A 40,802-nucleotide genomic window follows, 5' to 3' on the forward strand; every position below is an offset into this window, starting at 1 on the left:
TCCTTGGGGGTGGCGAGGGTGTCGTTCGGTGGGGTGGTCATGCGGGCGCCCCACCCGTAGGGATGCGCTTCGTGAACTCCTCGTGGCCCGGCCAGGACAGGACGACCTCGTCGGCCTCCAAGCGGGCCCGGGCGAGGACAGGCGTCAGATCGCGCTCCGGGGCCGCCGACAACGCCTCGGCCGCGCTGCCGTACGGGATCAGTCCGCGCAGGGTCGCGATGGTGGGCGGCATCATCGTCAGGTCGCCCTTGTCGTACGACGCCGCCGCATCGCCCGGGGTGATCCACACCGTGCGGTCGGCCTCCGTGGAGGCGTTGCGGGTGCGCTGCCCCTCCGGGAGGACGGCCACGAAGAACCAGGTGTCATAGCGGCGGGTCTCGAACTCCGGGGTGATCCAGCGGGCCCACGCGCCCAAAAGGTCGGAGCGCAGGACCAGGCCGCGGCGGTCGAGGAACTCCGCGAAGGACAGGTCACGGGCGACCAGGGCGGCACGGTCGGTCTCCCAGTCGGCGCCTGTGGTGTCGCCGACCACGGAGTCGGGGGTCGGGCCGGCGAGCAGGACGCCCGCCTCCTCGTACGTCTCCCGTACGGCCGCGCACACGATCGCCTGGGCCGCCGTCTCGTCGACGCCCAGCCGGTTCGCCCACCACGCGCGCGTGGGGCCCGCCCAGCGGACGTGGTGGTCGTCGTCGCGCGGATCGACACCGCCGCCCGGGTACGCGTACGCGCCCCCGGCGAAAGCCATGGAGGCGCGTCTGCGCAGCATGTGGACGGCGGGGCCGGTGTCGGGTCCGGTGTCCCTGAGGAGCATCACCGTGGCCGCCCGCCGGGGCACCACCGGCGTGAGCCGGCCCTCCGCGAGCGCCCGGATGCGCTCGGGCCACTCCGCCGGGTACCACTGACCGTTCGCCATGGGCGGAGGCTATCCCGTAGTGCGCGGATGTTCGAGAGGCAACCACACGTGCCCCTGGACAGCGCTTACGCCCGATCGCGCACTCCGGGACGGCGACTACGCCTGCGTCAGCTCCACCTGGATCTCGACCTCGACCGGCGAGTCCAGCGGCAGTACCGCCACGCCGACCGCGCTCCGCGCGTGCACGCCCTTGTCGCCGAGGACCTCGGCGAGGAGCTCGCTGGCGCCGTTGATGACACCGGGCTGGCCGGTGAAGTCGGAGGCCGAGGCGACAAAGCCGACGACCTTCACCACGCGCGCGACGCGGTCCAGGTCGCCGGTGACGGACTTGACCGCCGCGAGGGCGTTCAGCGCGCAGGTGCGGGCCAGTTCCTTGGCCTCCTCGGCGGTGACCTCGGCGCCCACCTTGCCGGTGACGGGGAGCTTGCCGTCCACCATGGGCAGCTGGCCGGAGGTGTACACGTACACCCCGGACCGCACGGCCGGCTGGTACGCGGCGAGCGGCGGGACGACCGCCGGCAGGGTCAGACCGAGCTCGGCCAGCCGGGCGTCGACGGCGCTCATGCCTTCTCCCGCTTGAGGTAGGCCACCAGTTGCTCGGGGTTGTTCGGCCCGGGCACGACCTGGACGAGCTCCCAGCCGTCCTCGCCCCAGGTGTCCAGAATCTGCTTCGTGGCGTGGACGAGCAGCGGCACAGTCGAGTATTCCCACTTGGTCATGCGGCCGACTTTAGCCGCTGCGAACCGGCCGTCAGTGGTCGCGTTATCCACAGCCTCCCGCTTGGTTCGGGCGCGGACTGGTTAGGCTCGAAGGCGTGAGCAGGCTCCAGGTCGTCAGTGGCAAGGGCGGTACCGGCAAGACCACGGTGGCCGCAGCCCTCGCGCTGGCCCTGGCCACCGAGGGGAAGCGGACGCTTCTCGTCGAGGTCGAGGGTCGCCAGGGCATCGCGCAGCTCTTCGAGACGGAGACGCTGCCCTATGAGGAGCGGAAGATCGCCGTCGCTCCCGGGGGCGGGGAGGTGTACGCGCTGGCCATCGACCCCGAACGGGCCCTTCTGGACTACCTCCAGATGTTCTACAAACTCGGCAGCGCGGGCCGCGCCCTGAAGAAACTCGGCGCGATCGACTTCGCCACCACGGTCGCGCCCGGCCTCCGGGACGTCCTCCTGACCGGCAAGGCCTGCGAGGCCGTACGCCGCAAGGAGAAGAGCGGGCGGTTCGCCTACGACTACGTCGTGATGGACGCGCCGCCGACGGGCCGCATCACCCGCTTCCTGAACGTCAACGACGAGGTCGCCGGGCTCGCGAAGATCGGCCCGATACACAATCAGGCGCAGGCGGTGATGCGGGTGCTGAAGTCCCCGGAGACGGCCGTGCACCTGGTGACGCTCCTTGAGGAGATGCCCGTCCAGGAAACCGCGGACGGCATCGCCGAACTGCGAGCCGCGCGGCTGCCGGTGGGCCGGATCATCGTGAACATGGTGCGCCCCGAGGTGCTGGACGCGACCGACCTCGATCTCGTACGGGCCGTGCCGCGCACCGCCGTGGCCCAGGCGCTGTCCGCCGCGGGCCTCGGTGGGGCCCGGCGCGGCGGCAATGCCGAGAAGCTGGTGGACCCGCTGCTCGCGCAGGCCGAGGAGTACGCGGAGCGGTACGCCCTGGAGCACGATCAGCGGGCCGTACTCGGCGAGCAGGGCCTGCCGTTGCACGAACTGCCGTTGCTCGCCGAGGGCATGGACCTCGCGGGCCTGTACGAACTCGCCACCGAGCTGCGGAAGCAGGGGATGTCATGAGTCCGGAACCGGCCCGCGCGCAGGACACCGCCCACGGCTCCCGTTCACAGGACACCGCCCGCTCCCACCACATCTCCCACGCGCGCGTGCTCGACGTGGATCCGCTGATCGACGACCCGGAGACACGCATCGTCGTGTGCTGCGGCTCGGGCGGGGTCGGCAAGACGACCACCGCGGCGGCGCTCGGGCTGCGTGCCGCCGAGCGGGGGCGCCGGGTCGTCGTCCTGACCATCGACCCGGCCCGGCGGCTCGCCCAGTCCATGGGCATCGACTCGCTGGACAACACCCCGAGGCGCGTGAAGGGCGTCGACGGGGACGGCGAACTGCACGCCATGATGCTCGACATGAAGCGCACCTTCGACGAGATCGTCGAGGCGCACGCGGACCGCGAGCGGGCGGCCGCGATCCTCAACAACCCGTTCTACCAATCGCTTTCGGCGGGCTTCGCGGGCACGCAGGAGTACATGGCGATGGAGAAGCTGGGCCAGCTGCGCGCCCAGCACGACTGGGACCTGATCGTGGTGGACACCCCGCCGTCCCGCTCGGCGCTCGACTTCCTGGACGCGCCGAAACGTCTCGGCTCGTTCCTGGACGGCAAGCTGATCCGGCTGCTGACCGCGCCGGCGAAGCTGGGCGGCCGGGCCGGGATGAAGTTCCTGAACGTCGGCATGTCGATGATGACCGGCACGATCGGCAAGCTGCTCGGCGGTCAACTCCTCAAGGACGTCCAGACGTTCGTGGCCGCGATGGACACCACCTTCGGCGGCTTCCGCACGCGCGCGGACGCGACGTACAAGCTGCTCCAGGCGCCCGGCACGGCGTTCCTGGTGGTCGCGGCCCCGGAGCGGGACGCGTTGCGCGAGGCCGCGTACTTCGTGGAGCGGCTGGCGGCCGAGGAGATGCCGCTGGCCGGTCTGGTCCTCAACCGGGTCCACGGCAGCGGAGCCGCCCGGCTGTCGGCCGAGCGGGCACTCGCCGCCGCGGAAAATCTTGAGGAGCCCCGCATTGTCGATCAGATGGACGGGAAAGCTGGACTTCGTAACTCTCCCGACACGTACGGCAGTTCAGAATCTCCCGCTTCATCGCCCGCCACCGAGGCAGCAGTTCGCGCCGCAGCTCCTGACGAAGGCTCCCCCGCCGACACGGACCAGGAGCGGTCCGCCGCCACGGACGACACCGACGATCAGCCGACCGACGACGAGCGATCCGTGGACCAACTCACCGCAGGCCTGCTCAAGTTGCATGCCGAACGGATGCGGCTGCTCTCACGTGAGCAGCGCACACGTGACCGCTTCACCGCACGCCACCCCGAGGTGGCCGTGGCCGAAGTGGCCGCGCTGCCCGGCGATGTACACGACCTCGCGGGGCTGCGGGACATCGGGAACCGGCTCGCGGCCGGTCGGCCGGAGCTGCCCGAGACGAAGGTCTGACGCGCGCCCCGGGGATCGCCCGGGGTCGATCGGCCCCTACGGGACCGGCGTCAGCCCACCGCCGCGTAGTTCTCGTAGATCTCGTCGTCGTCGAGGGGGATGATGCCGACCCCTCGTTCGTACTCGATACGCGCGGTCTCCAGTAGCCGGCGCCATGAAGTGACAGTGGGCCGCCTGCGCAGCAGTGCGCGGCGCTCCCGCTCCGTCATTCCTCCCCACACGCCGAATTCGACGCGGTTGTCGAGCGCATCGGCGAGGCACTCCGTGCGTACCGGACATCCGGTGCACACTGCCTTCGCCCTGTTCTGCGCTGCTCCTTGAACGAACAGTTCATCCGGATCGGTAGTGCGGCAGGCCGCCTGCGCACTCCAGTCGGTAACCCAGCCCATACCGGCGCCGTCCTCTCCCGAATCGAGGCTCCCCCACGGCGGCAGCGGCATATTCACCGCCGCCAGTTGAGGACGTTACGGAAGGTGGGCACAGCGCAACACCCCCTTCGGGCCCAATCTTGAATGGCCCGAACGGACTATGGGTAAGCGGCAGATCACCCGGGGGAGTGAGCTGGCGACATGCGTGACTTTCCCGGCGAAGCGGGACAGTTGACATGCGCCACAAGGGGCACCAGGTGACACAGGGGGCGGATTCAGACACGCCCCCGAGAAAAAACTGGGGAACGACCGGAACGATTCGGGGTCGCCGGACGTATTGATACGTGACCGCTCTGCTGTGACAGTTGAGAGCAGCTTAGGCCAAGGCCTATACACGTGTCCGGCGAATGAGAACGTAGGCTGCCCCCATGCCAAAAAAGCGCTCGGGTGGTGGTCTGTCCCCTCTGCAACAGGCCGCCAAGTTCCTCGGTGTCAGTGTGCTCGCCGGTGCCGTCATGGCCGGGATCGCGATGCCCGCCGCCGGCGCGCTGGGACTCGCCGCCAAGGGGTCGGTCCAGGGATTCGACGACATCCCGGACAGTCTGAAGAGCCCTCAGCTGAGCCAGCGCACCACGATCCTGGACAGCAAGGGCAACCAGATCGCCTCGGTCTACTCCCGTGACCGCACGGTGGTGGAGCTCAAGGAGATCTCGCCGTACATGCAGAAGGCGATCGTCGCGATCGAGGACTCGCGCTTCTACCAGCACGGCGCGATCGACCTGAAGGGCGTCCTGCGCGCCCTCAACAAGAACGCGCAGAGCGGCGGGGTCTCCCAGGGAGCCTCGACCCTCACCCAGCAGCTGGTGAAGAACTACTTCGTCGAGGAGGCCGGCGACGACCCGACGAAGGTCGCGCAGGCCACCCAGCAGACCCTCGGCCGCAAGGTCAAGGAACTGAAGTACGCGATCCAGATCGAAGAGAAGCTCGGCAAGAAGAAGATCCTCGAGAACTACCTGAACATCACCTTCTTCGGCGAGCAGGCCTACGGCGTCGAGGCCGCGTCCGAGCGCTACTTCTCCAAGCACGCCAAGGACCTGAACCTCCAGCAGTCGGCGCTCCTCGCGGGCATCGTCCAGTCGCCCACGCGCTACGACCCGATCAACGACGAGGCCGAGGCCAAGAAGCGGCGCAACACCGTGCTGGCCCGCATGGCCGAGGTCGGCGACATCTCCAAGGCGGAGGCACTGGCGGCCGAGAAGACCGACCTCGGCCTGAAGGTCAGCCAGCCGAAGAACGGCTGCATCACCGCGGTCAAGGGCGCCAGCTTCTTCTGCAAGTACGTCGAGAACGTCTTCCTGAGCGACCCGGTCTTCGGCAAGACCAAGGAGGCCCGGGCGAAGATCTGGAACCAGGGCGGCCTGACGATCCGTACGACGCTGGACCCGCAGGCGCAGGACTCGGTGCAGGCCTCGCTCAAGGACCACATCTACAAGTCGGACTCGGTCGCCGCGGCGGCCACCCTCGTCGAACCCGGCACCGGCAAGATCCTCGGCATGGGCCAGTCGAGGCCGTACGGCTACGGGAAGAACGAGACCGAGTACAACTACTCGGTCAACGCCGACATGGGCGGCTCGAACTTCGGCTTCCCGACCGGTTCGACGTTCAAGCCGTTCGTCGCCGCGGCCGCGCTGGAGCAGGGCCTGCCGGCCACCCAGCAGTACCCGGCGCCGTACTCGATGGACTACCCCAGCCCCGTCTCGACCTGTAGCGGCAAGAACTGGGTCAACACCGGCGGCGCGACGGTGGAGAACGAGAGCGAGTCGGAGAAGGGTCCGTACGCGCTGAAGGAGGCGATGGCCAAGTCGGTCAACACCTACTTCGTGCAGATGATCTCCGACATCGGTCTGTGCCCCGTGGTGAGCATGACCAACAAGCTCGGGGTCGTGCAGGGCAACGGCGACAAGATCCCCGAGGTCCCGGCCATCGCGCTCGGTTCCAAGGGCCTCTCGCCGCTGACGATGGCCTCCGCGTACGCGACCTTCGCCAACGAGGGCACGTACTGCACGCCGATCGCCATCGAGTCCATCACCCAGAAGGTGGGCAACGAGCAGAAGTCGCTCGCCGTCCCCAAGTCCACCTGCTCGCGGGCGATGAGCAAGAAGACCGCCGACACGATCAACACCGTGCTGCGCGGCGTGGTCGACTCCGGCACCGGCCAGGAGGCCGGCCTCACCGACCGCGAGAGCGCCGGTAAGACGGGTACGACGGACTCCCGCAAGAACGCCTGGTTCGTCGGCTACACCCCGAACCTGGCCGGCGCGGTCTGGGTCGGCAGCCCCAAGCAGAACGTCGAGATGACCAGCATCCGCATCGGCGGCGTCTGGCACGACGAGGTCTACGGCGCCGACACCCCCGGCCCGATCTGGAAGGACGCCATGTCCGGCGCCCTGGAGGGCAAGCAGGTCGAGAACTTCCAGCTCGTCAACATCCCGGACCCCGTCAAGAAGGACAAGGACAAGGGCAACGACGGCGGCAAGAACAACGACGACGGGGGCGACGACAACGGCGGGGTGACCACCGACGGCACCACCACTGGCACGACCGACGGCGGCACCACCCCGACCCCGACGTTCTCCCTCCCCGACGGCTTCATCCAGGGCACGTCGAACGGCGGCGACAACGGCAACGGGAACGGCGGCAACAGGGGCTAGCACCCCGGCTGTCGGCAGTTAGTTCTTCTAGTAGTTCTTCTAGTTCTTCGCTTCTTCGTCTACGACGACGGGGGCGCCCCTTTCCACAAGGGGCGCCCCCGTCGTCGTAGCGGCACGTCTGTATACGGCCGGTGGGTCAGCCGGCGAGCAGCTTCTTCACCACGGCGGCGACGCGGCCGCCCTCGGCGAGGCCGGCGACCTTCGGGTTCACGATCTTCATGACGGCGCCCATGGCGCGCGGGCCCTCGGCTCCGGCCGCCTTGGCCTCCTCGACGGCCTGGGAGACGATCGCGGTCAGCTCCTCGTCGCCGAGCTGCTTGGGCAGGTACTCGGCGAGGATCTCGCCCTCCGCCTTCTCCTGCGCGGCCGACTCGGGACGGCCGCCCTGCGCGAAGGCGTCCGCGGCCTCACGGCGCTTCTTCGCCTCCTTGGTGATCACCTTGAGGATCTCGTCGTCGGAGAGTTCGCGCTTCTCCTTGCCCGCGACCTCCTCCTTGGTGATCGCGGCGAGCGTCAGCCGGAGCGTGGAGGAGCGCAGCTTGTCCTGCGCCTTGATCGCGGTGTTGAGGTCTTCCTGCAGCTTCGCCTTGAGCGTGGTGGTCATGGGTTTGATTCTCGCAGGTGCGCAACCGGCTCCGCCCGCCGATTTACCGGGCACTGGCGGACGGGGTGTCAGTGGGGTCTGACACGATGGCGGTATGCGCGCGCGATACGGAGTACCCCTGGGAATTGCGGCGGCCGGCGCCGCCGGCGTCGTCTACGCGGCGGCCTTCGAGGTCCGCTCCTTCCGTCTGCGCCGGGTGACGGTCCCGGTGCTGCCGGCCGGCATGCGCCCGCTCAGAGTCCTCCAGGTCTCCGACATCCACATGGTCGGCGGCCAGCGCAAGAAGCAGCGCTGGCTGCGCTCGCTCGCGGGCCTGCGCCCCGACTTCGTGCTCAACACCGGCGACAACCTCTCCGACCCGGAGGCCATCCCGGAGGTCCTGGACGCGCTCGGCCCACTGATGGAGTTCCCGGGGGCGTACGTCTTCGGCTCGAACGACTACTACGGCCCCAAACCCCGTAATCCCGTCCGGTACTTGTTCGAGAAGACCGCGGGCCGCCACGGGCTGAACGGCAACCCGCCCGTCGTAGGAGCCATCCACAACCCGTGGGAGGACCTGCGGGACGGCTTCGACGCGGCGGGCTGGCTCAACCTGACGAACACCCGCGGCACGCTGAAACTCGAGGGCGCGTCCGTGGAGTTGACCGGCCTGGACGACCCGCACATCAAACGCGACCGCTACGCGCGCGTGGCTGGCGGCCCGTCGGACGACGCCGACTTCTCGATGGCCGTGGTGCACGCGCCGTACCTACGGGCGCTGGACGCGTTCACGGCAGACGGCTACCCCCTGATCCTCGGCGGCCACACCCACGGCGGCCAGCTCTGCATCCCGTTCTACGGCGCCCTGGTGACCAACTGCGACCTGGACACGGACCGGGTGAAGGGACTGTCCCGGCATACGGCGGAGGGCCGGACGTCGTACCTGCACGTGTCGGCGGGGTGCGGGACGAACCGGTACACGCCGGTGCGGTTCGCTTGTCCGCCGGAGGCTACGTTGTTGACGTTGGTGGGGCGGGAGTAGGGAGTTAGGTAGTAGGGAGTAGGTACTGGGGCTCGGGGCGGGAGACGGGCGGGTGCCGCGGGCTCGGAGCGGGCGCCGGGGAGGCGCCGCGGGCTCGGAGCGGGCGCCGGGGAGGCGCCGCGGGTTCGGAGCGGGCGCCGGGGAGGCGCCGCGGGCTCGAAAGCGGGATTCAGGTAGGTACCGAGGCTCGGGGCGGGAGACCGGCGGGTACCGGCGCTCGGGAGCAGGAGACAGGCAGGTACCGCGGGCTCGGGAGCGGAGACAAGGTAGGTACCGGGGGCTCGGGGCGGGAGACGGGCAGGTACCGCCAGCTGCGGTGGGGTACCTCGTCCAGCCCACCCGTATCGCCCGATTCGTCCCCGCTGCCTAGCGTGAGGGCATGACCGCCCCGATACCCAGGGACATCCCGGACCTCCCCGCGGTACCCGGCATGCCCGCACTGTTCGCCTCACCCGTTCCCGCCACCGCGGTGGTGGCCCCCTACCGCCGTCCGCTGACGGCGGTGTACCGACTGCTGGTCGCGTTGGTGGCGGCAGCGGCGGTGACCGTCGACCTGTTCCTCGGCAGCCCGATCCGGGTGCTGACCTACTTCACGATCCAGAGCAACATCCTGCTGGCTCTGGTCATGATCGCCACGGCCCGCCGAGCCTGGACGGCCCGCCGCCCCCTCTCGCCCCTGGTCACGGGCGCGGCACTGCTGTACATCACGATCACCGGCCTGGTGTATCACCTGGTCCTGGCGCACGCGTCGAGCCCGTTCGCGATGACGGGCGGAACCCTCAGCGGCTGGCAGGCGGTGACAAACCAAGTCCTGCACACGGTGACCCCGATCGCGGCGGTGATCGACTGGCTGCTGCTGACCGCCCCCGGCCGGCTGCACCTGCGGATGGCGGCGACATGGCTGCTCTATCCGATGACGTACCTCGCGGTGTCACTGGGCCGGGGCGAGCTGATCCTCCCCGGCACACCGGGCCGCTATCTCTACTCCTTCCTGGACGTCGAACGGCACGGCTACAAGAGCGTCCTGGGCAACGCCCTCCTCCTCGGCCTCGCCTTCTACGCCCTCTCCGTCCTCCTCGTGGCCCTCGACCACGCCCGCCCCAACCCGATCCGCCACCGCGCCAAAACCGGATTTCGTCTCCGGCCACCGGTGGGCTAAAGTAAACGACGTCGCCACGGTGAGCAGCAGCTCGGCAAGGTGAGTGGCGACATCGGGGTGTAGCGCAGCTTGGCAGCGCGCTTCGTTCGGGACGAAGAGGTCGTGGGTTCAAATCCCGCCACCCCGACAGTGAAGTACCAGGTCAGGGGCCTGATCCGCAGTGCGGGTCGGGCCCCTGAGTGGTTCCTGGGGCACGTTGGGAGAAATCTGGGAGAAGATCTTGAAATCTCTCTCCCGGAGAGTGCCTTCAGACGCCCTACGAGCCGTCGAGGTTACGCCCCACGGGCAATACCCACGGCAGCCGAGCCGGGCCCACCTCACATCCTTGCCTGGCATGCCGTGCTGTGCGGGGAACCACGTGCTGTGAGCTAGCGACGAACAACCGGGCGCGGCCCCCATGGCCTAGGAGTGCTGGCCATCCGACGAAGTTGTCCCCGTCCTCGTACACGAGTTTCATGCCTGCGGATTCGACTAGGTCAGCCAAGTCGTCTTCCGGTTGCTTGGGTAGCACCACGACGAGCTTCGCGCTCTTTGGTGGGATGTGCCGGCGGTAGTCAAGGAGTTGCCCCACGGCCATCCGTACGGCGTTGCGGCTGCTGCTCCCCTTGAGCTCGTACAAGGCGTTGTCGGTCTGGTCATACAGGTCTGTGAAGAAGGTGGACGTCAGCCCCTTCACACGGATCTTGAACCGTTCGACCACATGTCCCTGCTCGTTGAGGAACGCGAGGAACCGGCCGCTCAGCTCGGCCTCGCGTCGCTTGACCTCGACTGCCTCGCTCGCCTTTCGGGTGACCTTCATCCCGCTGCTCTTCTCCGGCACAAGGCACTGCGGCGTGCCCTCCCACTCCGGGTGCGCCAAGCGGTAGACATCGAACCGTGCACATACACCACGGGTTGTGCTTATCTAGTCAACAGCCTGTCACCCGCTCGACACCCAAGGAGCAAGCGTTGAAGCATCTTGCCCTAATCGAAGTTATCGGCCTCTTCAATACTTTCGACCATAAGATCACCCTTTCCGATGAGCCATACGCAACCATCATTTCCGGACCTAATGGATCCGGAAAGACCCAAACACTTAAACTCGTAAAGTCAGTCTTCGACTTCGACTTCGCGTATCTCGCTTCGGCGCCGTACCAGGAACTGAGGCTAACCTTCCAGAATGGCCAAAAGCTAGAAGTCATCAGGCGTACACCCAAGAAGCGCGAGGCCTCGATTCTCGCGTTCCGAGGAACTTCGCGTGACGGGCGAGAACATTCGCCCATTCACATCTCTTCAGATGAAATCATCGAACACAGCCAGACTAGCACTACTTCTACAATGAGCATCTCACCAACTTGGATAAGCCCAGCGGACGCCATGGATACTCATTACATCACAGACCTTGCTCCTCCTAATTTCACCGCTAGCTGGACCCCGGCTTTTGAGGAGCAGCTGCCGCCGGAGCGAAAATACCCAATCCCCAAGAATAGCTGGCTCAGGACAATGCTCAACACCGAGGCCGTGATGATTGATACAAAGCGCCTGCATACACGGCCGCCTGGTTCCCCGCGACATCTCCAAACACGCCGCCACAAACATCGATCAATTTTGGATATGCATCTTGCGCGGATTGATGCGCAAGTAGCACAGGCGCGCGAAGCATCTTTGGCGATTAGCCAGGAGCGCGACCAGTCCTTCCCGATGCGCATTCTCTCCGATAAACCAGGACAGTCATATCGTCGGCCAGCTTCTATGGAACGACTGCAGCGCATGTACAACGAGGTACATGCTCTTGGAGCAGAGCTTCACAGTAACGGGCTTTCCGCACTGCCAGAGTTGATGGAGTTTCCGGACCGAGATCTAACTCCGTTCGAGAGAGGAATCCTCACCCAGTTCGTCCAGGACTGGAGAAAGAAATTTGAGCCTCTACTCCCAGTAAACGATCGCCTTCAGGCATTGCGGGCAATCTTGAAAGGAAAGCTGCGATTTAAAACAGTACAGTACGACTCAACGCGCGGATTGGAGTTTACAAGCACTATTAATGGAGAGCAGATTCCTGTCGCTTCTCTTTCGTCGGGAGAACAGCACCTAGTAGTTCTATTCACGGCCCTCCTGTTCTCGGCGACGCCTGGATCAATCGTTCTCATCGACGAACCAGAGATCTCCATGCATGCAGCCTGGCAGCATGCATTCCTTGACGACATCAGCCGCGTGGCCAAGATTCAGGACCTTCAAGTTATCTTGGCGACTCATTCTGCAGCTATTGTCAAAGGGCACTGGGAATTGGTGCAGGAGATCGGGGTAAAGTGAGCGATCCAACGAATCCACTCTCACTACGCTTCTACGATAATCTAGCGGATCGCATTAGACAACATCGGCAAGCGGACGATCGACCGATACTAATCCTAGAAGGGGTGACCGACGAAGATCTACTGGGTGACACGTTCGGAGAAATCTGGATGTATTTTTCTGCCGCAGGACGAAAGAATGCAATAGAAGCCATAAGGGAGACCGTACAAGCAGGAACCAAGAAAGTCTTTTGTGTTATAGATAGAGATTTCGACAACGAAATAACGTCGACCACAAACAGCGACCTACCCATCATCACATACCGAAATGCCGACATGGAGGCAATGCTCGCAACCCCGGATACTCTCAGAGTAATCCTCACATCATTCGGGCGAGAAAACTCAAGCGAGCTAGATCTCGATGAGGTTCTGGACGAGATCGCCGAGATCGCGAAACCTATTAGTCTGCTCCGACGCGCCAGCTTCCTTAATGGATGGGGGCTAAATTTCGATGGCACCGAGCCAGCCGATAAAGTTGATCAACGTACACTCAAATTCAATATTCTCGGTTACTGCCAGGCTCTCGCCAGGGCCAGCAACGACCCGCCAGATCTGGCTACGCTGGTAGCCGTTGCGACGGAAAATACCCCCGTCTCACTACCTTCCTGCCCTCATGGCGCAAAGCACTATTTCAACGGGAAAGATTTTGCTGCGATTTTGGGAGTCTTCCTCCGGAAAAAGCTCGGCTATCTGAGCAAGTCACAAACCGAAAGAAAGCATGTGTGCGCCATAGTTCGAAGTTCGGCATCTGGAAGACTGAAAAACGACCCCTGGGCTGCAAACTTGGAAGAAACTGTTAACTCTCCATCTTCACCGTGAACACGGAAACATGTAAATCCAAGATTGCAGGATTGGTCGATCCTGGTAAGGCGAGTTGCGGCCTCACCAGGATCGTTGGTCATCTCGAAAAGCGCACCTGCAAGAGCTCGTTGAGTGCGGCAACCGGTGACGTGGTGCACATGGCCAACCCAGCGTCCAAAGACGCCTCCCACTCGACGGTGAGGTTCGCCAGCAGCTCCTCGCGCATCTCTCGTGTGATGTGGGAGTAGCGTGCCTGTACTGAGCCGTCAATGTGCCCCATACGTTCATCCATGAGTTTTGGCGGAGTGCGAAGCCCCTCCATCCGGGTCTTGTGCGTATGCCGCAACCCGTGGGGTGTGAGCCCTTTCGCGACCGGAACCCAGCAGGTTTCTGCACGCCCTTGGTCGCCTCTCCCCCGCGCTGGCACACCAGGCCAAGGATGGGCGAGGAGAGGTACAGGCCGTGCCTCCTGCGGCGCCTTCTTCGGGTACTAGCCCGAAGCAGCCGGCGTGAAAAGCCACGTAGCGAACCCATTACGACGCCAGTGATCTGCCTGGTCGACGGCGCCCCCACCGCGAGTAAACCCGAGTTCCTGAATGGCCTCCAGGACGTGCGCCTTGGTGGCGTCGGCAACGACGTCCGGCCGGTTGAGGACATTGGACACGGTGCCGGTGGAGACGCCGGCGCGTCGAGCCACATCCACCATCTTGGCTCCGGTCTCTCCCGTCCGGGACGTGCCCTGCCCGCGAAAGACGTACATCTTGCCGTGACAGGAGCAGGGCCTCGGCTGCGTACGGTCGACATGCTTGGTCCAGAGGCGGACAAGCCAGTCGGGAGCGTCGATGGTGCGGTAGCTGTCGTCCTTGGGCGGGCAGCGCTCGAACTCGCCTGAGTCGAGTTCGTAGAGCTGCCATTCCACACGCACGGCCGCGGAGCGGATGAACTGCGCTTCCAGGCCGACGATTTCACCCCACCGCATACCGGTGTAGCCCTTGGTCACGATGGCAACGAACTCATCGTCGCGCCCCGAAAGCAGTGAGGCGCGCTCGGCGCATAGGAGGATGCCGAGCGGATCGGTGACGACCTTCTCGGGCCCTCGGTCTCGCGAGCGGCCCGCTCGCTTCCCTCGCCCACGGCGTTTGGTGGCGGGGTTGGAGCTGATCAGTTCGTCGTCCACCGCATCCTCAAGGACAAGGTGCAGTGTGCCGCGCCACGTCTTCACGCTCGATGCGGCGTAAAGCGCCCTCTCCTTCTTCTCCCAGGCGTCTACATCCGTGCGCTGGATCGATGCAAGGGTGCGGCTTTCGAACTCTGGAAGCAGGTGTTCTTCCAAGTGGCGTCGGTAGTTCTGCATCGTGGATGCTGCCAGGTCCTGTGCGGCGTACCAACGTGAGGCGTAATCCCCAAAGGTGATCTGTCCAGACGCAGGGTCCTTCCACGTTCCGCCCCGCACTTTGGCCTCTTCGGCATCGGCGGCCTGCTTGGCTTCGCGCTTCGTACGGAAGCGGATGGTGTTCCCTACGGCGTCAGTGACCGTGCCGTACTTGCCTATTGAGATCTTGTAGCGGCCACGCCAGTACGTGCCGCGGTCTTCCGCGAACCCCATGCTCCCTCTCAGTGCAAAGCACTGGGTGGGAGCCACGATTGCGGCTCCCACCCAGTGCAACGTGTTCGTTTGTCAGGCGGCGCTCCGGGCGCGCCGTGGGCGGCGCGCCCGGAGCTGCACCACAGGACCACCCGATGGTGCGTGTGAGCGGCGCCGCGGTGAAGTCGCTTGTGCCTCTGAGGCATTCGCCCGGTCGGGACGCTCCTCAAGAATGTGGAATATCTCCTCCACGTGATCCTTCGTGAAGCGGTAGCCACTGCCACTCCGGATGAACGGGATGCGACGGCGCCGTGCCTGCTCCTTCACCCACCGCTCCGAACAGTCGAGCGCTTCGGCAATCTGGGCGGGTGAGTACGTCGGGGGGAGTGCGTAATTCTTCTGACCCGAGTTCATGGGCTCCTCTGGGAGTCGAGCAGGCGGGGGGGGCGGCCCCCCCCTTCCTGTCAGGTCCGCTACCTCCGCTACCTCCCTGGTCAGGGGCATGATCGAGGTAGCGGATAGGGGTAGCGGTAGCGGATGAATCCGCTACCGGCCCTCGGGGTGGTGCGGGACCGGTAGCGGATAAAGCGGTGCGGGTAGCGGACGAATCCGCCCTTGCCGCTACCTTTTTCAGGCCTCCGACCTGCCCGGTAGCGGCGGTAGCGGAAGTAGCGGACTCTCAGGGGGTGGGGGGCAGTAGCGCTCCCACGCGTCATGGAGGTCCGTGGCGTAATAGCCCTTCATCACGCTGCCGCCCGCTTTGATGTTCCGTGCCGATACCGGGGTGTTGTCCGCAGTCATGTACTCGCGCAGCATCCGCGCCAGCCCCCGCGCGTCCAGCGGCTTTCCGCTCATGTCCGCCCACGGCGCCTCGTCAAGGCTGTGCAGGCGGTCGAGAACGGCGACGGTGGGCAAGCGGTCGATGCCGTTGAACACGTGGTCGCGCAGGTCGGTGAGCAGCCGGATACCGGTGCTGCCCTTGTCTCCGACCTTGGCCGCGTTGACCAGTTCCACACATGCTGTGCGGGCTCGCTCCGGCCATTCGCCCCCGGCAGCGTCGGCAACCGCGAGAAGCGGTTCCCAGACGTCCGCCGGCCGGTCCGTGACCTCCGGGGGCAGTTCGGGGAACACTCCGTCGACCAAGTGCGCCACGGACTGCGCCCAGTTGGTGAGCCTGTCCCGCAGCGCGTTGCCTTCCTTCTCATGGATGCGCTGGCGGTAGGGCTCCACGTACTCGTTCCTCGCGCGGCGGCGCATCCGGATGATGACCGAGCGGGTCAGGATCGTGTCCGGCAGCGAGCCGAGCCCTGCCATCGCGACCGCGCAGTACGACGGGAACTCCTGTACTTGCTGGTTGGCTCCGTCCCCGACGCAGCGCCACATGCCGACTCCGCGGCGGTGGCCGGCGTTGAGGAATCCGCGAAGGGGTTCGTTGTCCCCGGCCTTGGGCCCGAAGACCGTGTCGACCTCGTCGAAGAGGATCGTGGGACGGGTCTCCAGGGTGGACACGGCACGGAAGAGCACGGAGGCGGACGCGTTGGCGCGACGAGCGGCTTGGGCACCAGGGTTTCGATGATCTCCAGCGCCCGCGACTTCCCGGAGCCTGGCTCCGGCGACAGGAACGCGATACGGGGCGTGGCGTCGAAGCAGTCGAGCAGGTGCGCGTTCCACAGCGTGACCGCGACGTAGGCCGCCTCGAGGGGGAAGACGTTGAAGCGACGGTGGAAGGCTTCGACCTCGTCGAGCAGGGCGGAGCCGTCCGTGGGTTGCGCCGGCGGATTGGTGGTCATGCCGCGGCCCTCCCTTCCTGGGTGGTGCGGAGCGGGCATTCGTCGCGGTGGGCGGTGTGATCGGCGATCAGGGCCAGCACCTTCGTGTGGCCAACGGCGCTGCGGTCCCTGCCGCACAGGCACTTCGAGGTGGCGGTGGGCACGGCGCCGCGCGGGGCACTGATGCACAGCCACGCGACCGGGTACCGGCCGTCACCCCTGCCCAGGTCAGAGCGAAGAGCAGTGCGGACGCCTACGGCGGCGCCTTTGGGCTCGCCCACGGCCGGACCGGGCGCCAGTTGTGCAGCGTCGCGCGGACCGGTGGGGGTAGCGGGAAGGCTCTTCAGGGAGGGGCGGTGCGGGGTGCTCATGCCGCCCTCTGCTGACTGTTGCGGGCAATCGACCAGTTCAGACCGCTGCGAATGGTCGCCTCACAGGACCGCGGAGCAAGACCAGCCTGCTCCCCCGCCCACTGAAGAGCCTCCTCAACCTGCTCCCTGGGGAGGTCGCCCCACGCGATGAAGCGCCCCAAGGCTCGCGCTGCCCGGAGCAAGGTGGCGTTGCGCTCGCCCTCCGGGGCCGTGCGCACGCTCGCGGTTTCGGCGTTCAAGCCCGATGTGGCGTAGCTGGACGCTCGAACCGATGACGGTGCAGCCGTTACTAACCCTTTTGGAAACCCGAGCAAGTCACGCTAGGTCCTTCCGGTTCGCTCGATAGCAGAGAACACCTGGGCGCGCGCCGTGTCGAAATCCTTCTGGCCACTAACGTCATCGTCCCCACCAATTACGATCACGCGATATTTGGCGACTGCAGCCATAATTTTAGATTTTCCGTACCAATTCACTGCCTCTTGCATAATTCGAGCGTTGAACACTTCGTGAAGATTCCCCAACTTCTGAGAGTCGACCAAAATTCGAGCCATACCGTGTACGTCGTAAGTTTCTCGAATGTAATCAAGGAACAAGCCGGTCATGCGTTGATCCTCCATGCGAAAAACCGGGTCTGCAGCCCTCGCGAGCGACTTGATGCCTATTTTATAGACAAAGGTTCGCACGAATATATCAGCAATATCCCATCGATCAGATTCGGAGATATGGTCCAGATATTCAAGGGGGTAAAGGGTTCGTCCAGCAGCATGCTCAACTAGGGGAGAAACCGCTCCCCCTTCACCCAGCTGAACAAGTTCTTCAACAAGAGGGATCAGGAATCTCTCCCTCTGGGATGACCGCCTTCCGGAATACTTAACCAGCCAAGAAGAGACGACTTCAGCCAGCGCAATATAATCTTTCCCGACCGTCCTGATCCGACGACCCGAGGCCAGAGTTCGACAAAACTCCACGAGCTCATCAAAATCCCGTCGCCCAATATCCCTCACGATAGGCGACACCGAAAACCTTTTGCCCCGACGCTCATTGAAGCCTATCTCTTCAATATCTAGCACAAAATTTGCCACACGCTCAGCCGAACGCTGCCGACAGTAGTCGATCATTAGATGCTCGGATAAGTCGCCAGGCAGCTCACGCTCAAGCCAGACACACAGCTGGGCGATATCACGACCGGAACGCGAGTATGCACATTCTGAGAGCTCTCGATAAACCGCACTCCTGCTAGATCCAGCCAGCTCCACAATCTGCGCCTGGACATACTCAATAGGAGCCCCTATTTCATCAACCCCCTCCCTTTCCAGCTCCTCCGCAATGTGCCGCTCAACAGCTTCCACTTGCACTTCTAGAACTATGCAGCGCTCTTCGGCACGATTTCTCTGAGCAATAGTCAGCCTCAGCTCCTCCTTTAGTCTTCCAATCTGTTGCTTGAGGCCTTCGCACTCATCTTCAAGCCGATTCTTATTTCCCTCGGAAACTAGTGCCGCGGCCTCATTGGCCACGCGGTCGGCCATCCAGTCAGATTGAAGCTGAAGAAATTCTCGCTGTAACCCTCTAGATTCCGACTCGCGCTGCTCCAAGAGCATTTCCAATGCTTCTTGATGGAGCAAGAGCCGCTTAACATCTCGCTGCGACTGATCAACCTCACCTCGCAAACTTTCCAGTTTGTGAAGTTCGGGATCGTACGCACACAAAGCCCTGGAGCGGAGTTCAAATAGCCGAGTACGCGTCCCCTGCGTTACTTGCACTCCCCGATGCTTCTCCACTTCCCGCAAGAGACGTTCAATGAACTCACTTGATGCGACGCGCCGCCCATTCAGAAATCTAGAAATGTAACTTTTGTCAAAATTCGTCCTTATTGCATACTGCTGCTGCGTGATGCCGAGATCCTTGAACAAGGTCATCAACTCGGTTGCGAGAGCTGCAACTTCCGGCAAGGTGCTCAGCTCGATCTCGGACCGGCGCCCCTCTGAGCTGCCATTTTGCTTCAAGATACCCCCCATCCACTTGCCTCGATTGTTGCACTCAAGAGTCAAGCAATGCGGCTTCTTGCATCGAAGGCTCCCGCTGCATGGTGCTCTCAGTCGGTCTTCGTCCACTGGAGTCACCTTGATCTTGACCAGCCTGCTCCCCTGCATCACCGGATCGGCACGTGGCGCGCAGCGAGTACTGCTCGTCGCGTTGTGTCTATTGCCCATCCTGGTGGTAACCGCCGCCAGCCTTCCCGCCCTCGCTGTGCTCCCGTTCACTCGGGACGGATCCGCCAGGTCGCTAGGCCTGCTTCGTCAACTCATGAGTTGGACACGGAGCACCCTTGTCGAGAGCCGTTGAGGGGAGGCTTACGACCTGAGCAGCAAGCGGGGAGAAAACTGGGAGAAGATCTTCTCCCAGCAGCCCCTGGAGTCCCCGCCAGACCAACTCAGACCAAGACCTTGAACTGCGGAGATACCTTCCTAGCCGTGTCTGGATCTTTCCCTGACCTTATTCGGGACGAAGAGGTCGTGGGTTCAAATCCCGCCACCCCGACAGAGAAACGCCAGGAAGGGCCTGATCCTCAGTGAGGATCAGGCCCTTCCTGTCTCTCCAGTGATCGTTTGGGGGGACACCGCACCAAGCCACCCTGGCCGCTCGCGCTAGCGGTCGGCTGGGTCGGGTGCAACCCAGGTGGCTGTCACGTGGCTGGGTCGACTTCACGAACTGCGCTTACCCCTCGCGAGGAAAGCTGACCACGTGGAAGTGATCGCGTGTGCGCACGAGATGTAGGCATGGTTCGCCCGCACAGCCGGTGACTGCCTCGGCGTCATCGCGGGGGCGCGGCCGGAGCCGCCGACAGCAGTGGAGCGGGGTCGGTCCGGCAGCACGCCGTGGCGGACGCGTTCGCCTGGTCTATACGGCCGGTGGGAGGAACTGCCTCGTCGCTGTGAAGGCGAGCCGGGAGAACAGCGTGCCGGAGAAGCCGAACAGCAGGGAGAAGGCAAGGGCGAGCGGCTGTGTGGGGGCTTCCCAGGAGTTGTCGAGGAAGACCTGGCCGAGGAGGTTGAGGTCGGGGTCGGCGAGCATGCGTACCAGCAGGAGACCTCCCACCGCGGCAAGGGCACCCCCGACGGGGGCCAGCACCAGCACACCCCATGACCTGGGTCGTTCGGGCTGCGGTCGCAGGACCCCGATGACCGGTGACAGGAACCCGCCGAAGGCTCCCAGCAGCATCGTGAGCTGGTGGTCCAGGGCCATCCCCAGGGCGAGAAGCACACCGACCCCCGTCGAGGCCAGCCAGAGAGCAATGCGTTGCTGCTCGAACTCGGCGTCCAGCTCGGCGTCTTCGCGTGCGTGGAGACGTTCGTACACCCCGATGAGCACGGCACGTGCCCCCGGCCCGGAGTCGGGAGCGGTGGTCAGCGTGGCGGCGAGTTCGGTGTCGGCCGGGTTCTTGGAAGCCGCGAGCAGCAGGCGCAGGGACTGCAGGAGCACGGTCGTCTCCTCGTCGTTCTCCAGCCGCAGCAACCGGCGTTCGGCGGCGTGCAGGACCCGCCAGGCGGAGCCGAGTTTGGACAGCGGGATGGCGATCACACCGGCGCGCGGGAGCAGCCTCCAGACCACCGTGCCGAGCTTCTCCAGGTCGTTCAGTCGTTGGACCACCGCCGTGAGCAGCGCGTTCGCCGCCGGGCCGTCGTCGCCCGCGGTGAGGATCCCGGCCCGGGCCCGGCAATCACCTATCCGGCCGAGCAGGTCCCGGTATCTCGGGGCCGCGATCAGGCCTCGGCTGGTGACGAAGACGAGTCCCAGATAGACGGCACAGGCCGATATCAGCGCCTGGTTGCCGCTCTCCCTCAGTTGCCCGAGCACTATGCTCCCGCTTCCTCTCGGCTGTCGGCCGGCCGCTGGTCAACCCGTCGAACGGCTGGCAGGTTGATGATCGCCAGGCCCTCCGAGCAGGCGACCGCCACCCGGCCGTCCGCCACGCAGAGCCCGTGGACGGCCAGCCCGACGGGCACCACCGACGGCGCGGCGGACCCGAGCGGGTCCCAGACCCGTAGATCCCTGTCCCAGCTGCCGCTGATCAACCGGGGACCGTCCGGACCGGCGTTGGCCCAGGTGATCGCCGTGACGGGCTTGGAGTGACCCGTCAGAACCCGTTCCTGGACACCGGTGGCGGGGTCGATGACGCGGATGGAGCGGTCTTTGCCGCCGACGGCGAGCAGCCATCGGCCGTCCGCCTCGAACGCGCAGAGCGACAGGGCGCCGGAGGGGAGGAGGACGGGGTCGCGTGCCTCGGTCCGGTGGTGCGCGTCCCACACCCGCACCTTCCGGTCGGCACCGGTGGTGACGAGCATGGCTCGCTTGGTGTCCGGCTCCGGGAACCACGCCATGGCCGAGATCCTCTTGTCGTGTGCGGTGAACTCGGGGCCGAAGGTGGTGTGTGCGACGGGGTCCCACAGCCGCACCTTGCGGCCGTACGCACCGGCCAGCAGGGCCTTCTTCCTGCCGGGTCCCGGGAACGAGACCAGCGCTGTCAGCGGGCCCCGGACTGCCAGAGGGGGGTCGATGTGGCGGCTGTCGGCGGGATCCCAGATCCGGATGCACCCGTCGTTGCCTGCGGTGGCGAGCAGCTGCGCGCGGCCACCCGCCTGGACGGCCGTCACGGCGTGGACCGCCCGCGGGTGCAGCAGCCTTCCCGACGGCCGGGACAGGCCGGGGTCCCACAGTCCGGCGGTGCGGTCGCTGCTGGCCGTCGCGAAACTGATCCGGCTGTCCTGTCGCCGGTAGGTGGTCACCGCGTGGACGGAACCGCTGTGGCGCAGTGTGCTGTCGTCCGAGGGCGCTGGGAGAGCGGCGGGATCCCAGGTCTTCACCCTGCCGTCCTGGCCCGCCGTCGCGAGCATCGTCCGCAGTCCCGGGCCCGTGAAGACATGAAGGGCGCGGATCCCCTTGGTGTGTCCGGTGGTCCACGGTTCGCCGACCCGGTTGCCGGTGAGCGGGTTCCACAGGCACAGGGTGCCGTCGTCGCCCGCCGAGACCAGCATGGTCCGGCCGTCCGGCCCCGCGAACACCGCCAGGTCGTTCACCCGCTTGGTGTGTCCGGCCAGTTCCGGCCTCGCCTGCCTGCCCGTGGTCGGATCCCAGACGCGCACGGTCCCGTCCTCGCCGCACGAGGCGAGCAACGGCCGACCGGCGGGGCCGGTGAAGCCGCGGACCACGGAGATACGGCCGTGGCGAGCGCCCCACTCGGTCACCGGGGACGCGTCCGCCGACTCCGCGAAAGGGTCCCAGACCCGGATCCGGCCGTCCTGGCTCGCGGTCACCAGCAGGGTCCGCCGGTCCTCCCCCGGCAGAGCCGGCTCGGTGAACGTCGCCATGGCCCGCACCCAGTGCCTCCGATCCGCTCCCGGCCGGTTCCGGTAGCGCGACATGTGCGCCGGTCGCGGCTCGGACGCGGTGCGCAGCATCCCCCTCAGGGTGCCGTCGGCGGGGTCCCAGACGCGTACGACGCCGTCGTCGCCGCCTGAGACCAGCAGAACCCCTTCGTCGGTGGTCAGGGTGGTCAACGACCGTAATCCGCCGGGGTGTTCGAGCGGGGCCAGTACGTGGGCCCCCTGTCCCCGGACCCGCCACAGCCGGATCGCGTCCCCACTGCCTCCGGCAGCCAGCAGGGTCTGCCCGTCCGGTCCGGGAAACGCCAGGACGGTTCGCACCTCCCGGCGCCCCGCACCGGGCAGCAGATGGACGCGCTCCCCCATGGGGCTCCAGACCCGTACGCTGCCGTCCGCCCCGCCGGCGGCCAGCAGATCGGTGCCCTGCCGGCCGGCGTACACGGTCAGGGCGTTCAGCTCCCCACGGCCGCGACCGTCCATCGTGGTGTGCGGATCCTGCTGGCGCAGCCACGCCCGGTGGACGGTCCACGCGCCTGTGCCGGGGGGCGAGGAGGAGGCCGCCGGGAACTCGACGGTCCCGGCCTGCTGGGCCATGGCGATCTCACGGATACCTCGCCGGTCACGGGGACGGGCGTTCACCAGGCGGTGGCGCGCGCCGATGACACCGGTGATCTCCTCGGGCGCGTCGGCCCTGTCCAGGGCGGAGCGCACCGCGTCCGTGCCCAGTACCCGCGCGTCCAGCCGGTCCAGTACATCGGTGCGGGCCGCCAGACAGCGCCAGCCTTCCAGGCCCGCCGCGGCGGCGTGACCGGACAGATAGCGGGACGGATAGGGGTGCAGCGGCTCGCCGGACCCGGTCCGGACGCCGTTCAGCAGAGCGCGGACGATACGGGTGTGGCCCTCGCGGATCGTCGCGTCGCCGTCGATGGCGAGGAAGTGTTCCTGGAACGTGTGGTGAGCCAGCCGGTACACCGTCACGCCGTTGTCGTCGTCCAGGCTGATGTACGGGGAGGCCGCCCGGATCAGGTCTTCGAAATCCGTGCGGCCGGGCTCCGGTTCACCGGAGAGCGCTGTGACCACGGTCAGCCAGATGTCGCCGGTGAGCGGCAGGCCCCCGCCCTGGGCGTAGGCCAGCGCGCGCAGCATGTGACCGTGGGCGGGTGCGGCGGCCCGGAGCCGGTCGACCGCCGCCGCGAACAGCCGCCGTGGATCGGCCCCGCTCAGCAGTCGCCCCAACTCGTCCGCGTCGTCCAGCACATGGGGACGGGCCGAGATCTCGTGGACCGCGAGACGTGCGAAGAGAAAGCTCCAGTTGTCCGGTTCGATCAGGTTGCGGATCCGGGCCCGGGCGCTGTTCGGCAGGTCCGCGCCGAGGGCGGCGTTCAGCCGGTCCGTCACATGCATCACGACGTCGTCGGGCTCGGCCCTGAGCGTGACCGACCGGAGCCCGGCAGCCGGGACCGATCCGCCCGGGGGCGAGGGCTCGACGCCGAGGGCCTCCAGGATGTCCGGGCCGTGCGGGGAATCGTCGCTGCGGCCCTCCGGAGCAGTGGACGGCCTGGTGCCGACGAGCAGCCGTACCTCCGGCAGGGCGGCCAGCTCCCGCAGCACGCCGTCGGCCATGGCCACGGGGTCCTGCGCCTCGTCCAGGCCGTCCAGCAGCAGGGTGAGCCGCCGCCCGCTCCCCCGCACCCGGCGGATGAGCCACTGGGCGGGCCGCACCAGGTCACGCTGGAACATGGGCCCGCCCAGATGGCAGGCGTCGGCTATCGCCGTCACAGCGTCGATGGTGCTCAGGTTGCGCAGCGTGAGCGCGGTCGTGAAGGCGTCGTCCGGGGGACGACCGCGCTCGTCGGCCTCGATGACCAGGCCGAGAGTGTCCAGCACGGTGCGGAGTGCGGGCTGGGACTGCGCCAACAGGTAGCCGAGGAAAGCCGACTTGCCCGCTCCGGGCTCTCCGGTGACGACGAGCATGCCCCGGTCGCTCTCGTGCAACCAGTCCACGACCTGGCGCCGTTCTGCCCTGCGGCCCGTGAAGTGCCATGTCACATCGCCGAGTTGGGCGTCGCGAGCGTGTCGGGCGCTTTCGGTGAACTCCTGGATTCTGTCCGGGGCCAGCCGGCGCAGGGCCGCGTCGAGCCCGTCCATCATGTCGAGGGGGCCGCGCACGGACAGCCAGGGGTCACGGCGGACCAACCGCGCCCACGGGGACAGACCCGACGGTTCGCTGAAGTCGCTGCCGTGCAGGAGTTCCCTCAGCCGTACCGCCAGGTCGTGCAGCGGTATCGCCGCTCTGCCCCGGAAGTCGGTGCCCACCACCCGCTCCAGGGCGGTGCCGAACTCCCCGAGCCGCGTGGTGCCGGTGCCCGACACACCGAACAGCACCACGTGATGCTGTCCTTCGTCCGTACGCAGGGCACTGCCGGCCTGCTCGACGAACGTCTTCGAATGGCAGGCGTCGACGACAGCGAAGGTCCAGACGGGTTCGGGGGCGGCGTACGCGCGGTCGCCCAGCGCCTCAGCCAGGTCGGCGGGGCGGATGCTGCTGGTCGCGTCGCTGGTCAGCAGCCGGGCTCCCCGACCGGTCAGCTCGCCGTGGCCGATCCAGTACAGGACGGTGTCACGGACCTTCCCGTCCTGGCACCACTTCTCCAGACGCCCGGTGACCGCCGCGTGGCCGCGGCCCGCCATGGGGACGTCCCAGGTCTCGTCCTCCACCCCGAACAGGGTGAACACCTTTTGGACACGCGCGAGTTCGGCTTCCACCTGCGGGAGGTCCGCCTTGTCCTCCCGCGCGTACTCGCCGATGGCGAAGGACAGCATGGCGGGCGGCTTCGGGGGCTCAGTCATCGTGTTCCGGTCCGGTCGCGAAGACGAGCTGGCTGACCGGCGCTCCACCGGGGGGCTGGAACGTCACGCGGTACAGCCCGGGGCTGTCGAGCGTGACAGGCGCGTGCAGTTCGCCGTCGCGTGGCTGGAGGCGGACCCGGTCCGCCCACCTCCTGCGGGTGTCGACCGACTCCACCGTGCAGAAGGCACCGGGGCGGACCTCCGCTCCCGTGACGACCGCGGTCCACGTCTGATGGGGGACGACCACGCCGTCCGGTGTGTCGAGTCCGATCCGTCCCGTGTCGGTGCCGAGCGGGGGACCACCGGTGCCGAGATCGCCGTCCCGCAGGATTCTCACCACCCAGCGGACGACCTCGTCGGCCCGTCCCAGGTCGGAGTGCGACTGGAACAGCCGGCCCACAGGACGCACCCCCGGTACCTCCGCGGAACAGCTGGGAACGGTGCCGTCGCCCCACTCGTTCTCGCGGCGCGGCTCCTCGGTCGTGCCCCGCAGGGTCGTGAAGAGCGGGGTGACGACGCCGTCGTCGATGCGCAGGCTCTGCGCGGTGCGCTGGGCGGTTCCCAGTAAGAGCTGATGGTCGCCGGCAAGCGCGGGAGGGTTCGGCACCTGCCGCTCCTGCCACGCGGCCGCCTGTACGGGGTCACCGCCGAGCCGTACGACGTCCGCGGCTGTGAGGCGCCGTCCGGAGCCCCCTTCGTCCAGGCAGCGGTACTGGGGCAACAGGTCGTAGACCCCGGGCAGGGTGACCGCGAGGGCACGCAGGCCGTCGTCGGGATCAGGTCGAAGCAGGGCCGAGGCCGGACGTCTCGCGGGAAGGAACGGAAGCCCTCGACCGGAGTTCAGCAGGACCGCCGCCTTCGGGGTGCCGTGGAAGGGCGATCCCAGGGTGACGCAGGTCCGGACGAGTGGCTGCACGTCCGGGTCCAGTGACACCCGACGCGCCAGCAGGCCGCCCATGGAGTGCGCCACCAGGACGAGTTGGGCCGGATCCTGCGGCTGCGAGGGCTGCTGCCGCATGGCCGCGTCGTGGGCGTCGTGGGCACGCCACTGTTCCAGATGGATCAGCGCGGCCTCAGCGAGCAGCCGCGCGTTGTGAGCCACGGGAAGCCGCCAGTCGTACGGGAACTCGAGCACGGCTTTCTCGTGCGCGACGGCACCGTGGACTCCGCGGACGAGGTCGCGGTAGCGCTCGATGCCGCGGAACCCGGGGAACCAGGCCGCGTACCGCAGGAGCCCACCGGGGACGATGCGCCCGTAGTGGCCCTCCTGTTCCTCCTCCGTGAGCCGCAGCCTGCGCAGCGCCGCCCCGCTGAACCAGGACGCGGCGACGGGCCCGTCCCCCCAGACCGGTTTCTGCGGGGCGTCGCGGTCCACGAGCACACTGCCCATGATCCCGGGGATGACGACCACGGCGTCATGAGTGGCGTACGGACGCGGTATGTCACTGCTGAAGCCCGGTCTGGCGCTCATAGCCGCAGACAATAATCGTCATCGGGGCCTCACGACCCCTCTGCTCTCGTACTGCCCCGCAGCAGTCCGGTGAACCAGAGGGCCGGTACTCATCCCAGTACCGGCCCTCCGGCGTTCCGCGCGTCCCGCGTGAGCGGCCCTCAGTAAGTCAGCGCGTCCTGCGCGCTCGTCAGCCAGTAAGTCACCTTCAGCGAGTCGTCCACGTACACGCCCTTCGACGGCAGGCTCGGTGTCGCCGCCGGGCTGATGCTGTTGTTGTCGCGGTCGAAGAAGTAGACGGAGAGGGACTTGGCGGTGCGGCCGTTGGTGCCGGTGCCGTCGTCGCCGCCGGAGAGGGCGACGCCGGCGTAGCCCGACTGGCCCGGGGTGAGGGTGGTCACCGCCTGGGGCTGGGAGTCCTTCATCACCGGCGGTACGGACTGGGCGTCGTCGAAGTTGACGGCCGGGTAGTAGTAGAGGTCGCAGGTCTTGGAACCCGTGTTGGTGACGGTGAGCAGCATGTGGTTGATGGGGCGGGTGACCGTCTGTGCGGTCACCTTGGTGTTGGCGCCGTTGCACGGGACGCTGCTGCTCGCGGAGGTGCCCGAGCCTGAACCCGAACCGGAACCCGAGCCCGAGCCCGAGCCCGCGGCGGAACCCGATCCCGAACCCGATCCCCCGCTCGTCTTGCTGCCGCCCGTCCCCGAGTTGCCGCCCGTCGAGGAGTCGCCCGTCGACGAACCGCCCGACGTGGACCCCGTCGAACCGCCCGTCTTCGTCGCCGCCGGTGCCGGCGTCGCCACCGTGGAGGAGGTCGGGTCGGCCGCGCCCTCGTCCTGTACTCCCAGCTTGTCGTTGCAGGCGGTGAGCGAGAGCGCGGCGAGTGCGACGGTGGCGGCGGCGAAGAGGCGGGTGCGGGGACGGGCGGTGAACGCGGACATGGTGGTGGTCCCTTTCGGAAAGGTGGGAAGTGGCCCGCCGCTCAACCGGTCGGCGGGCGGCGTGCTTTGATGACCGCAGCCTGTGCCGCTTTCCGTCCCACCCGCTACGACAGCCGGGATCTACGGGAACCTGGAACGTTCGCACCGGCTCCTACCTGGGGGAACAGTGGCTCCCTGGAACGCTCGACTGGAATGGGGGCAGGGTGGCAGGGCCTGAGGAGACCGCCGATTTCGCGGCGCTGATACGGGAGCTCAAGGACAGGTCGGGGCTGAGCTACGGCGTGCTCGCGAAGCGGCTGCACATGAGCACGTCGACGTTGCACCGGTACTGCAACGGCGATGCCGTCCCCACGGAGTACGCCCCCGTGGAGCGGTTCGCGCGGCTCTGCAAGGCGACCCCGGACGAGCTCGTCGAGGCCCACCGCCGATGGATCCTGGCCGACGGGGCACGCCAGCGGGAGCGGAAGGCGGCCGCCGGGACAGCGGCAACGGCGACCGCAGCGACTGCGGCAACTGGGCCAACTGGGCCGACTGCGGAGCCGGGCACCAACACCAGCACCGGCACCCCCGCAACCACCACTCCTCGCCAGCCGCCGCAGTCGCCGGAATCAACTCCTCACCCCGCGCGAGCAGTCCGTCGGTCCGTCCCGCCGCCAGAGTCGACAGCACCGCGAGACCCAGCGAACCACCCACCACCTGTGTGGTGTTGAAGAGCCCGGAGGCCAGTCCCGCGTCCTCCTCCCGCGCGCCCGACATGGCGAGCCCGGTCAGCGCGGGCATCGCGGCGGCGAACCCGGCGGCAAGGAGGAGCAGTGGCGGCAGTACGTCCGTGAGGTAGGAGCCGTCGGCGGGGGCGCGGCCGAGCAGGGCCATCCCGGCGATGATGAGGACCAGTCCGGCGAGCAGTACCCGGTAGGCGCCGAAGCGGCCGATGGTCCGCGCCGACAGGCCGAGCATCAGGACCCCGATCGCGACCGGCGCCGGCAGGAAGGCCGTGCCGGTGAGCAACTCGCTGTAGCCGAGCACCCGTTGGACGTACAGCGCACCGATGAACTGGAAGCCGAACATCGTGCCGATCATCAGGATCTGCACGGCGTTCGCCCCGGTCAGGAGCCGGGAGCGGAACAGCCGGAGGCGGAGCAGGGGGCGCGCGGCCCGGGCCTGGCGGACGGTGAACGCCACGAAGAGCGCCAGGGCGAGGGCGGCCAGCAGCAGGGTGGCGGTGAGGGAGCGGTCGCCGGTGCCGATGATGACGTAGACCGTGAGCATCAGCGCGCCGGTGACCAGCGCGGAGCCGGGGTAGTCGGCGCCTCTGCCGAGTCCGGCGCCCTGCTCCGGGGCGAGGACGCGGACGGCCGCGAACCAGGCCACGATCCCGATCGGGAGGTTGATCAGGAAGATCCAGTGCCAGTTCAGGGCCTGGGTCAGTGCCCCGCCGAGGAAGGTGCCGAGCGCCCCGCCGCCGGCGCCGACCGCGCTGAACACCGCGATGGCGCGGGCCTGTTCACGCGGTTCGGGGAAGAGGGCGACCAGCATCCCGAGGACCACCGCCGAGGCCATCGCCCCGCCGACGCCCTGCACGGCCCGGGCCGCGATCAGCATGCCCTGGCTCGTCGCGACCCCGCACAGCACGGAGGCCGCGGTGAACACGGCGAGCCCCGCCGTGAACATCCGCTTGCGGCCCACCAGATCGCCCAGCCGGCCGACGAGCAGGAGCAGTCCGCCGAACGGGATCAGATAGGCGTTGACGACCCAGGCGAGCCCCGGCCCCGAGAAACCGAGGTCGCTCTGGATCGCGGGCATGGCGACCGTGACGATGTTGCCGTCCAGGATCGTCATCAACGTCCCCGCGCACAGGACGACCAGGGACGCCCAGCGGGAGTACGTTCGTGCCAGCTCTCGCGGCGGTGACTCGGACAAGGTCGACATGGCTCGTGGCCTCCATAGTTCTCCGTAGTGCCTAAGGGCACGACTTGTAACGGGGACCATCGTGAGGAACCATGGAGGTCGTCGTAAGGAGGCACTTCAATGTCCCGAGGGAACACCGGTGTTACCGCCCAGGTCGTGAACGCGCACGCCTGTCCGGTCCGTGAGGTTCTTGACAGGGTCTCCGGCAAATGGAGCGTGCAGATCCTCGTCGCGGCCGCCCACGGACCCATCCGCTTCACCGAGTTGGAGCGCAGCATCGAGGGCATCAGCCGCCGCATGCTGACCCTCACCCTGCGCAACCTGGAGCGCGACGGACTCGTCACCCGCACCGTCCACCCGACGGTGCCGCCGAAGGTCGAGTACGAACTCACCACGGTGGCCGAGGAGTTGCACGAGACGCTGCTCCGGCTGACGGACTGGGCGGAGCGGAACCGGCACCACATCGCCGAGTCCCGCGCGGCCTACGACACCGAGCACCGGCCGGAGTTGACCGACTCGTAGGCCGCCCGGCCCTTGGCTCAGAGGCCGAACAGGCCCGGATCCGTCGTCAACTGCTTGAAGTGCTCCCGCGGTTGCTCGACCAGCCGGCGCGCCTTGAGGTCCAGCAGCCCGCCGACCGACGCGGCCTCGGCGGAGACCGTGCCGTCCCTCTTGGTCATCGTCTGGAGGACCCGGAACGTCTTGCCCTCGCCCCACTCGAAGGCGCAACTCACCTCGACGTCCTCGCCGGCGCGCAGCTCGCGGAGATAGCGGATGGTCGTCTCCAGGACGACCGGCGCGACCCCCTGGGCGAGCAACTCGGCCTGGCCCACCCCCGCGGCCTGCAACAGCGCCCAGCGGGCATGCTCCGCGTACTGGAGATACACGCTCTGATTCAGGTGTCCCAGGCTGTCGGTCTCGTATCCGCGGACGGTCACCGGGACGGAAAACGGCTCGCTCACTGCGTTCCCTTCTCGCACTGATGGACGATCTGCCGCACCGATCTTGGCATGTCCGTCAGGTCCGGTCGGGTCCGTTCACGTCCGTCGCGGCGAGGCAAGCAGATAACTCGCCCCTGTACGCGGCTCCTTGTGCTCGCTCACCTGCCAGCCCGCACGCTCCAGCGTCCCCGCACAGGCGCGCAGCGCCTCCCCGTCCGGATCGCGCACGGCGACCGCCTCCGGCTGCGGGGTCGCCCGCACCTTGTAGCCGCCGGACTCCCGCCCGGCGGAGTCCCGTGCCGCGGGCCGGTGCCCGGCGGCCTCCAGGGCGAGCGCGGCGGCCCGCACCAGATGCGTACGCTCCCAGCCGCACGGCCGCTCCACGGAACCGTCCGGATTCGTCATCCGGCGCAGCTCCAGCAACCCCTGCCAGGCGCTGTGCACTTCGCGGGTGCGGACGGCGGGGCCGACGCCCGTCTCCTCCTCGCCGCCGATCCGCGCGGCGAACACCCCGGAGGCCGAGGCCGCGGGAGTGTCAGCAGGGGCGGCGGGCTCGTCGGCCTCCGGCGCGGACTCCCGTATTCGATGCCCCGCAGGCGTCAGAAAGTGGTCGTGCGGCGGACGCGGGTGCCGGAACGCCAGCCCCCGCTTCACCAGCGCGGCGAGCTGCGCCTCCGTACCCCGCAGCCGCCCCGTGACGGGATCGGCGGCGTCGATGACACGCCGCTGCGCGGCGGTCGGCGGTCGTGTCACGGCGTGCTCCTCCCCATCCGGCGGCCTGCTGGGATGCCCGATTCGCGTCCCATTCGAAGATTACGACGGGGGTCTGACATTCCAGGCGGCGATCACCGGCCGCCCGTGCTCCGTGCTCAGCCGGCACAGTGTCCCGGTCGCGAGCTGGAACAACGCGCCCTTCGACGGCGGCAGCCCGAGCCACCGCGCGGTGAGCACCCGTAGGAAATGGCCGTGGGCCACCAGGACGACCACGCCCTCGGTGTTGGCGAGGGCCGCGTCCACCTTGGCCAGCGCGCGGTCGGCGCGCTCGCCCACCTGCTCCGGGCTCTCCCCGGGATGGTCCGGCGGCCCGGGCGCGACCCCGTCGGTGAACAGGAACCAGTCCGGCCGGGTGCGCTGGATCTCGACGGTTGTGATGCCCTCGTAGCCGCCGTAGTCCCACTCCCGCAGATCCACGTCGATGCGGACGTCGGTCAGTCCGATCAGCTCGGCTGTCTCCCGCGCGCGTTGCAGGGGGCTGACGAACGCGGCGCCGACCCGGTGCGAACGGATCAGCGGCACCAGCCCGCGCGCCTCCTGGCGCCCCTTCGCGGTCAGCGGGACGTCGGTCCAGCCGGTGTGCCGCCCCGACCGGGACCATTCGGTCTCTCCGTGCCGTACGAGGAAAAGATCACCCATACCTCACAGGCTATGGGCCCACCGCTCCAACGTCGCGAAATCGCTCTCCCGTAGACCCTTGCGCGGGTCCACCTTGAGGAGGAGCGCCGACCCGTCGTGGTGTGCCTCGACATGCCGTACGTCCAGGTCGGTGATCAGGTCGTCGACCCACACGAAGGGGCGGCCGGCCGCCCAGTCCACGATCTGGCGGGTCTTCCAGTAGAGGCCGTCCGGGGCCTTGGCGAACAGCTGGACGAACTCGATCACCTTCAGGTCGCCGGGGAGCCCGACCGCCGGCGCGATCAGCTCGTTGGCCTGGTGCATCCAGGTGGTGGCCCAGGCAGGCTCGAAGGGGAGCGCGAGTATTCGCTCCCCGTGCCCGGGATGCAGGCGCACCCGCAGCCCGCGCCGCAGCCGCCGGGAACCCGGCTCCTGCCGGGCCGACCAGTTCGCCGGCCACAGCCGGTGGGTGACATAGCCGCGATGGCGCAGGAACCGCGCGCCGTACGGGTTCAGTGGTCCGTCGACATCGAGGAGCAGCAGAGGGCGGTCGGTCATGCGGAGGAGTTACCCAGGGCGGAGTGCCCGTAGCTGCCTGATGGGCCGCTATTGCCGATACCCGCCCAGGAAGCGCCCGATCCGGCCGATCGCCGCCTCCAGGTCGTCCGCGTACGGCAGCGTGAGGATGCGGAAGTGGTCGGGGGTCGGCCAGTTGAAGCCCGTGCCCTGGACCACCTGGATCTTCTCCCGGAGCAGCAGGTCCAGGACGAACTTCTCGTCGTCGTGGATCTTGTGCACCTTGGGGTCGAGGCGGGGAAACGCGTACAGGGCGCCCTTCGGCTTCACACACGAGACCCCCGGGATCTCGTTCAGCTTTTCCCACACCACGTTGCGCTGTTCGTGCAGCCGCCCGCCAGGAACGGTCAGGTCGCGGATCGACTGGCGGCCGCCGAGCGCGGCCTGGATGGCGTACTGCGCGGGCGCGTTGGGGCACAGCCGCATGGAGGCCAGCATCGTCAGGCCCTCCAGGTAGTTCTTGGCGTGCTGCTTCGGGCCCGTGACCACCAGCCAGCCCGAGCGGAAGCCGGCCACGCGGTACGTCTTCGACAGGCCGCAGAAGGTGAGGACGACCAGGTCGGGGGCGAGGGCGGCGGCCGAGTGGTGCACGGCGTCGTCGTAGAGGATCTGGTCGTAGATCTCGTCGGCGAAGACCATCAGGCCGTGGCGGCGGGCGAGGTCGAGGATGCCCTCGACGATCTCCTTGGGGTAGACGGCGCCGGTGGGGTTGTTCGGGTTGATGATGACGACGGCCTTGGTGCGGTCGGTGATCTTCGCCGCCATGTCGTCCAGGTCCGGGTACCAGTCGGCCTGTTCGTCGCAGAGGTAGTGGACCGCCTTGCCGCCGGAGAGTGTCGTCACCGCCGTCCAGAGGGGGAAGTCCGGGGCGGGGATGAGGATTTCGTCGCCGTCCTCCAGCAGTGCCTGTACGGCCATGGAGACCAGTTCGGAGACGCCGTTGCCCAGGAACACGTCGTCCACGTCGACTTCGAGGCCCAGGGTCTGGTAGCGCTGGGCGACCGCGCGGCGGGCGGAGAGGATGCCGCGCGAGTCCGTGTAGCCGTGGGCCTGGGGGAGCATCCGGATCATGTCCTGGATGATCTCCTCGGGCGCCTCGAAGCCGAAGAGCGCGGGGTTGCCGGTGTTCAGGCGCAGGACGCTGTGGCCCGCCTCCTCCAGTGCGTTGGCATGCTCGATCACCGGACCGCGGATCTCGTAACAGACCTCGCTGAGCTTGCTCGACTGCCGGAACTCCATTGCGCCCTCGCCCCATCGGGTTCGTGTGTTGCTTGGTTTTACCAAGTGTGAGCTTGGAAAGTCCAACAACATGTCTAGACTGCGTCGCATGTCACCTCGCCGAAGCTACGACCAGTACTGTTCCGCGGCCCGGGCCCTCGACCTCGTCGGCGACCGCTGGACCCTGCTGATCGTCCGCGAACTCCTCGCCGGCCCGCGCCGCTACACGGACCTGCACGCGGATCTGCCGGGTGTCAGCACGGACGTACTCGCCTCACGGCTGAAGGACATGGAGCGGGACGGGCTCACCACGCGACGGCGGCTGCCGCCTCCGGGAGCCGCCTACGTCTACGAACTCACCGGACGGGGGCGGGAGTTGCTGCCCGTCCTCCAAGCTCTCGGCACCTGGGGCGCCTCCGAGCTGGGGGAGCGGCGGCCGACGGACGCGGTACGCGCCCACTGGTTCGCGCTGCCGCTGCTGCGCGCGCTGGAAGGTGAGGGGCTGGTCGAAGTCCGGCTGGAGGAAGGGGAGTTCCATGTGTACGCGGGGGTGGAGGCGGACGGGGCGGTTTACGGGGAAGGGCCCGCTCCCCGGGAGCCCGACGCGCGTCTCGTGCTCGACGTCGACACGTGTACGGCTGTCGCGCAGGGGGAGTTGAGCCTTCCGGACGCGGTGCGTGCCGGGCGCGTCGAGGTGAGCGGCGACGGGACGTTGGCAAAGGCGCTACGAGAGGCGTGAAGGCAGGCGTGAAATGACAGAAGGCCCGCCGAGAGCGGGCCTTCTGATGATCCGTCACGGATTTACATGCCGGGCGGCGGGACCCGCCTCGGCCGTCCCGAACCCCGGGTCAGCGCGTACCCGCCGATCCCTGCGAGCGCGGCCAGCACGCCGCCCACGCCGGTCCACACCCAGCGGTCGGACCACCAGCCGGAGGACCAGCCGCCGTCGGGCTCGATGCTCGACAGCGCCGCCGACGTCGACGACGAACTGTCTTCGGACGAACTGTCCTCGTCGGACGCCGACTTGACCGCGATCCCCGGCGTCAGCGGCTGCGCCAGCGAGCCGTCCACCGCCGCCGAACCGCCGATGTCCTTGGAGTCCACCCGCAGTTCGGTACTCACCGGCTGGCCCAGGTCCGCGGACTGGAGATCCACGACCGTCAGCCGGACGTAGTACGTGCCGGGCAACGGGTCGTTGGCCCACTGCTCCGACCAGGCACGGACCGTACGCAGCGTGCACGCCAGGTCCAGGGAGGCGACTCCCTGCGCGGCGGTGCGCGTGGCGGCCCCGTACTGGCAGGCCTGGCGGCGCCGCAGCCCGTCGTAGACGTCGAGCTGCCACGTCTCGCCGGCGTGCGTGTCCGGGAGCTTCACCGTCGCCTTGACGGTGGGGCGTTGGCCGGCGTCCGCGGCGAACGACCAGTACAGGTAGTCACCTGTGGAACCGCTCGCGGTGCCTGCCTGCCCCTGGTCGAGCTCCGTCGCCGTACGGAAGGAGGTGCCCGCCTGGGTGGGTGCCGAACTGTCGTCGGAGGGGCTCGCGGACGGCGAGGAGTCCGCCATCGCGGGCGTCGCCGCCAGCCCCGCCAGCAGCAGGGCCGTGCTCAACACTCGTGTGATCCGCATCAGTTGGTCCTCCAGACCGCGAGACGCCAGCGCGACAGCCAGCCCCACAGCAGACCCGCCACGAAGCCGGTCAGCACGAGGGCGCCGAGCAGCCACCAGCCGCGGCCGAGGCCGAAGGAGGCCACGTCGCTCGCCCCGCTCGGCCCGTCCACGACGTCCACGGTGAGTTCGAGGGGCAGACCGGGAGTGGTCTTCACCCCGGAGGCCGCCGAGAAGGAGTTGGTGACCTGGAGACACACGGTCTCGGCCGGGGCGCTGTCGTCGTCGCTCTCGGCCTTCGGGTAGCGCAGTCCGGTGGAGACGACGTCCGTACGGCCGTTGCCGGTGCCCTCGCCGCGCACGATCTCGCGGCCGTGCACGGTGACCGCCCGCAGCAACACCCCGTAGTCCGGGTTCACTTCACGGTCGGCGCCCACACTCACCGAAGCGCGCAGCTCCTGACCGGGGTCGACGTCCACGCGGTAGAAGCGCTGCTTGCCGAACTCCTCGCGGTCCGTGTACAGACCGGACTTGAGGGTCGGGGCACTGCTGCACTGAGCCGTGCCCTCTGTGGCGACCGGGGTCACCACCGGGTCGGCGGCCCGGTCGACCAACTGGCCGACGCGGTCGGAGAGTTCCTCCTTGTGCTGCACGGAGGTGTACGTGCCGCCGGTCGCGTCCGCGATGCAGCTGAGCTGGTCGCGGGTCTTGGCGTCCGGCACCAGACCCAGCGTGTCGATGGTCAGGCCGATGCCCTTGGCCGCGATCTCGCGGGCCACCTCGCACGGGTCCAGCGGCTGGCAGGTGTCCTCGCCGTCGCTGATCAGGACGATACGGCGGGTCCCGTCACCGCCGTTCAGGTCGTCCGCCGCCTTCAGCAGCGCGGGACCGATCGGGGTCCAGCCGGTGGGCTGGAGCGTCGCCACCGCGGCCTTGGCCTCGGTGCGGTTCAGGGAGCCCACCGGGTACAGCTGCGCGGTGTCCTTGCAGCCCGTCTTCCGGTCGTTGCCGTGATAGTTGGCGCCCAACGTGCGGATGCCGAGCTGCACTTCCTCGGGTGTCGCGTCGAGCACCTCGTTGAACGCCTGCTTCGCCGCTGCCATCCGCGAGCCGCCGTCCATGTCCTTGGCGCTCATGGAACCGCTGACGTCCAGCACGAGTTCGACCTTGGGGGAGGCCGCGGAGTCCGTCTCGTCGGCGACCGCTCCGGCAGGGAAGGCGACCCCGGCCGTGAGGGTGGCGAGCAGGGCACAGATCCCCGCCGCCAGCCGTTGTCTTGTGATCATCGCCGGATCCTATTGATCAGATGGACCCGGCTCCAAAACGAGTGGGTTCGGCAGCCCGGTCCACTGGTCCCCCGGCAGCTCCGGCGACAGCCGCATCAGCGTCAACGCCTTGCTCGGCAGCGGCTGTTCGAGCAGCGTGCGCAGGTCCGGCGTGCGCGGCAGATCCGGTACGACGGCCGCCAGCGCCGCCCTGAGCGCCGTACCGGAACCCGCCGTACCCGCGAGCGCTCCCGCGACGAGAGACCCGAACAGCTTGCGGCGCAGGGTGAGTTCGTCGTCGGTGACGATCCGTCCGCTCAGCTCCGGTACCGGAATGCCCTGCTCGGCAAGGCGCTTGGGGCTGACCCGGATGTCGGCGAGATCCCGGTAGACCAGGCGCAGCGGGGCACCCGTGCGGGACAGCACCACCAGCAGGTTCTGACCGTGTGCCTCAAGGGCCACACCGGACTCCAGCAGCCGCAGACAGACGACGAGGGCGAGACGGGTGAACTCGGCCAGCCAGGCGGGGGATCGGGGCAGGCCGGTGACCGCGAGGGCGGCTACCGGCAGAACCCGCTCGCCCGCCTCCGTGTCCGCGTACGTCTGCGGCGACTCCCGCAGCACGGCCGCGAGATCCGGCGAGTCGGCCGTCGCCGCGCCCAGCGTGCGAGTGACGTGCAACAGGCCGTCCGAGCGCGCCGCCAGTGTCTCCCCGAACGCCGACAACGTCGCCGACAGGCCGATCGAGTAGACCGAGATGTCCCGCACCGAGGACGTCAGCCGGGCGCTCAGCGCGGTCTTGACGTGCGGTCCGTCCGGCAGGGCGAGGGTCCGCAGCGACATCAGCGGATGCGCGCCGACCGGACCGTCCCCCGCCCGCTTCAGCACATGCGCCGCCTGCCACGGGTGCACCGGGATCAACAGCCGCCCCCCGTCCCGCAGTTCGTCCGGCCACACCCCCGTCACCAGACACTCCTCCGCTCCCACCGGCACCGACCCGAGCGCCACCACGGGCCGGTGCTCGGGCCCGTACGCGAGCTGCTCGGCCACCGAGAACCCGGGCCGGGAGCGGCAGTTGGGGTGGAAGGGATGCCCGTCGACGATCCGCTGCTCCCACTCCCAGTCGTGCGCCGGCCAATCCTCCGGGAAGGTCGGCTGGTTGGCCCGCGACAGCGCCAACGAGGCGACACTGTGCCCGAGTTCGGCCGCGAACGCGGTCCCGTGCGGCACCGCGAGGTCGGTCATCAGGCGCGCCGGATCGTCGTAGGCGATGTCGTCGAGGTGGACGACGGAGACGTACGCGGCGGTCGCGAACGGGTCCGCGTGCGGCCCGCGCAGCCGCCGGCCGTCGCAGAGCCGCAGGACGGTGCCGGGCGTCCGGCCGGCGATCCACGGCAGCGGCTCGTGGGCGAGCGCCCGCCACAGCCGGGTGAGTACCGCCGCACGGGCGCCGGGGAGTTCGGCCGCGTACCGTTGCACGAGGTCGGGCCGTACGGCGGCGAGTTCCTCGGCGACCTCGGTCTCGGGATGCGGGGGACGGTCCACGGTCGACTCCTCGGGTGCGGACGGGGCGTCATGATCGGTGACGACGAGAGACAGGGCGGGGGGACACGGTGCGACGACGGACGGGGCGGCGGGACACTGTGCGACGAGAGACATACTGATCGCGATCGCAGGACACGGACTTGAGGAACGAATGGATCGCGTCGACTTCACACCCCCGGGCGACGACGTGGCGGAGCGCGCCGACGCGTACGCGGCCGCGCCCCTGCTCAACTGCCTGCTGCGGGAGGTCGCCCGGCCGCTCCCGGACGCGGGGGAACGACGCGTGTACCGGCTGCCGGGGAGCGGCCGGCTGCTGCGGGTGCGCGGCGAGCGGCGGCCCGCCGAACCCGAGGTGTACGCGGACGGCGACTGGCACCCCGTAGGCCACACCGAACTCGTGAAGCTCGTCGCCGACGAACTGCGCCGCCACACCGGGGTGTCCAACCACGAACTGCCCGCCGAGATGACCGACAGCCGTGACGCGGTCGCCGCGCTGCTCACCGCCCGCGACCGGGCGACGGCGCCGACCGACCCGTATCTCCGCTCCGAACAGTCCTTGATCACCGGCCATCCCTACCATCCCGCGCCGAAGGCCCGCGGCGGCGGCCCCGTCGCCGGCTGGCTGCCCTACGCCCCGGAGGCGTACGCCCGTTTCCCGCTGGTGCTGCTCGGGCTGCGCGAGGACGCGGTGGTCGAGGAGGGGGACGTCTCGGCGCTGGACGCCTTCGGCGAGGCCCCGCCCGGCTACCGGCTACTGCCCGCCCACCCCTGGCAGTTGGACCTCGTCGGCACCGGCCTGGCGGAGGCCTTCGCGGACGGGCGGCTGATCCGGCTCGGCACGACGGCGACGGAGGTGTGGCCGACGGCGGCGATCCGCACGGTGTACAGCCCCGGGTCCGTGGAACGCGGGGACGACCTGTTCCTCAAGTTCAGCCTCGACGTGCGCATCACCAACGACGTACGCCGGTTGTGGCGCCACGACCTGCTGAAACTCCAGCGCACCGACACGGCCGTCCGGGACGCCTTCGCGGTGACGGCCGGCCCGGCGGCCTGGCTCGGCGACCGCGGCTACCGCACCGCCGACTTCGCCTTCGAGGAACTCGCCGTCCTGGTCCGCGACGGCCTGCACGACCACCTCCTGCCCGGCACGACCCCACTCCTCGCCGCGGGGCTGGTGGAGGGCTTCGACGGCAGCCCGCTCGACGGTACGGCCGACCCGGCGGCCTGGTGGGAGGCGTATCTGCGCCAGGTCGTACCGCCCGCGCTCACGGCGTTCGCCGACCACGGCGTCGTACTCGAAGCGCATCTTCAGAACACGCTGGTCGCCGTCGACGCGGACGGAACGCCCGTGCAGGCGCTGTACCGGGACGCGGAGGGCGTGAAACTGCTGACCGACGTGGACCGGGCCGCCGGGTGGGAGCGGCTGGTGTACTGCCTGGTCGTCAACAACCTCGTCGAGATCGCCGGAGTCCTCGCCGAGCGCCACCCGAAGCTGGACCCCTGGCCTTCGGTTCGCGCCGAACTCGCCCGGCACGACCTGCCCGAGGTCGCCGGACTCCTCGCCTCGCCCACGTTGCCCGGCAAGACGAACCTGCTGCTGCGCTGGACCGGAGCCGATGGTGCCGACGCGCGTTATCTGCCGTTGCGGAATCCGCTGGTGAGGTGAAGGGGCGGCCCGGCGGTGCACCGATCCGAGTGAAGAGCGGGACGGAAGGGAACCGTTCCGAGCCCGGTGACGTCATGAGCGGAGCACCTAGACTGGTGGCCGGTATCGGGGGAGCCTCGCGGCTGATTACCGCTGCTGGACGGGGACGGGGGCCGCTCGACGGGGACGGGGGCGTCCGGGCGACGAGTTCCAACAGCCTTGCCGGAGAGGCGAGATGGGGGAGTGATGAAACCGCTCCGAGCGAGTGATCCCGCCTCCGTCGGGGAGGGCAGATACCGGCTGGTCGGACGGCTCGGCCAGGGCGGGATGGGCGTCGTCTACTTCGGCCGGTCGCGGTCGGGCCGGGCGGTGGCCGTCAAGGTCGTACGGCCCGAACTCAGCACGGAACCGGGCTTCCGGCGCAGGTTCGCCGACGAGGTGGCCGCGGCCCGCCGCGTCGGCGGCTTCCACACCGCGCCGGTCGTGGACGCCGACCCGCAGGGCGACCCGGCCTGGCTGGTGACGGCGTACGTACCCGGACCCACGTTGCAGACCGTCCTCGACCGGGTCGGCCCCCTCCCCGCGGACACGCTCACCGTGCTGGCCGCCGGCCTCGCCGAGGCACTGGCGGCGATCCACCACGCCGGGGTCATCCACCGCGACCTGAAGCCCGCCAACATCATCGTCGCGGAGGACGGCCCCCGGGTCATCGACTTCGGCATCGCACGGGCCCTCGACGGTACGGCGCTCACGCAGACCGGGTTCCAGATCGGCACCCTCGGCTTCCTCGCGCCGGAACAGCTCACCGGGGGCGCGCTGACGCCCGCGGTGGACATGTTCGCGCTGGGTGTGGTGCTCGGGCAGGCGGCGGGGCGCGCTCCCTTCGGGGACGCGGTGGCCGCCGCGTGGCCGTACCGCGTCGTCCATGAACAGCCTGATCTCACGGACGTCCCCGGTCAGTTGGGCCTCCTGGTCGCGGCCTGCCTGGCCAAGGACCCACGGGATCGGCCCAGCCCGTCGGAGTTCCTCGACCAGCTGACGGTCCGGCATCCGTCGGATGTGTGGCTGCCGGAGGAGGCGACCGCGCTGGTACGGAGTCAGGATCCGGCGGGGTATTTCGCGGGGGTGGATCTGCCGGCGTGGGCTACGCCGTCTCGGCGGCCTGCAAGCCCCTCCTCCTCCTGGCCCACACCCGCACGGCCGTCGACGCGGTCACCAGCGTGGCGTTCTTCGG

The 40,802-nt window shown here is 68.2% G+C and carries 33 protein-coding genes, 1 tRNA gene and 3 pseudogenes; 13 read left to right on the forward strand and 24 right to left on the reverse strand.

What is annotated here, in order from left to right; translation table 11 throughout:
• Window positions 1-37: 37 nt before the first annotated feature.
• From ACNFOC_RS14115 to sp36, 3 genes are all read right to left on the reverse strand, one after another.
• Window positions 38-913, reverse strand: coding sequence for an NUDIX hydrolase (locus ACNFOC_RS14115; RefSeq protein ID WP_416959455.1), 876 nt, complete (start codon window positions 911-913; stop codon window positions 38-40).
• A 96-nt stretch (window positions 914-1,009) separates the two neighbouring features.
• Complete coding sequence (locus ACNFOC_RS14120; protein ID WP_416959456.1) at window positions 1,010-1,477, reverse strand: RidA family protein; 468 nt, start codon at window positions 1,475-1,477, stop codon at window positions 1,010-1,012.
• The gene (sp36, locus tag ACNFOC_RS14125) at window positions 1,474-1,632 is read right to left on the reverse strand and encodes a Sp36 family protein (protein ID WP_019063748.1); all 159 of its coding nucleotides are present in this window, start codon (window positions 1,630-1,632) and stop codon (window positions 1,474-1,476) included. The genes ACNFOC_RS14120 and sp36 overlap by 4 nt, the downstream gene beginning before the upstream one ends.
• 95 nt (window positions 1,633-1,727) lie before the next feature.
• On the opposite strand from sp36, the gene bagA reads away from it, so the two are divergent.
• On the forward strand, window positions 1,728-2,705 hold the full coding sequence (gene bagA, locus ACNFOC_RS14130) for an ATPase BagA (RefSeq protein WP_416959457.1): 978 nt from the start codon (window positions 1,728-1,730) through the stop codon (window positions 2,703-2,705).
• Entirely contained in the window at window positions 2,702-4,135 is a 1,434-nt protein-coding gene (gene bagB / locus ACNFOC_RS14135; RefSeq protein ID WP_416959458.1) for an ATPase BagB, read from the forward strand. The genes bagA and bagB overlap by 4 nt, the downstream gene beginning before the upstream one ends.
• A gap of 50 nt (window positions 4,136-4,185) precedes the next feature.
• Here bagB and wblA read toward each other — a convergent pair whose 3' ends face one another.
• Window positions 4,186-4,524 (reverse strand): transcriptional regulator WblA, encoded by a 339-nt coding sequence (gene wblA, locus ACNFOC_RS14140; protein WP_019063745.1) that lies wholly within the window; start codon window positions 4,522-4,524, stop codon window positions 4,186-4,188.
• Between the two features lie 407 nt (window positions 4,525-4,931).
• Between wblA and ACNFOC_RS14145 the strand changes: the two genes are divergently transcribed.
• Window positions 4,932-7,214 carry a transglycosylase domain-containing protein gene (locus ACNFOC_RS14145; protein WP_416959459.1) on the forward strand — a complete coding sequence of 761 codons (2,283 nt, stop codon included), beginning with the start codon at window positions 4,932-4,934 and terminating at the stop codon, window positions 7,212-7,214.
• A gap of 136 nt (window positions 7,215-7,350) precedes the next feature.
• On the opposite strand, the gene ACNFOC_RS14150 is transcribed toward ACNFOC_RS14145, so the two are convergent.
• Window positions 7,351-7,818 (reverse strand): GatB/YqeY domain-containing protein, encoded by a 468-nt coding sequence (locus tag ACNFOC_RS14150; RefSeq protein WP_416959460.1) that lies wholly within the window; start codon window positions 7,816-7,818, stop codon window positions 7,351-7,353.
• Window positions 7,819-7,912: 94 nt separating this feature from the next.
• Here ACNFOC_RS14150 and ACNFOC_RS14155 point away from each other — a divergent pair, with 94 nt between their 5' ends.
• The 3 genes from ACNFOC_RS14155 to ACNFOC_RS14165 all read left to right on the forward strand — a co-directional run bounded on the left by ACNFOC_RS14155 (window position 7,913) and on the right by ACNFOC_RS14165 (window position 10,125).
• The gene (locus tag ACNFOC_RS14155; RefSeq protein ID WP_416959461.1) at window positions 7,913-8,839 is read left to right on the forward strand and encodes a metallophosphoesterase; all 927 of its coding nucleotides are present in this window, start codon (window positions 7,913-7,915) and stop codon (window positions 8,837-8,839) included.
• 379 nt (window positions 8,840-9,218) lie between these two features.
• The gene (locus tag ACNFOC_RS14160; protein WP_416959462.1) at window positions 9,219-9,998 is read left to right on the forward strand and encodes a Pr6Pr family membrane protein; all 780 of its coding nucleotides are present in this window, start codon (window positions 9,219-9,221) and stop codon (window positions 9,996-9,998) included.
• A 53-nt stretch (window positions 9,999-10,051) separates the two neighbouring features.
• Window positions 10,052-10,125: transfer RNA gene (locus tag ACNFOC_RS14165), tRNA-Pro, on the forward strand.
• Between the two features lie 129 nt (window positions 10,126-10,254).
• On the opposite strand, the gene ACNFOC_RS14170 is transcribed toward ACNFOC_RS14165, so the two are convergent.
• Window positions 10,255-10,797 (reverse strand): hypothetical protein, encoded by a 543-nt coding sequence (locus ACNFOC_RS14170; protein ID WP_416959463.1) that lies wholly within the window; start codon window positions 10,795-10,797, stop codon window positions 10,255-10,257.
• A 149-nt stretch (window positions 10,798-10,946) separates the two neighbouring features.
• Here ACNFOC_RS14170 and ACNFOC_RS14175 point away from each other — a divergent pair, with 149 nt between their 5' ends.
• Window positions 10,947-12,287 (forward strand): AAA family ATPase, encoded by a 1,341-nt coding sequence (locus tag ACNFOC_RS14175; protein ID WP_416959464.1) that lies wholly within the window; start codon window positions 10,947-10,949, stop codon window positions 12,285-12,287.
• 104 nt (window positions 12,288-12,391) lie between these two features.
• Window positions 12,392-13,144, forward strand: a complete 753-nt coding sequence (locus ACNFOC_RS14180; RefSeq protein ID WP_416959465.1) for a hypothetical protein — start codon at window positions 12,392-12,394, stop codon at window positions 13,142-13,144.
• A gap of 79 nt (window positions 13,145-13,223) precedes the next feature.
• On the opposite strand, the pseudogene ACNFOC_RS14185 reads toward ACNFOC_RS14180, so the two are convergent.
• The 9 genes and pseudogenes from ACNFOC_RS14185 to ACNFOC_RS14225 all read right to left on the reverse strand — a co-directional run bounded on the left by ACNFOC_RS14185 (window position 13,224) and on the right by ACNFOC_RS14225 (window position 27,473).
• Window positions 13,224-14,732, reverse strand: a pseudogene (locus tag ACNFOC_RS14185) (LacI family DNA-binding transcriptional regulator).
• 72 nt (window positions 14,733-14,804) lie between these two features.
• Entirely contained in the window at window positions 14,805-15,215 is a 411-nt protein-coding gene (locus ACNFOC_RS14190) for a helix-turn-helix domain-containing protein (protein WP_416959466.1), read from the reverse strand.
• A gap of 126 nt (window positions 15,216-15,341) precedes the next feature.
• Window positions 15,342-16,501 (reverse strand): annotated as a pseudogene (locus tag ACNFOC_RS14195) (DUF3631 domain-containing protein).
• Window positions 16,498-16,851, reverse strand: coding sequence for a hypothetical protein (locus ACNFOC_RS14200; protein WP_416959467.1), 354 nt, complete (start codon window positions 16,849-16,851; stop codon window positions 16,498-16,500). Before ACNFOC_RS14200 ends, ACNFOC_RS14195 begins: the two are co-directional and overlap by 4 nt.
• Before the next feature lie 320 nt (window positions 16,852-17,171).
• Window positions 17,172-18,854: a helix-turn-helix domain-containing protein gene (locus ACNFOC_RS14205; RefSeq protein WP_416959468.1), complete on the reverse strand. Its 1,683-nt coding sequence runs from the start codon at window positions 18,852-18,854 to the stop codon at window positions 17,172-17,174.
• Window positions 18,855-19,749: 895 nt separating this feature from the next.
• Entirely contained in the window at window positions 19,750-20,706 is a 957-nt protein-coding gene (locus tag ACNFOC_RS14210) for a hypothetical protein (RefSeq protein WP_416959469.1), read from the reverse strand.
• Window positions 20,706-25,082: a P-loop domain-containing protein gene (locus tag ACNFOC_RS14215; RefSeq protein ID WP_416959470.1), complete on the reverse strand. Its 4,377-nt coding sequence runs from the start codon at window positions 25,080-25,082 to the stop codon at window positions 20,706-20,708. The genes ACNFOC_RS14210 and ACNFOC_RS14215 overlap by 1 nt, the downstream gene beginning before the upstream one ends.
• Window positions 25,075-26,553, reverse strand: a complete 1,479-nt coding sequence (locus ACNFOC_RS14220) for an esterase/lipase family protein (protein WP_416959471.1) — start codon at window positions 26,551-26,553, stop codon at window positions 25,075-25,077. The genes ACNFOC_RS14215 and ACNFOC_RS14220 overlap by 8 nt, the downstream gene beginning before the upstream one ends.
• 140 nt (window positions 26,554-26,693) lie before the next feature.
• Window positions 26,694-27,473 (reverse strand): DUF4232 domain-containing protein, encoded by a 780-nt coding sequence (locus ACNFOC_RS14225; protein ID WP_416959472.1) that lies wholly within the window; start codon window positions 27,471-27,473, stop codon window positions 26,694-26,696.
• Between the two features lie 29 nt (window positions 27,474-27,502).
• Between ACNFOC_RS14225 and ACNFOC_RS14230 the strand changes: the two are divergent.
• Window positions 27,503-27,823 (forward strand): annotated as a pseudogene (locus ACNFOC_RS14230) (helix-turn-helix domain-containing protein); the annotation flags it as partial.
• Here ACNFOC_RS14230 and ACNFOC_RS14235 read toward each other — a convergent pair.
• On the reverse strand, window positions 27,726-29,402 hold the full coding sequence (locus ACNFOC_RS14235; protein WP_416959473.1) for an MFS transporter: 1,677 nt from the start codon (window positions 29,400-29,402) through the stop codon (window positions 27,726-27,728). The pseudogene ACNFOC_RS14230 and the gene ACNFOC_RS14235 sit on opposite strands and share 98 nt — an antisense overlap.
• 99 nt (window positions 29,403-29,501) lie before the next feature.
• Here ACNFOC_RS14235 and ACNFOC_RS14240 point away from each other — a divergent pair, with 99 nt between their 5' ends.
• Window positions 29,502-29,903, forward strand: coding sequence for a winged helix-turn-helix transcriptional regulator (locus ACNFOC_RS14240; protein ID WP_416959474.1), 402 nt, complete (start codon window positions 29,502-29,504; stop codon window positions 29,901-29,903).
• A gap of 17 nt (window positions 29,904-29,920) precedes the next feature.
• Here ACNFOC_RS14240 and ACNFOC_RS14245 read toward each other — a convergent pair whose 3' ends face one another.
• From ACNFOC_RS14245 to ACNFOC_RS14265, 5 genes are all read right to left on the reverse strand, one after another.
• Entirely contained in the window at window positions 29,921-30,343 is a 423-nt protein-coding gene (locus tag ACNFOC_RS14245; RefSeq protein ID WP_416959475.1) for an acyl-CoA thioesterase, read from the reverse strand.
• Between the two features lie 75 nt (window positions 30,344-30,418).
• Entirely contained in the window at window positions 30,419-31,075 is a 657-nt protein-coding gene (locus tag ACNFOC_RS14250; RefSeq protein WP_416959476.1) for a hypothetical protein, read from the reverse strand.
• 60 nt (window positions 31,076-31,135) lie between these two features.
• Complete coding sequence (locus tag ACNFOC_RS14255; protein ID WP_416959477.1) at window positions 31,136-31,735, reverse strand: histidine phosphatase family protein; 600 nt, start codon at window positions 31,733-31,735, stop codon at window positions 31,136-31,138.
• Window positions 31,736-31,738: 3 nt separating this feature from the next.
• Window positions 31,739-32,272: an HAD domain-containing protein gene (locus ACNFOC_RS14260; RefSeq protein ID WP_416959478.1), complete on the reverse strand. Its 534-nt coding sequence runs from the start codon at window positions 32,270-32,272 to the stop codon at window positions 31,739-31,741.
• Window positions 32,273-32,320: 48 nt separating this feature from the next.
• A complete protein-coding gene (locus ACNFOC_RS14265; protein ID WP_317887857.1) occupies window positions 32,321-33,529 on the reverse strand; it encodes a pyridoxal phosphate-dependent aminotransferase in 1,209 nt (402 codons plus the stop codon).
• 88 nt (window positions 33,530-33,617) lie between these two features.
• Here ACNFOC_RS14265 and ACNFOC_RS14270 point away from each other — a divergent pair, with 88 nt between their 5' ends.
• Window positions 33,618-34,247: an HxlR-like winged helix-turn-helix transcriptional regulator gene (locus ACNFOC_RS14270; protein ID WP_416959479.1), complete on the forward strand. Its 630-nt coding sequence runs from the start codon at window positions 33,618-33,620 to the stop codon at window positions 34,245-34,247.
• A gap of 62 nt (window positions 34,248-34,309) precedes the next feature.
• Here ACNFOC_RS14270 and ACNFOC_RS14275 read toward each other — a convergent pair whose 3' ends face one another.
• Genes ACNFOC_RS14275 through ACNFOC_RS14285 form a run of 3 tightly spaced genes read right to left on the reverse strand, consistent with a single transcriptional unit; the run spans window position 34,310 to window position 37,923 of the window.
• Complete coding sequence (locus tag ACNFOC_RS14275) at window positions 34,310-35,134, reverse strand: hypothetical protein (RefSeq protein WP_416959480.1); 825 nt, start codon at window positions 35,132-35,134, stop codon at window positions 34,310-34,312.
• Window positions 35,134-36,399 carry a VWA domain-containing protein gene (locus ACNFOC_RS14280; RefSeq protein ID WP_416959481.1) on the reverse strand — a complete coding sequence of 422 codons (1,266 nt, stop codon included), beginning with the start codon at window positions 36,397-36,399 and terminating at the stop codon, window positions 35,134-35,136. Before ACNFOC_RS14280 ends, ACNFOC_RS14275 begins: the two co-directional genes overlap by 1 nt.
• A gap of 9 nt (window positions 36,400-36,408) precedes the next feature.
• A complete protein-coding gene (locus ACNFOC_RS14285; RefSeq protein WP_416959482.1) occupies window positions 36,409-37,923 on the reverse strand; it encodes an IucA/IucC family protein in 1,515 nt (504 codons plus the stop codon).
• Window positions 37,924-38,074: 151 nt separating this feature from the next.
• Here ACNFOC_RS14285 and ACNFOC_RS14290 point away from each other — a divergent pair, with 151 nt between their 5' ends.
• The gene (locus ACNFOC_RS14290; protein WP_416959483.1) at window positions 38,075-39,589 is read left to right on the forward strand and encodes an IucA/IucC family protein; all 1,515 of its coding nucleotides are present in this window, start codon (window positions 38,075-38,077) and stop codon (window positions 39,587-39,589) included.
• Window positions 39,590-39,814: 225 nt separating this feature from the next.
• Window positions 39,815-40,802 (forward strand): serine/threonine-protein kinase (locus ACNFOC_RS14295; RefSeq protein ID WP_416959484.1); only part of this gene is annotated, 988 nt, incomplete at its 3' end.

The organism is Streptomyces colwelliae, assembly GCF_048158785.1.
In the GTDB taxonomy this organism is placed as follows: Bacteria; Actinomycetota; Actinomycetes; order Streptomycetales; family Streptomycetaceae; genus Streptomyces.

Excerpts from the sequence above, each read along its gene's own strand:
- ACNFOC_RS14115 (WP_416959455.1), bottom strand. The coding sequence starts at position 913 with ATGGCGAACGGTCAGTGGTACCCGGCGGAGTGGCCCGAGCGCATCCGG.
- ACNFOC_RS14120 (WP_416959456.1), bottom strand. The coding sequence starts at position 1,477 with ATGAGCGCCGTCGACGCCCGGCTGGCCGAGCTCGGTCTGACCCTGCCG.
- sp36 (WP_019063748.1), bottom strand. The coding sequence starts at position 1,632 with ATGACCAAGTGGGAATACTCGACTGTGCCGCTGCTCGTCCACGCCACG.
- bagB (WP_416959458.1), top strand. The coding sequence starts at position 2,702 with ATGAGTCCGGAACCGGCCCGCGCGCAGGACACCGCCCACGGCTCCCGT.
- wblA (WP_019063745.1), bottom strand. The coding sequence starts at position 4,524 with ATGGGCTGGGTTACCGACTGGAGTGCGCAGGCGGCCTGCCGCACTACC.
- ACNFOC_RS14145 (WP_416959459.1), top strand. The coding sequence starts at position 4,932 with ATGCCAAAAAAGCGCTCGGGTGGTGGTCTGTCCCCTCTGCAACAGGCC.
- ACNFOC_RS14150 (WP_416959460.1), bottom strand. The coding sequence starts at position 7,818 with ATGACCACCACGCTCAAGGCGAAGCTGCAGGAAGACCTCAACACCGCG.
- ACNFOC_RS14155 (WP_416959461.1), top strand. The coding sequence starts at position 7,913 with ATGCGCGCGCGATACGGAGTACCCCTGGGAATTGCGGCGGCCGGCGCC.
- ACNFOC_RS14160 (WP_416959462.1), top strand. The coding sequence starts at position 9,219 with ATGACCGCCCCGATACCCAGGGACATCCCGGACCTCCCCGCGGTACCC.
- ACNFOC_RS14170 (WP_416959463.1), bottom strand. The coding sequence starts at position 10,797 with ATGAAGGTCACCCGAAAGGCGAGCGAGGCAGTCGAGGTCAAGCGACGC.
- ACNFOC_RS14190 (WP_416959466.1), bottom strand. The coding sequence starts at position 15,215 with ATGCCCCTGACCAGGGAGGTAGCGGAGGTAGCGGACCTGACAGGAAGG.
- ACNFOC_RS14200 (WP_416959467.1), bottom strand. The coding sequence starts at position 16,851 with ATGAGCACCCCGCACCGCCCCTCCCTGAAGAGCCTTCCCGCTACCCCC.
- ACNFOC_RS14215 (WP_416959470.1), bottom strand. The coding sequence starts at position 25,082 with ATGACTGAGCCCCCGAAGCCGCCCGCCATGCTGTCCTTCGCCATCGGC.
- ACNFOC_RS14220 (WP_416959471.1), bottom strand. The coding sequence starts at position 26,553 with ATGAGCGCCAGACCGGGCTTCAGCAGTGACATACCGCGTCCGTACGCC.
- ACNFOC_RS14225 (WP_416959472.1), bottom strand. The coding sequence starts at position 27,473 with ATGTCCGCGTTCACCGCCCGTCCCCGCACCCGCCTCTTCGCCGCCGCC.
- ACNFOC_RS14235 (WP_416959473.1), bottom strand. The coding sequence starts at position 29,402 with ATGTCGACCTTGTCCGAGTCACCGCCGCGAGAGCTGGCACGAACGTAC.
- ACNFOC_RS14240 (WP_416959474.1), top strand. The coding sequence starts at position 29,502 with ATGTCCCGAGGGAACACCGGTGTTACCGCCCAGGTCGTGAACGCGCAC.
- ACNFOC_RS14255 (WP_416959477.1), bottom strand. The coding sequence starts at position 31,735 with ATGGGTGATCTTTTCCTCGTACGGCACGGAGAGACCGAATGGTCCCGG.
- ACNFOC_RS14260 (WP_416959478.1), bottom strand. The coding sequence starts at position 32,272 with ATGACCGACCGCCCTCTGCTGCTCCTCGATGTCGACGGACCACTGAAC.
- ACNFOC_RS14265 (WP_317887857.1), bottom strand. The coding sequence starts at position 33,529 with ATGGAGTTCCGGCAGTCGAGCAAGCTCAGCGAGGTCTGTTACGAGATC.
- ACNFOC_RS14270 (WP_416959479.1), top strand. The coding sequence starts at position 33,618 with ATGTCACCTCGCCGAAGCTACGACCAGTACTGTTCCGCGGCCCGGGCC.
- ACNFOC_RS14275 (WP_416959480.1), bottom strand. The coding sequence starts at position 35,134 with ATGCGGATCACACGAGTGTTGAGCACGGCCCTGCTGCTGGCGGGGCTG.
- ACNFOC_RS14280 (WP_416959481.1), bottom strand. The coding sequence starts at position 36,399 with ATGATCACAAGACAACGGCTGGCGGCGGGGATCTGTGCCCTGCTCGCC.
- ACNFOC_RS14290 (WP_416959483.1), top strand. The coding sequence starts at position 38,075 with ATGGATCGCGTCGACTTCACACCCCCGGGCGACGACGTGGCGGAGCGC.